Source organism: Methylobacterium sp. R2-1, from assembly GCF_014191355.1.
In the GTDB taxonomy this organism is placed as follows: domain Bacteria; phylum Pseudomonadota; class Alphaproteobacteria; order Rhizobiales; family Beijerinckiaceae; genus Methylobacterium.
On the sequence record NZ_JACHWM010000025.1, the window covers coordinates 1 to 52,418 of the forward strand.

The 52,418-nt window shown below is 68.7% G+C and carries 53 protein-coding genes; 36 read left to right on the forward strand and 17 right to left on the reverse strand.

Annotated features, from left to right (window positions below; genetic code table 11):
• Positions 1-5: 5 nt before the first annotated feature.
• Positions 6-572 (reverse strand): RusA family crossover junction endodeoxyribonuclease, encoded by a 567-nt coding sequence (locus FHU13_RS25720; protein ID WP_312889651.1) that lies wholly within the window; start codon positions 570-572, stop codon positions 6-8.
• 57 nt (positions 573-629) lie between these two features.
• Positions 630-1,028 carry a hypothetical protein gene (locus FHU13_RS25725; protein WP_183438669.1) on the reverse strand — a complete coding sequence of 133 codons (399 nt, stop codon included), beginning with the start codon at positions 1,026-1,028 and terminating at the stop codon, positions 630-632.
• Between the two features lie 32 nt (positions 1,029-1,060).
• Here FHU13_RS25725 and FHU13_RS25730 point away from each other — a divergent pair, with 32 nt between their 5' ends.
• The 11 genes from FHU13_RS25730 to FHU13_RS25780 all read left to right on the forward strand — a co-directional run bounded on the left by FHU13_RS25730 (position 1,061) and on the right by FHU13_RS25780 (position 8,703).
• Positions 1,061-1,573, forward strand: a complete 513-nt coding sequence (locus FHU13_RS25730) for a hypothetical protein (RefSeq protein ID WP_183438670.1) — start codon at positions 1,061-1,063, stop codon at positions 1,571-1,573.
• A 6-nt stretch (positions 1,574-1,579) separates the two neighbouring features.
• Entirely contained in the window at positions 1,580-1,861 is a 282-nt protein-coding gene (locus tag FHU13_RS25735; RefSeq protein ID WP_183438671.1) for a hypothetical protein, read from the forward strand.
• Positions 1,862-1,868: 7 nt separating this feature from the next.
• On the forward strand, positions 1,869-2,252 hold the full coding sequence (locus FHU13_RS25740) for an HNH endonuclease (RefSeq protein ID WP_183438672.1): 384 nt from the start codon (positions 1,869-1,871) through the stop codon (positions 2,250-2,252).
• A 2-nt stretch (positions 2,253-2,254) separates the two neighbouring features.
• Positions 2,255-2,605, forward strand: coding sequence for a helix-turn-helix domain-containing protein (locus FHU13_RS25745; protein WP_183438673.1), 351 nt, complete (start codon positions 2,255-2,257; stop codon positions 2,603-2,605).
• Entirely contained in the window at positions 2,599-2,991 is a 393-nt protein-coding gene (locus tag FHU13_RS25750; protein ID WP_183438674.1) for a hypothetical protein, read from the forward strand. The genes FHU13_RS25745 and FHU13_RS25750 overlap by 7 nt, the downstream gene beginning before the upstream one ends.
• A 473-nt stretch (positions 2,992-3,464) precedes the next feature.
• Positions 3,465-3,851 carry a hypothetical protein gene (locus tag FHU13_RS25755; RefSeq protein ID WP_246714880.1) on the forward strand — a complete coding sequence of 129 codons (387 nt, stop codon included), beginning with the start codon at positions 3,465-3,467 and terminating at the stop codon, positions 3,849-3,851.
• Entirely contained in the window at positions 3,848-4,357 is a 510-nt protein-coding gene (locus FHU13_RS25760; RefSeq protein WP_183438675.1) for an HAD domain-containing protein, read from the forward strand. The genes FHU13_RS25755 and FHU13_RS25760 overlap by 4 nt, the downstream gene beginning before the upstream one ends.
• Positions 4,354-4,665 (forward strand): AlpA family transcriptional regulator, encoded by a 312-nt coding sequence (locus tag FHU13_RS25765; protein WP_183438676.1) that lies wholly within the window; start codon positions 4,354-4,356, stop codon positions 4,663-4,665. The genes FHU13_RS25760 and FHU13_RS25765 overlap by 4 nt, the downstream gene beginning before the upstream one ends.
• Before the next feature lie 27 nt (positions 4,666-4,692).
• Positions 4,693-5,859, forward strand: coding sequence for a hypothetical protein (locus tag FHU13_RS25770; protein WP_183438677.1), 1,167 nt, complete (start codon positions 4,693-4,695; stop codon positions 5,857-5,859).
• A 315-nt stretch (positions 5,860-6,174) separates the two neighbouring features.
• Positions 6,175-7,866: a methyl-accepting chemotaxis protein gene (locus FHU13_RS25775; protein ID WP_183438678.1), complete on the forward strand. Its 1,692-nt coding sequence runs from the start codon at positions 6,175-6,177 to the stop codon at positions 7,864-7,866.
• A 324-nt stretch (positions 7,867-8,190) separates the two neighbouring features.
• A complete protein-coding gene (locus FHU13_RS25780) occupies positions 8,191-8,703 on the forward strand; it encodes a hypothetical protein (RefSeq protein ID WP_183438679.1) in 513 nt (170 codons plus the stop codon).
• Between the two features lie 312 nt (positions 8,704-9,015).
• Here the strand turns inward: FHU13_RS25780 and FHU13_RS25785 are convergent, their stop codons facing one another.
• From FHU13_RS25785 to FHU13_RS28100, 4 genes are all read right to left on the reverse strand, one after another.
• Positions 9,016-10,203 (reverse strand): hypothetical protein, encoded by a 1,188-nt coding sequence (locus tag FHU13_RS25785; protein ID WP_183438680.1) that lies wholly within the window; start codon positions 10,201-10,203, stop codon positions 9,016-9,018.
• A gap of 181 nt (positions 10,204-10,384) precedes the next feature.
• A complete protein-coding gene (locus FHU13_RS25790; protein ID WP_183438681.1) occupies positions 10,385-11,203 on the reverse strand; it encodes a glycosyltransferase family 2 protein in 819 nt (272 codons plus the stop codon).
• Between the two features lie 104 nt (positions 11,204-11,307).
• Positions 11,308-12,087, reverse strand: a complete 780-nt coding sequence (locus FHU13_RS25795; RefSeq protein WP_183438682.1) for a response regulator transcription factor — start codon at positions 12,085-12,087, stop codon at positions 11,308-11,310.
• 191 nt (positions 12,088-12,278) lie between these two features.
• On the reverse strand, positions 12,279-12,596 hold the full coding sequence (locus FHU13_RS28100; RefSeq protein WP_246714881.1) for a LuxR C-terminal-related transcriptional regulator: 318 nt from the start codon (positions 12,594-12,596) through the stop codon (positions 12,279-12,281).
• A 6-nt stretch (positions 12,597-12,602) separates the two neighbouring features.
• On the opposite strand from FHU13_RS28100, the gene FHU13_RS28105 reads away from it, so the two are divergent.
• The 3 genes from FHU13_RS28105 (at position 12,603) to FHU13_RS25810 (ending at position 15,523) form a co-directional block, all read left to right on the forward strand.
• The gene (locus tag FHU13_RS28105) at positions 12,603-13,202 is read left to right on the forward strand and encodes a hypothetical protein (protein ID WP_246714882.1); all 600 of its coding nucleotides are present in this window, start codon (positions 12,603-12,605) and stop codon (positions 13,200-13,202) included.
• A gap of 433 nt (positions 13,203-13,635) precedes the next feature.
• Positions 13,636-14,811 carry a sensor histidine kinase gene (locus tag FHU13_RS25805; protein ID WP_183438684.1) on the forward strand — a complete coding sequence of 392 codons (1,176 nt, stop codon included), beginning with the start codon at positions 13,636-13,638 and terminating at the stop codon, positions 14,809-14,811.
• Between the two features lies 1 nt (position 14,812).
• Positions 14,813-15,523 carry a response regulator transcription factor gene (locus tag FHU13_RS25810; protein WP_183438685.1) on the forward strand — a complete coding sequence of 237 codons (711 nt, stop codon included), beginning with the start codon at positions 14,813-14,815 and terminating at the stop codon, positions 15,521-15,523.
• Between the two features lie 189 nt (positions 15,524-15,712).
• Here the strand turns inward: FHU13_RS25810 and FHU13_RS25815 are convergent, their stop codons facing one another.
• Positions 15,713-16,273: a TetR/AcrR family transcriptional regulator gene (locus tag FHU13_RS25815; protein WP_183438686.1), complete on the reverse strand. Its 561-nt coding sequence runs from the start codon at positions 16,271-16,273 to the stop codon at positions 15,713-15,715.
• A 246-nt stretch (positions 16,274-16,519) separates the two neighbouring features.
• Between FHU13_RS25815 and FHU13_RS25820 the strand changes: the two genes are divergently transcribed.
• The 12 genes from FHU13_RS25820 to FHU13_RS25875 all read left to right on the forward strand — a co-directional run bounded on the left by FHU13_RS25820 (position 16,520) and on the right by FHU13_RS25875 (position 31,777).
• Positions 16,520-17,683, forward strand: a complete 1,164-nt coding sequence (locus FHU13_RS25820; RefSeq protein WP_183438687.1) for an efflux RND transporter periplasmic adaptor subunit — start codon at positions 16,520-16,522, stop codon at positions 17,681-17,683.
• On the forward strand, positions 17,680-18,840 hold the full coding sequence (locus FHU13_RS25825; protein WP_183438688.1) for an efflux RND transporter periplasmic adaptor subunit: 1,161 nt from the start codon (positions 17,680-17,682) through the stop codon (positions 18,838-18,840). Before FHU13_RS25820 ends, FHU13_RS25825 begins: the two co-directional genes overlap by 4 nt.
• A gap of 39 nt (positions 18,841-18,879) precedes the next feature.
• Positions 18,880-21,954: an efflux RND transporter permease subunit gene (locus FHU13_RS25830; protein ID WP_183438689.1), complete on the forward strand. Its 3,075-nt coding sequence runs from the start codon at positions 18,880-18,882 to the stop codon at positions 21,952-21,954.
• A 302-nt stretch (positions 21,955-22,256) separates the two neighbouring features.
• Complete coding sequence (locus FHU13_RS25835; protein WP_183438690.1) at positions 22,257-23,591, forward strand: MFS transporter; 1,335 nt, start codon at positions 22,257-22,259, stop codon at positions 23,589-23,591.
• 133 nt (positions 23,592-23,724) lie between these two features.
• Positions 23,725-24,849 carry a ubiquinol oxidase subunit II gene (cyoA, locus tag FHU13_RS25840; protein WP_183438691.1) on the forward strand — a complete coding sequence of 375 codons (1,125 nt, stop codon included), beginning with the start codon at positions 23,725-23,727 and terminating at the stop codon, positions 24,847-24,849.
• Positions 24,850-24,888: 39 nt separating this feature from the next.
• Positions 24,889-26,892, forward strand: coding sequence for a cytochrome o ubiquinol oxidase subunit I (gene cyoB / locus FHU13_RS25845; protein ID WP_183438692.1), 2,004 nt, complete (start codon positions 24,889-24,891; stop codon positions 26,890-26,892).
• 47 nt (positions 26,893-26,939) lie between these two features.
• The gene (gene cyoC, locus FHU13_RS25850; RefSeq protein WP_183438715.1) at positions 26,940-27,548 is read left to right on the forward strand and encodes a cytochrome o ubiquinol oxidase subunit III; all 609 of its coding nucleotides are present in this window, start codon (positions 26,940-26,942) and stop codon (positions 27,546-27,548) included.
• The gene (gene cyoD, locus FHU13_RS25855; protein WP_183438693.1) at positions 27,545-27,946 is read left to right on the forward strand and encodes a cytochrome o ubiquinol oxidase subunit IV; all 402 of its coding nucleotides are present in this window, start codon (positions 27,545-27,547) and stop codon (positions 27,944-27,946) included. The genes cyoC and cyoD overlap by 4 nt, the downstream gene beginning before the upstream one ends.
• A 61-nt stretch (positions 27,947-28,007) precedes the next feature.
• Entirely contained in the window at positions 28,008-28,733 is a 726-nt protein-coding gene (locus FHU13_RS25860) for an SURF1 family protein (RefSeq protein WP_183438716.1), read from the forward strand.
• 212 nt (positions 28,734-28,945) lie between these two features.
• On the forward strand, positions 28,946-29,356 hold the full coding sequence (locus FHU13_RS25865) for a hypothetical protein (protein WP_183438694.1): 411 nt from the start codon (positions 28,946-28,948) through the stop codon (positions 29,354-29,356).
• A 134-nt stretch (positions 29,357-29,490) separates the two neighbouring features.
• Positions 29,491-30,174 (forward strand): TVP38/TMEM64 family protein, encoded by a 684-nt coding sequence (locus FHU13_RS25870; RefSeq protein WP_183438695.1) that lies wholly within the window; start codon positions 29,491-29,493, stop codon positions 30,172-30,174.
• A gap of 67 nt (positions 30,175-30,241) precedes the next feature.
• Positions 30,242-31,777, forward strand: coding sequence for a phospholipase D-like domain-containing protein (locus FHU13_RS25875; RefSeq protein WP_246714883.1), 1,536 nt, complete (start codon positions 30,242-30,244; stop codon positions 31,775-31,777).
• 4 nt (positions 31,778-31,781) lie between these two features.
• On the opposite strand, the gene FHU13_RS25880 is transcribed toward FHU13_RS25875, so the two are convergent.
• The gene (locus FHU13_RS25880; protein ID WP_183438696.1) at positions 31,782-32,849 is read right to left on the reverse strand and encodes an asparaginase; all 1,068 of its coding nucleotides are present in this window, start codon (positions 32,847-32,849) and stop codon (positions 31,782-31,784) included.
• Between the two features lie 79 nt (positions 32,850-32,928).
• Positions 32,929-33,756, reverse strand: coding sequence for an endonuclease/exonuclease/phosphatase family protein (locus tag FHU13_RS25885; RefSeq protein ID WP_183438697.1), 828 nt, complete (start codon positions 33,754-33,756; stop codon positions 32,929-32,931).
• A gap of 275 nt (positions 33,757-34,031) precedes the next feature.
• Here FHU13_RS25885 and FHU13_RS25890 point away from each other — a divergent pair, with 275 nt between their 5' ends.
• The 6 genes from FHU13_RS25890 to FHU13_RS25915 all read left to right on the forward strand — a co-directional run bounded on the left by FHU13_RS25890 (position 34,032) and on the right by FHU13_RS25915 (position 40,104).
• Positions 34,032-34,919 (forward strand): N-acetylmuramic acid 6-phosphate etherase, encoded by an 888-nt coding sequence (locus tag FHU13_RS25890; RefSeq protein WP_183438698.1) that lies wholly within the window; start codon positions 34,032-34,034, stop codon positions 34,917-34,919.
• Entirely contained in the window at positions 34,916-35,929 is a 1,014-nt protein-coding gene (locus FHU13_RS25895) for an SIS domain-containing protein (protein WP_183438699.1), read from the forward strand. Before FHU13_RS25890 ends, FHU13_RS25895 begins: the two co-directional genes overlap by 4 nt.
• A 97-nt stretch (positions 35,930-36,026) precedes the next feature.
• Complete coding sequence (nagA, locus tag FHU13_RS25900; protein WP_183438700.1) at positions 36,027-37,193, forward strand: N-acetylglucosamine-6-phosphate deacetylase; 1,167 nt, start codon at positions 36,027-36,029, stop codon at positions 37,191-37,193.
• Positions 37,194-37,378: 185 nt separating this feature from the next.
• Positions 37,379-39,268, forward strand: coding sequence for a glycoside hydrolase family 15 protein (locus FHU13_RS25905; RefSeq protein ID WP_183438701.1), 1,890 nt, complete (start codon positions 37,379-37,381; stop codon positions 39,266-39,268).
• Positions 39,269-39,374: 106 nt separating this feature from the next.
• Complete coding sequence (locus FHU13_RS25910) at positions 39,375-39,623, forward strand: hypothetical protein (protein WP_183438702.1); 249 nt, start codon at positions 39,375-39,377, stop codon at positions 39,621-39,623.
• A gap of 82 nt (positions 39,624-39,705) precedes the next feature.
• Complete coding sequence (locus tag FHU13_RS25915) at positions 39,706-40,104, forward strand: PilZ domain-containing protein (protein ID WP_183438703.1); 399 nt, start codon at positions 39,706-39,708, stop codon at positions 40,102-40,104.
• Between the two features lie 42 nt (positions 40,105-40,146).
• On the opposite strand, the gene FHU13_RS25920 is transcribed toward FHU13_RS25915, so the two are convergent.
• Positions 40,147-40,575: an HIT family protein gene (locus FHU13_RS25920; protein WP_183438704.1), complete on the reverse strand. Its 429-nt coding sequence runs from the start codon at positions 40,573-40,575 to the stop codon at positions 40,147-40,149.
• A 151-nt stretch (positions 40,576-40,726) separates the two neighbouring features.
• Between FHU13_RS25920 and FHU13_RS25925 the strand changes: the two genes are divergently transcribed.
• Positions 40,727-41,737 (forward strand): cation diffusion facilitator family transporter, encoded by a 1,011-nt coding sequence (locus FHU13_RS25925; RefSeq protein ID WP_183438705.1) that lies wholly within the window; start codon positions 40,727-40,729, stop codon positions 41,735-41,737.
• 4 nt (positions 41,738-41,741) lie between these two features.
• Here the strand turns inward: FHU13_RS25925 and ada are convergent, their stop codons facing one another.
• The 3 genes from ada to FHU13_RS25940 form a co-directional block, all read right to left on the reverse strand.
• Complete coding sequence (gene ada, locus FHU13_RS25930; protein WP_183438706.1) at positions 41,742-42,827, reverse strand: bifunctional DNA-binding transcriptional regulator/O6-methylguanine-DNA methyltransferase Ada; 1,086 nt, start codon at positions 42,825-42,827, stop codon at positions 41,742-41,744.
• A gap of 136 nt (positions 42,828-42,963) precedes the next feature.
• Positions 42,964-44,121, reverse strand: coding sequence for a M20 aminoacylase family protein (locus FHU13_RS25935; protein ID WP_183438707.1), 1,158 nt, complete (start codon positions 44,119-44,121; stop codon positions 42,964-42,966).
• A complete protein-coding gene (locus FHU13_RS25940) occupies positions 44,118-45,338 on the reverse strand; it encodes a GNAT family N-acetyltransferase (RefSeq protein ID WP_183438708.1) in 1,221 nt (406 codons plus the stop codon). The genes FHU13_RS25935 and FHU13_RS25940 overlap by 4 nt, the downstream gene beginning before the upstream one ends.
• A 159-nt stretch (positions 45,339-45,497) precedes the next feature.
• Here FHU13_RS25940 and FHU13_RS25945 point away from each other — a divergent pair, with 159 nt between their 5' ends.
• Positions 45,498-46,250 (forward strand): SOS response-associated peptidase, encoded by a 753-nt coding sequence (locus tag FHU13_RS25945; protein ID WP_183438718.1) that lies wholly within the window; start codon positions 45,498-45,500, stop codon positions 46,248-46,250.
• Between the two features lie 13 nt (positions 46,251-46,263).
• Here the strand turns inward: FHU13_RS25945 and FHU13_RS25950 are convergent, their stop codons facing one another.
• Positions 46,264-47,259 (reverse strand): alginate O-acetyltransferase AlgX-related protein, encoded by a 996-nt coding sequence (locus FHU13_RS25950; RefSeq protein WP_183438709.1) that lies wholly within the window; start codon positions 47,257-47,259, stop codon positions 46,264-46,266.
• A gap of 199 nt (positions 47,260-47,458) precedes the next feature.
• Between FHU13_RS25950 and FHU13_RS25955 the strand changes: the two genes are divergently transcribed.
• The gene (locus FHU13_RS25955; RefSeq protein ID WP_183438710.1) at positions 47,459-48,778 is read left to right on the forward strand and encodes a DUF563 domain-containing protein; all 1,320 of its coding nucleotides are present in this window, start codon (positions 47,459-47,461) and stop codon (positions 48,776-48,778) included.
• Here the strand turns inward: FHU13_RS25955 and FHU13_RS25960 are convergent.
• From FHU13_RS25960 to FHU13_RS25970, 3 genes are all read right to left on the reverse strand, one after another.
• Entirely contained in the window at positions 48,735-49,010 is a 276-nt protein-coding gene (locus FHU13_RS25960; RefSeq protein ID WP_183438711.1) for a hypothetical protein, read from the reverse strand. The genes FHU13_RS25955 and FHU13_RS25960 overlap by 44 nt on opposite strands.
• Positions 49,011-49,251: 241 nt before the next feature.
• A complete protein-coding gene (locus FHU13_RS25965; RefSeq protein WP_183438712.1) occupies positions 49,252-50,565 on the reverse strand; it encodes a class I SAM-dependent RNA methyltransferase in 1,314 nt (437 codons plus the stop codon).
• Positions 50,558-51,304: a TlyA family RNA methyltransferase gene (locus tag FHU13_RS25970; protein ID WP_183438713.1), complete on the reverse strand. Its 747-nt coding sequence runs from the start codon at positions 51,302-51,304 to the stop codon at positions 50,558-50,560. The genes FHU13_RS25965 and FHU13_RS25970 overlap by 8 nt, the downstream gene beginning before the upstream one ends.
• A 306-nt stretch (positions 51,305-51,610) precedes the next feature.
• Here FHU13_RS25970 and FHU13_RS25975 point away from each other — a divergent pair, with 306 nt between their 5' ends.
• Positions 51,611-52,228 (forward strand): superoxide dismutase family protein, encoded by a 618-nt coding sequence (locus tag FHU13_RS25975; RefSeq protein WP_183438719.1) that lies wholly within the window; start codon positions 51,611-51,613, stop codon positions 52,226-52,228.
• The last annotated feature ends 190 nt before the right edge of the window (positions 52,229-52,418 follow it).

Sequence of the window (52,418 nt, forward strand, 5' to 3'; positions counted from 1 at the left end):
CTGGCTCATTGTCCGACCTCCGCCAGCACGGTGCGGACGTGGCCCTCGTCGAGACCGAGGGCGGCGGCGATGTGCGCGACGCTCTGGCGCTCGCGTGCGCGGACCTCGATCTCGGCGCGGTCCTGCTCTTCGATGGAGGGCATGGTGAAGACCATGCGGACGTCGGTGGCGGCGCAATCGATCTCGACGGTCTTGCGGCGCACGTAGCGCTGGCCGTCGTCAGCGAGCACGCCCGCCTCGACCGCCGCGTCGAGGCAAGGCTTCACCCGATTGTCGAGGTCGCCGCTGAAGGGCGGCAGGTAGATCACGACATCGCAGGGGCCGGCCATCCGGCCGGGGCGCTGCACGTCGATCAGGAGCACGGCCTGCTGGCGCCATGCCCGGTACTTCGTCGTCTTCACGCGACCGCGGCCGACGACGTTGGCGAAGAGGCTGTTCGTGCTCGGCGGCAGCGGGAAGCGGATCTCGACGGAGGGCATGATCCGGCGCTGCGCGTAGATCGGGCGGTCCTCTGGCTTGAGGCGCGGCCGTTTCCCTTTCGGCAATACGTCGCTTGCGCGCAGTGCGATCACATGCGCCTCCATCGGTCAGGGTGCCGGGGACCGCCCGGCGACGGTGCGCGTCAGGCGTCAGCCGGTCGGCGGGCTGATGGTGGGCGATGCGGTTGGACACAGGCGGGCTTTCAGTCCCGCGAGGTCCGCCTCGATTTCCGCAAGCTCGTTCTCAGTACGGCGAGCAGCGCCCAGACGGACTGCCAAAAGCTCATTTTCAAGGGACGCGATCTCCCCGCGAACAGTGCGCTCAACCTCATCCGCCAGCGCCTGGACCAGCCGGGAGCGGACGTCTTTGGGGTCCCGATAAAGCAACGCCAGGATCGAACCGTGAGGTTCGCGGAGCCGCCGCGCAACGGCGCGGATGCAGTCCTTGACCGCCCGCGAACGCCTCGCCGTCGCGCTGGACCTCACTGCCGACGAAGCCGAGCCCGCCCGCGCCGCCTGAGCCTGCCGCGCTTCGGCGCGCCCTTTCACCTTCCCGCAACACCAGCCCGACGAGGCCACCCATGTGCGCGCCGTTCAGCCAGGCCGACCAGCCCGAGCCTGCCATCTCGTCTCTCGACCTCGCTGACGCGGTCGAGCACCTGCATCTCGCGGCGCTGGCGTATAGCGACGTGGTCCGCAAAATCGCCATCGGCGACGCCACCAGCGCGCAGCTCGGCCCGCGCGGGTCGCAGAGCGCGAACATGGTCCGGCTGCGTCTGGAGGAGGCGATGATCAGCCTCCGCGCCACCTGCCGGAACGCGCTCGCGGGCACCACCGGCACCTATGCCAGCGAGGCCGACCTCGCGGAGGCGCAGGCCCAGCGCATCCAGCACAACGACCGGAACATCACCCGCACCGCGATGTGTCGGGTTGATGCGGTCGAAGTGGCCGAGCGATCCATGATCGACCGTGCGCACGCGGTCGGCGCCGAACTCGCCCGCCTCGATGCGGCACATCCCTACGGCAAGAGTGCCGCACCCGCGTCGACGCACGCCACGCACGAGGCCGGCTTCGTCTCTCCCGCTGCGGCCTGATCCACCGTGATCGCCCTGGCCCAGGATCTCCTCGCGGCCGGGATTGCGCTGGCCGCCTACGCCTCCGGTGCCCGCCTCTTCATCGACCGGTGCCAGCGCCTCGTCCCGCCGCTGCGGGCCCTTCCCCCGACCTCGAACGACAACAGGCCCGCCATGTCCACTTCGCGCCCGGCCGCTGAGCCTTCCGTCGATGTCTCCGCCGCCTCGATCGCTGCCGGTATGGGCTCGATCGTCGTCCTCTGCGTCCTGGCGGTCGTGGCCTGCGCCCGTGCTCACGGGTGGATGTGAGGCCAGCATGAGCCGCACCGAATTCCCGAAGAAGGTCCGTCGCGATGCCTTTGTGCGCGCCGCCGGCCACTGCGAAGGCGCTGGCTGCGGCTGCCGGCTGACCACCGGCAAGTTTCAGTACGACCACCGCATCCCCGATTGGATGGGCGGCGAGCCGGTTCTCTCGAACTGCCAAGTGCTCTGCACCGACTGCCACAAGTCCAAGACGAAGAAGGACGCCGCGGACCGCGCCGAGGCTCAGCGCCGGGAAGATGCACATCATGGCATCCGGACCGCGCCGCACCGGCCAATCCGTAGCGCGCCCATGCCGAAGCGTCCGCCGCAGCGCCGGGCCTCGTCGCCCCTCAGCAAACCGTCCCTTCCGCCCCGTTCGATTTACGTGGAGCGCTGACCGTGCCCGTCTCCCGTCCCGAAACACCGACCCATGCGGGCGCTACGATCCGCCACCATCGCAAGCGGAAGGGTCTGACCCTCACCGACGTAGCGAATGCGCTCGGCGTCTCCGCCGCAACGGTCTCGCGCTGGGAGCGGGGCCGCGAGTTGATCCCGTTCCAGAGACGCGAGGAGATCGCCGACGCGCTCGGCCTGGAGCCGGCGCGCCTGCTTGAGCCGGGCCCCGTGGTTCTCCCCGCGGAGGATCGCCGCCTCCTCGAGGCTTACCACAGCCTGCCGCCGGGCGATCGTGCTGCCATCCGCGAGCTTGTTGGGCTGCGCCGCGCCAGCGTGGAGCGCGCGTCATGCTGAACCCCGCCGATCTCGCCGCCACCGATTGGGACAAGCTCTCCGCCGGGCTGCTGGCACTCTCCGCGCGCCGCGCCCTGGCCAGCCGCCAGGGCGAGCGGATGCTGCAGCAGCAGTTCGCGCCCGTCGGTGAGGACGAGCACCGCATCGCCCCGCACGACTTCCCGGCCGTCGAGGAAGACCTCGGCGAGATGGATCGGGAGTCGGCGCTGCTCGCGCAGACCGCGCACGCGCTGGCGCAGATCCGCCGCTTCGTCGGGGACGAGCAGAGCGGGCGCCCTGCGTCGACGACCGCGAGCGAGGCTGTCAGCCCCTCGGGCCGCAGCCTCATCGCCCGCGCCTTCGCCGCCCTCACAGGTGCCCCACCTCGCAACGGAAAGGCAGCCTAATGCGCCCGCTCATCATCGACAGCGTCCCGGGCGGCGCTCCCGAGAGCACCTGGGCGGCGGCCGGCAGACGGCTGTTCGGGATGAACTCGAGGCCGTGGATATGTCCGTCCGACCAGACGACCCGGCACGCTCTAGCAAATCTAATGCTCGCAATGCTCAATATGAGACTTGAAGGCAATTTTAATTTGAAATCGAGCCAAATCACGGCTCGAAGTTCATCCTGGTCCCAAACTAAGCACTCTTTCCAATCAGAAGAGCTGGGAAGGATCAGGCTGCCGATCCTAGAAGCATTTAATCGAGTTATCCTCCTACGCTCACTGAGCATCGCGCGCCTCCTGCCAGAGCTGAAGCTGCCAATCCCCACAAGCAGTCAACCGCGCGATTTCACCTGTGGTTGCGCTGAGGCGGCTGGTTTCTCCGACATGGTTAACGCAGCCGCCGCATGAATGCCCTCGCGCAGCAGGGGGGCGCCCGTGGGTGACCTCTTCAACCTCGACCGCGCCCTGACGCCGAGCGAGCGCCGGCAACTGCGCGGCGGCACACAGGCCAAAGGCTATGCCGCGTTGCCCGGCACCGGGCCAAAGGGCGAGAGCTGCGGCACCTGCGAGTACTTGGTGCGGAAGCGGCTCGCCAAGGTTTATCGGAAGTGCTGGTTGATGGAGCGGCACTGGACCGGCGGGAAGGGCACCGACGTGCTCACGACCGCGCCGGCCTGCCGGAACTGGAAGGCCTCCGCGAGCCGGAAAGATCTTTCCGGACAAAACGTGTCCCTTGCAAAAATCCGACAGTGCAGCGGGAACGCCGTAGCAACGGACGCTGAACGGCTTACCCCGTCCGAGATCGAAGGAGGGCGGTCTTGAGCGCGCCGGTCCTCTTCCTCGATATCGACGGCGTGCTGAACTCGCGCGAATGCTGGGCGAGCCTGCGGGGCCAGCGGCACAAGATCGACCGCGCGAAGGTCGCTCTGCTCAACGAGGTCATCGCGGCTACCGGCTGCCGCCTCGTCGTCTCTTCGACGTGGCGCAAGGGTATCGGCCAGGGCAAGGGCGGCTGCCGGCACATCCTGCGCGACTACGGCCTGAAGGCCCGGTTCCGCCGCGATTGGCGCACGCCCGAGTTCAGCACCGACGACCCGGCGGCGCCAGTGCGCGGCACGGAGATCGCGGACTGGCTCAGCCGCAACGGCTCGCCCTCCTACGCCATCGTGGACGACGACGGGGACATGCTGCCCGAGCAGATGCCGCGCTTCGTTCAGACCAGCTTTGAGCACGGGCTGACCCGCGAGCACGCCGACCGGCTGATCGCCCTGCTGGCCCGCACCGCCCCGACCCCATCCACCACCACCGCACGAGGCGACGGGACGTGACCCTGCCGAAGGCTGCCCTCAACCTGTCTCCGCGCACCCGGGCCTATCCGGACGCCGGCGGCTGCGCATCCGAGTTCAACATCTCACGCGGCACATGGGAGCGGTGGGTGCGGGACGGCCAAGCGCCGCCGGCCGTGCCGAACCTTGATCCGCCGCGGTGGCGCTGGGTCGACGTCGACGCATGGATGAGCGACCCGTCTGGGCGGCCGGAAATCCGGCGGCGCTACGGCCAGACCGAAGATCCTGTTGCGACCTGCGGGCCGTCGGCAGATGGTCCCGATCCCTTCTGGCCAGGATCGCAGGGGTAACCGGTGCCAAGAGAACGGAGCGTCGGCGTGGACCTGCCCAGCGAGGTTCGTAGGGTCAAGAAGCCCAACGGGAAGTGCTACTACTATTGGCATCCCGGACGCGGCACGAAGCGCGAGGGCAAGGCGATTGCTCTCGGCAGTGATCCCGAATCGCCGGAGTTCTGGGAGCGCATCCGCGGGCTTCGTATCGCGAGCACCAAGGCGCCGGCCGGATCAATCGCCTGGGTGGTCGACCTGTACCGCGAGAGCGAGGCGTTCCGCTCGTGCGCCGAGTCGACCCAAGCGAGCTACGCCGTGCACCTCAACCGCTTCGCCAACCCGGAAGGGTGGGGGCACTTGCCGGCCGTATCGCTGGAGCCGCGACACGTCCTCGTGCTGCGCGACTCCATGAAGGAGACGCCCGTCATGGCGAACCAGATGCTCGCCGTCGGCGGGACGCTCTGGTCTTGGGCCGCTCCGTTCGGCCATCTCGGGCGTCGCCCGTTCAATCCGTTCGAGGTCGTGCCCGGGCTTGAGATCCCCGACCGCGGGCACGTCCCGTGGCCGGTCTGGGCGCAAGAGTTCGTGCTCGCGAAGGGCCCGGCCGACCTCGTCCGGATGGTGCGCCTCGGCGTGATGACCTGCCAGCGCGAGAGCGATCTTGTCCGCATGGGTCCCGTGCACCGGGACGGGTGCGGGATCTGGTGTCGCCCGCAGAAGACGCGGAAGAAGCGCCGGGCCTTCCGGGTGCCGCTGACGACGGCCGACGCGCTCCTGCTGGAGCAGTGGGCCGGCGAGCCGATCCTGTTCGAGAACACGCGCTGGAAGGCGCCGATCGCGCGCATCCACCCGGATCTCTACCTCTTCACGCCGCGCGCCCAGGCCTACACGCCTGACCGGCTCCGCGCCCGCTGGACGCGCTGGCTGGAGACCGGGACCGGGACCGAACTGTGCGGGAAGTGGCGGAAGTGGCTCGCCACCCAGGTCGAGCGCTACGATTGGGACATCGAGCCGGAGGAGGCGAGGGGACCGACCATCCACGGTCTGCGCGGGACCGGTGTGTTGGTGCGCCTGAATGCCGGCCATGACCCGCAGCAGGTCTCGAATGATATCGGCATGAGCCTGCCGATGGTTCAGCGCTACATCCGGTTCCGGGACCAAGTAGAGGTTGCAGAAGCCGGGCGGCGTCGGCTGAAGCTCGTAGGCACAGCCTGAAGCCTGCCTCTCAATGCCTCCTTGGGGCGGAAAGCGGCTGTTTAGCCATCGTGAAATGAATGTCCGGATCGCGCCGTGTCGCGGCACAGATCTTCATCTGATGTTTTCCAGGCTTAATTGCGACTCACTCAGCCGAAATCAGGCAACTTGGTCTCGCCCAAGCTCTCCAAGAACGCAGCGCGGCGCACTGCATGGCAGGAAGATGTTTGCTGACTGGCACTTTAAGCTTTCGGCAAGGTTGAGACCTGAAAAGAGGCCCTACAGCTGCGACGGGGCCGCAGCATAACATTCGTTAGTTCCCATGCTGTGTGCCAGATGCGCTTCCTGAATAACCTCCGACTGACACTTAAATTGGCGATTCCGGCGGTGGTTCTGATCGCTGTGTCGGCAGGTATGGTCCTGCTAGCGCGAGCCAGTCTCAGCACGCTTGATCAGAACACGCACGAAATCGTCGAGGTCAGTGCGGCACGTACCATAAGAATTCAGCAACTTTCCTTCGCACTGGACGAAATCACGATCCGCGACAAGAACATCATCATTGAGACCGACCCGAGCGTGCTTGCCAAGCAGTTCAATCAGCTCAAAGAGGACAAGCGGAAGGCACTCGCCACAGCCGATGAGCTGATTGCACTGTCCAGCTCGCCGGAGCGCCGAGTTGTCAATGAGGAGATCAAGCGCCTGCTTGTTGACTACCTTGCATCTGCCGAAAGCGGCATCGGCTATGGCATGAAAGGCGACAAGGGCATGGCTGCCAAAATCTCGGGCAGCACGAGCCGTGAGGTTCGGCTGAAGCTGATCGCCGAGGTCAATAAGCGTATTGCGGCCGACCTGCAGGAGCTGAAAGCTGCCAAGGAGCGCGCCTCCGAGGTCGCCGCGTCAGCCACTGCGACGCTTACTGCTGTAGCAGCAGCAGGCCTCATTGCGGCTACTGCGCTTCTCGCTGCCATTGCGACCTTCGGTATCGCTCGCCCTCTTGATGCTATGACCACGGCTATGGGGCGTTTGGCTGCCGGTGACCTGGACGTCGCCGTGACTGAGACTGATCGCCGAGATGAAGTCGGCTCGCTGGCACGCTCGCTTCAGGTGTTCAAGGACAATGCCATCGAGGCTCGTCAGCTGGCTGCCGCTCAGGAGGCGGAGAACCAAGCCAAGATGCGCCGCGCCAACCTGCTGGACGACCTTACTAAAACGTTCGAGCGCAGCGTCTCCATGCTCACTCAGGGGCTTGCCGGAGCGGCCAACGAGATGGAGGCGACGGCCCGTGCGATGACCGCGACCGCCGACGAGACGACGCATCAGAGTGTCTCCGTGGCTAGCGCGGCTCAGCAGACTTCTGCCAACGTGCAGACCGTGGCAGCGGCAAGTGAGGAGATGGCCGCGTCTGTAGCGGAGATCGTTCAGCAAGTAAGCCAATCGGCGCGTATCGCCGATCGCGCCGTCGAAACAGCTCGTCGGACCGACGCCACGGTTCAGAGGCTTGCTGGCACGGCCGAGCGCATCAGCACCGCAGTGTCACTGATCTCGGATATTGCGAGCCAAACCAATCTGTTGGCACTCAACGCCACGATCGAAGCGGCCCGTGCGGGTGAGGCCGGACGCGGCTTCGCGGTCGTTGCAGCCGAGGTCAAGGAACTGGCGGGCCAGACCGGCCGCGCCACGAGCGAGATCGGTGAGCGGATTGCCGAGATCCAGGCTGCCACGCAGGAGGCGGTCACCGATATTCAGCAGATTGGCCGCGTGATCGGCGAGATGTCCACCTACGCAGCAAGCATCGCGGCGGCGATGGAGGAGCAGGGCGCAGCCACCCAAGAGATCACGCGCAACGTGCAGCAGGCTGCACAAGGTACGGAGCAGGTGACTCACAACATCGGTTCAGTGCAGGCAGGCGCTGGCCAGACGAGCGCGGCAGCTTCACAGGTGCTGAGCGCGGCGCAGGAACTGGCACGGCACTCGGAAGGCCTCACTCATGAGGTCTCCACCTTCCTGACAGGTGTGAAGGCGGCGTAAAGAACACCACACTCACGCGTCTGGAGCCCGTCCGGCAGCCGCCGCGGCGGGCTCTTTTGCATGGGCGACAGAACAGTGCGCTTGAAGCAAGCCTCACCTTGTTAGCACCACAGCCGAGAGGCTAGTCAGACGAATGGCGGCTCTCGTTACTAACGCCGCAGCGTCCACCTCCCATCTGATCCGGTCGTTACAGAGGTCAGGATTTAAGGTCCGCGCAGGGTCGATAGCGGCTCCCCGATCCCAGAACTGAACGCTGCCTGTTGCCCCCTTTTCGATCGAGCGAAAATGCCAAGCTACGTTCATCGGGTCTGCAACCAGAAAGGCGTGATCCGTCACTACACTCGCTTCCCGAAGGAGCTTGGACTGCCGAGGACCAGGCTATCCGATGATCCCGACGAGGCGGAGCGGGAGAGCAGGAGTATCCTCGCAAGCTCCGCAAGCCGGAGCGACATCGCTCTCTACATGAAGAGGCTCATCACCACTTCGAGATCGCGAGCGAGGCTGAAGGGCTGGGCGTACGACCTGAAGGAGGATCGGCTGCTCGCCATGCTGGCCGAGCAGAAGGGGCTCTGCGCGGTGAGCGGTCTTCCATTCGACCTGAGCGGAGACGTGAACGAGAAGTTCCTGCGCCCGTTCGCACCCAGCCTCGACCGGGTCGACAGTCGATCCGGCTACGTGCCGAGCAACGTCCGCCTCGTGTGCCGCATCGTCAATTACGGCATGGGACCGTGGGGCTACGAGGCCCTACGTACGGTTGCGCACGCGATCGCCAGACTGGACCCGCCAGCGGACGCGAAGGCGCCCAAAAGCGTTTCCAAACAGAGGTGCCACCGTTGAGATTTAAGAGGAAATTTTGGGGAGGTAGTTTCCAAGATTTCGGCTAAGTAGCTGCAAAATCTCGATTTTTCTGATAGTCTTTTAATCTACCGTTAAACTATCCCCCACCGGAGCCTTCGCGTGTCCGGCCGCTTCGGGCTGGGCGCGGTCGGGGAAGCGTTTGCCGTGTCCCCGCACTCGGTGCTGGCGTCAGATAGGCTGTGCCGGGCGCCACGTCAACATGGCTGCACGCGCGATCAGGGTGGTGAGGCCCTGCGGCCACGGTTCTCCTTTCGCAAGGCAGGTCCGATCGTGTGCGGGAAAATGCCGGAGTCAGTTCAACGAGGGCCGCCGATAGCCGGCCTCGGCCGTGACGAGTGACTCCTCTGCGGACGGGGGGACCGGCCGGGCGACTGGCCCCAGTGCCAGCGTCTCATTGATGACGTAACGGGCCAGCGCGTCGAAGGTGTAGACCCGTTCGACCAGAGCCTGAGCCGCAGCCGTCATCCGATCGACCCCGGCGTCGTCGGTGCGCAGCAGGAGGTCGAGGGCGCGTTCCAGATCCTCCTGCGGGTCGAGGTAGAAGCCTTCGCGGCCGTGCAGGAAGGGTTCGATGCCGGTCAGCGGGCGGGTATCGAAGATCGGGACACTGCCCAGCGCCGCGACTTCGTAGTGCCGGTAACAATCCCATCCGACACCGCCCGGCGACAGGCAGAACCGGCTCCCGGCGATTGCCTCGGCGAAAGCCTCTCGGCTCAGTCGGTGCGTGGGTGCGTGGATGCGCCAGCCCCGGGCAGCCAGGCGCGGCAGGACGCCGTTCACGGCCTCGCGGAAGGTGATCCCCTGTGCCGAGCCGACATAGAACAGGTCATGGCTGCGCGCGGAGGCCGGAACCGGCGACTTCAGCGCCGCGGCCTCGATCCCGAGGGCGAAGGGGCGCAGCTTGGCCCGGAGCGCGAGGCAGGCGGGATCCTGTCGGGCATGGCCGGCGCAGGCGCCGCGGGGCAACACCGTCTCGAGGGTGTTCCAACGGTTGGCGGCGAGTTCCCGCTTGAAGAACAGGTCGCAGCGGCGAAGGAAGGCGCGGTCGCGCGGGTGGATCGTGAGATGATCGGTGACGTCCAGGATCGCGAGCCGGACGCGGCTGCCGCGTGCGGCGAACAGGACGAGCCCGCGGAAGGCGAGGCCGATCAGGCTCAAGGCCGCGTGGACGGACAGCGGGCGACCGGCGCTGTTCACGGGGCCGACGCAGCGGGCCACGACGATGTCATAGTCCTGGACGAGGCAGGTGTAGCCGAGGCCGGCGACCCGCCGCGCCAGCCTCAGAAACCGCACGGGCAGGCTGCCAGAATGGGGCGCACGAGTCCTGACATCGGCCCAGCGCAGCCGCGTGTCGAGGAACGTCGTGCGCTCGGGGAAGGCGGCGGCGACGAGCGGCATCAGGCCGAGTTCGAGGATTCGCGGAGGCCCCGGAGGACCTTCCGGCACCGCCGCGCCGGGGCTCTCGCTCACCGTCTCCATGGCAGTTCCCCGGCGGCCTCCGAGTTGGTCTTCCCGCCGCAGCCCGGATCCGGCCTGGTGCCCGCGGCTCCGATCGGGCGGTGCGGCTCTCGCCCCGCGAAGTCTGCGCGATCTCCCGGCCGGTGGCGGAGACCCTCCCGACGGGCGCGCGGGCGCGATCGCCGAGAAGCCGCACGGGACATCAGAAATGGGCGTACGGCTGAAGCTTCAGCCGGCTGCGACCGAGATCAATCTGCTTGCTGACGAGCCAATCCGGGTTGCGGGCATTGAAGTAGCCCTTCAGCGCGTAGCGCCAGAACCGCTCCTCCGCGCGAGAGGACGGTCCATGCACCGCCTTCACCTGGGCGACCTCGCCCAGCGCCCGCGCCTTGTGGGCGAGATTGGCGCTGTTGTTCTGCCCTGTGCGGCGGAAGCAGGCCACCGGGCGGCCGACGCGCGCATAGGGCTCCCGCGCCAGGGCGCGGCAGAACATCTCGTAGTCGCCGCAATCCTTGAATGCGTGATCGAACCCGCCGAGTTCGGCATAGAAGTCGCGCGAGATGTAGGTCGCCATGTGCATGACCGGGTTCCACCCGAGGCACACGAGCATGCGCGGTGTCATCCAGTTGGGCGGGGCGGCCAGCCCACCCAGACTCCGGCCGCGCCCGTCGATCCAGCGGATTCCGCCAACGACCCAGCGCCGACGGTGATTCCGGTAGGCCGCGACCACGGCCTCCAGGCCGCCTTCGAGCAGCACGTCGTCGGCACCCAGGAAACCGAGCAATTCGCCAGAGGCGGCGAAGGAGCCCTTGTTGATCGCGTCGAAGATGCCGCGATCCTTGCCCTGGAGCACCGTCGCGCCGAGGCTTCGGGCGAGTTCCACGGTGCCATCGGTGCTGCCGGCATCGACGATCAGGTGCTCGACCTCGATGCCGTTGCGGGCACTGGCACGCGAGGATTCGATGCATTCGCGCAGGTATTCGACGCCGTTGAGCGTCGGGGTGACCACGGACACCTTCATCGCCGGCTTCCTCGTCTCTGACTCGGTTGGCCCCTGGACCGCATTGGGATCGCACGGGTGCTGCGGGAGCGGCGGCGCCGGCCCTCACGGCGCCGCGGACGTCGTCAGGCGACGGCCGCCAGGATCCCGGAGGAGAGAGCGCCCGAGGAGAAGCCGTCACGGCCCGCGACCAGGGGGAGGGGGGGAACGAGGCTTCCGTATCGCTCGGCGGGGGCGCTTCCGTGGCTCACGATGCCCTTGTTCATCGCCCAGACCGCGGCTTGCGTCCGGTTCTTCACCCGGACCTTGCGCAGGATTGCCTTGACGTGGACCTTGACCGTGGCCTCCGCGATGTCGAGGTTGCGGGCGATGACCTTGTTGGACTCCCCCAAAGCGAGGCCTTCGAGGATATTGACCTCGCGACTCGACAGGCTGGAGAGCGAGGTTCCGTCCGCCCGCTGAAGCCCGGTCAGAGCGGCGACCGGGCCGGGGGCCCGCACCGGGTCGACGGCCAGGCACAGACGCCCGAGGAAGCTCATCGGCAGCACGGCGCAATCGGCGATCACCACCTCCAAGGTCTTGAGGAGATCGGCGGGAGAAACGTCCTCGGTCAGATAGGCCGAGGCGCCGAGTTGGAGGCTGCGCAGCATCAGCCCTTCGGTGTCGCGCAGCGCGAGTGCCACGATCTTCACCTCGGGCAGCGCTTCGGCGACCTGCCCGACAAGGCCCGCCGCCTCCTCATCGATGACGACGAGCGCCAAGCGTGCCGCCTTGAGACCGGACAGGGGCAGCGCTGGACTGGCCGCGACCTGCCGCACCGTGAAGCGGGTGTCGGAGAGAAGCGCGACCAAACTTTCTCTGACCATACGATTGTCGCTGACAATCAGCGTATCGATGTGTTCCATCGGAGCTACTCCCCTGATCTGCCGAAAACCTCCCGCGCCGAATCTTCCTGGATATCCCGTTCTATTCGGGCCTTCCGCACAGACATATTGTGCGTCGCAGGATGTTAGGCACAAATTAACTAGACCGAATGGGAGCCTCCATGTCATGTCAGAAAAAACTTGGACACCCAACAGGACCTATTCACTTCGTACTAGATTTTTCCCTTGAGGATGGTCGGTGCAAGAAGCGCGGCTTCAGTTCGATTTCTCACCCCGAGCATTCGGATCACGGCGGAAACATGGATCTTCACCGTCGCCTCCGCGATGCTCAATGCGAACGCGATTTCTCGATTGGATAGGCCTTTGCCGATCAAGGCCAGAACTTCGCGCTGACGCAGGGTCAGACCGATCGTTCGCGCACCACGCTCCGGCTGCCGCATCGCGGGGGCGGCCTCCGGCGGCTTCACGGCCAGGATGGCGTTGGGGGCGTAGAGCCGGCCGTCGAGCGTCGTGCGGATGGCTTCGAGCATCTCTTCGTGGCGCTGTCGACGGATGATCAATCCGTGGAAGCCGAGGCTCAGGGCATCCTGGAAGAGGTCGGCCGAGGCATGCGGAACGACGAGCAGGAGGCGCGCCGCGCCGGCCGCTCGCTTCAGGGCCCCGAGATAGGTCGGGTCTCCAGCAGGAAGGAGGCGCGATCCGACGATGACGAGATCGGTTTTCAGTGGCAATCGAAGATGATTGATGAGTTCCGTTGCCCCGGAGACATCGACGATAATCATCCCGCTCGGACCAACCTCCAGAGCCTTCCGCAGTCCGATGCGAAAGCTCTTCTGGTCATCTGCGATAATGATCCGCCACATAACTATGCATCTACTCCACTGGCGGCGATAAATATTTTAGAAAGCCCGAATTTTCTTGAGGATCTTATTCCGAGCGAAAGGGAGCCTGGCTTATCGTTCTCGAAAGGTCAGCAACGGCGCCGCACAACGCCAAGTAACAAGAGACCCACAGATTTAAACTATAATGATGCATGTGATCGCAGGTCTGCCGCATCACAGCAAAGCTCGAAGCCGCTGACTCTTAGCATGCCGGTTGCTAGCTGCAAGTTTCTCTCAAGGGACTACCCTATATAGGCAAATATTATTTTACACCCTCACTTGCGTTGTAGCCTGAAGCCAGAAAAACCCCGGTCGTCCCACGGTCGACCACTGAATACACCCTTTGGGCTATCAACTATGAGGTATCCGCAAACCACTTTTGTTATATACCGCGATGCAGCAGACTCGTATCTTACAACCCTACGGTTGACCAAGCGATCCTGATCCAGTGCTCAGCACATAACTCATATGGATCATGTCATCGCAGCAACCGAAGGCAACGAGGGGGCTTCGATGTTCTCAGTAATCGCGGCTGGCGACCTCCGCCGGCTCATGAATTCGGCCACGAAGGGGCCGCGCGCATCTTCGCGCAAAACGTCTCCCACACGTCCCGCGCAAGGACTATTATGGGGGCGACCGACTCGGCTCCGCACGCTCAGCCGCTGACATGTCGAGGGGGGCCTCGTCGATGGATCAGGACGTGGCACCGGCAGCAACCGGCACGGGCCTGCTGAGCGCGGAGGCTGTGCGGGCCCTCGAAGCGATCAGCGATCCCGTCCTGGTCGCTGCCTGCTCGGGCAGCGTTGCCTATGCCAACAACCCCGCCCGACTGCTGCTGACGCGGGAGGATCCGGCCCGAATTCATCTCACGGGCAGAGCCTCAACGGCCTTTCTGGCTCGGGCCGGTGCAACGCGGAGGCCGCTTCCCGGCGTGATCGCGGTCAAGCGGGGAGCGGGGGTGTACCGCTACCACTGCCGGGGCTGCCGCCTGAATCGGCAGAGCATCGACCCCCTCGTCCTCCTGCGGCTCCTGCCGGTGCGGGACGCGCGCTTCAACCTGCTGGCGAGCGAGGCGGCGATGCTGCGGCGTGAACTCGCCGAGCGCGAGCGCTATCAGAGCCGCCTGCAATCGCTGCTGCGCGAGCGCGACCTGCTTCTGGCCGATCTGCGCAGCACCGCCCAGGCCCGGGCCCGGGCCGAGCGCGACCGGGATGCGGTTCTGGCCCAACTCTACCGGGCGCATCAGGCGGAGCGGGAACGCCTCGCCCGCGAGCTTCACGACGAGGCGGGCCAACAGCTCGCGTGGCTGAAGCTGCGGCTGGATCGTCTGCGGCGCGAGCCCTCGCCGACGGAGGTCGGAGCGATGCTGAAGCAGGTCGATGCGATTTCGGCCAGCCTGCGTCAGGTGGTTCGGGAGCTGCGCCCGGTCACGCTGACCGAGCTCGGCCTCATCCTCGCCCTGAACGGCCTCGTGCGCGAATGGTCGGACCGGTGCGGGATCCCCATCGAGTTCCAGCTTTCCGGAACCACGGTGCCCCTCACGCCGGAGATCGAGGTGACGATCTTCCGGCTCGTCCAGGAAGCACTCACCAACGTCGTCAAGCACGCATCGGGCGCGGGCCACGTCTCCGTGACCCTGCAATACGCCCGCGCCGACGTCACGCTGGCAATCGAGGATGACGGGCCGGGACTCGTGGCGAGACTCGCGGGCGAGCCGGTGCCGGAGGAGCGTCGCGCGGGGAGCGGGTTCGGCCTTGCGGGGATGCGCGAGCGGCTGACGCTGCTCGGAGGGAAGCTCATGATCGAATCGCCTCCCGGCGGCGGGACGACGATTCTAGCGCGTTTGCCGCTGACAGGGGGATGATGTGGGCACGGCGAAAACAAGGGTCAGGGTCGCCCTGATCGATGATCACCCGATCTTCAGAAGCGGCGTGCGCGGCCTGCTCGGCGAGACCGCCGGCATCGAGGTCGTGGGAGAGGCGAGCGACGGCCGGCACGCACTGGATCTCATCCGCCGGGCACACCCCGACGTCGTCGTCATGGACATCACCATGACCGGCATGAGCGGCCTCGCCGTGGCCCGCGCGCTCCGCGAAGCGGGCTCAACGGTGCGCATCGTGTTCCTGACGGTCAACGAGGATTTCGCCTTCGTCGACGAGGCGCTGACCGTCGGAGCCCAGGGCTACGTCCTGAAACGCTCGGCCGGCACCAGCCTGCTGGAAGCCATCAAGGCCGTCGTCTCCGGCGGCCGCTACATCGATGCCGAGATGCGGGCACCGCCCACACCAGCCGAACGCACGGAAGCCGGTCCGCCCGCCCCCCATCCCGGCGAGGAGGGCGGTCTCACCGGGCGGGAGCGTGAGGTGCTCCGCCTCATCGCCCTCGGCATGACGATGAAGGAGGTCAGCCTCGCCATTTCGATCTCGGTCGCTTCGGTCGATACCTACAAGATCCGCGGCTGCAAGAAGCTCGGTCTCCGCTCCCGCGCCAGCATCGTCCGCTACGCCCTCGGACAGGGCTGGCTTGAGACGGAGAATAGGCAACCCTCATCGGATCGGCCACCATCCTTGATGTGAGCTTTTCGAAAACACCGTTTCGTTCTCGCAGCGCTGCCCGCCTTTCGAGGCCGCCCCGCGCGATGCCCCCGCCCTTGAAGCCCTCGCTTGGTCGAGAGCGCTTTTCGACGAAGCGGGTTCCGGTTCGGCAAAGGAAAGCGCGTCGAAACAGGGGCTCCAGGCGCACATCTCCGGAAAGCCCAAGACGATTCAGCCGAGTTCTTGTGCCGCGCGCTCCAGTGCCCCCAGAAGCGGCTCGATCTGCACGGCGCTCAGATCATGGAAGCCGAGAGTGCGGCCCATCACGACGCCGAGAAGCGAGAAGAACAGGGCGGCCCCGACCCCCTCCGGCCCCTCCGCAGCCTCGAACCGGGCGAGCCGCTCGGCCACGAACGCGCGATAGCCGGCGAGTGCATCCGGATTCTCGGCGGAAGCGAGCAACAGGGCGCGGCTGAACTCGTCCTCCTCGCAGTAGCTGCGGCGCAGGTGCTCGATCATACCGAGTGCGAGCCCCGCCACTCCCCCCGCCCGCTCGGCTTCGCAGGCGGCGATGCCGGCGCGCAGCTCCTCCAGCTTGCGGTCGACGAGGGCGAGGATCAGCGCATCCTTCGAGGCGTAATGATGCAGGACCCCGCCCTTGCTCAGACCCGCCTGCGCCGCCACGGCATCGATGGTCAGTGCCCGCGCGCCGCCACGGCGCAGCACCGAGCCCGCCGCGTCGAGAATCACCCCAGCACGGTCGTCGCGGCGACTGCGCGTCCTCTGCGACATGATAGACCCCGAACCCCACTCCCACACGCCGTCCCGGATGCCATACCCGGTTCCTCACGCTAAGTCACTGCCACGTATCGCCTTTTCAAAGGGGCAAAGAGGCCTCCTTCGACCGGCAGAGTTAAAAACCGTCTGGACGGTCGGTAGGATACGCGATAAGCCTGCGCCGCGAAAGACGCCCTGCCGGAACGCGATCGCCTGTCCGGTCCCAACCTGTGCCTCGTCCTCTGCCCGGAACCTCGGCCGATGTCCTCAGGGCTCCGTCCCGTCCTCACCGCCGCCGCGCTCGCGGCAGCCCTTTCGGTCCTTCTGGTGACAGCGGCGCTCCCGGCGGGCGCGCCCACACCGTCCGCCGTGCCGGAGACGGAGAACCTGTCCGTGGTGCTGGTGCGTGTGGTGACGGCGAAGAAGGGGCCGGTTACCTCGGACGTGGTGCTGACCGGTGACATCCAGGCCCAGGCCCAGACCAACATCGCCTTCCGCACCAACGGCAAGGTCGCCGAGCGCCGGGTCGAGGTCGGCGACCACGTCACCGCGGATCAGGTGCTCGCGGTGCTGGAGCCGTTGGTGCAGCGGGCCAACCTCGACAACGCCCGGGCCGCGCTGGTCTCGGCGGAGGCGCAACTCACCCAGGCCAAGGTGACCTTCGAGCGCCAGAAGCAGCTCATCAGCGGCGGCTACACCACGCGGCCCGCCTACGACAACGCCGAGCAGCAGTTGCGCACCTCCCAAGCCGCGGTCGATTCGGCCAAGGCAGCGCTCGGTACCGCCGAGGAACAGCTCTCCTATACCGAGTTGCGTGCGGGGGTGCCCGGCATCGTCATGAGCCGCACCTTCGAGGTCGGTCAGGTCGTGCAGTCGGGCCAGGCGGTGATGGTGCTGGCCCAGGACGGCCCGCGCGACGCGGTGTTCAACGTCTACGAGGCGCTGACCGCCCACCCACCCAGCGACAAGACGATTCAGGTCACCCTTCAGTCCGACCCTGCGGTGGCGGCGAGGGGCCACGTGCGCGAGATCTCGCCGACGGTGGATGCGGCGAGCGGGACAGTACGCGTCAAGGTCGGACTGGACGAGACCCCGCCCGCGATGTCGCTCGGCGCCGTGGTGATCGGCCGGGGCCGCTTCGCCTCGCGAGAGGCCGTGGTGCTGCCCTGGTCGGCGCTCTACCGCTCCGACAACCGCCCGGCGGTGTGGATCTACGACGCCAATGAGGGCACGGTCTCGATCCGCGGTGTCGAGATCGACCGCTACGGCTTCGACGACATCGTGCTCAAGGGCGGCGTCGAGCCCGGCGAGACGGTGGTGATCGCTGGGATCCAGTTCCTGCGTCCCGGCCAGCACGTCGCGCTGGCGGGGCAGGCCGCAACGCAACAAGCCACGAAGGCCGCGGCCGGTGAGGGCGGGCGATGAGGCGTGCGCTCCTTGTCGGCGCCGCCGTTGCCGGCGCCTTTCCGCTCGCCGCCTGCCAGCCGCCGCAGGAGGCACCCGCTCCGCCGCCCGTTCGGCCGGTCCTGACCACCCTGGCGCAACCCACCGACAGCGTGATCTTCGGCCCCTTCGCCGGCACGGTCGAGCCGCGCTACCAGTCGCAGCTCGGCTTCCAGATCGGCGGCCGTGTGGTGGCCCGCGACGTCACCGTCGGCGACGTGGTGAAGAAGGGCCAGCGCCTCGCGGCCCTCGATCCGATCGTCTCGCGGTTCGATCTCAACCGGGCCGAGGCGGAACTCGCCGACGCGAAGGCCCAGGCCGAGAACGCGAGCGCCACCGAGGCGCGCACGAGGCGTCTGCTGGAGGGCAACAACGTCACCCAGGCCCAGCTCGACGCGGCGGTCGCCCGGCGCGACACCGCCCAGGCCCGCCTCGCCCAAGCCGGTGCCAGCCTGCAGAAGGCGCGCGACCAGATCGGCTACACGGAGTTGCACGCCGATTTCGACGGCGTCGTCACCCAGCGCCTGGCTGAGATCGGGCAGGTGGTGAGCCCGGGCCAGGGGATCGTCACGCTCGCACGGCCCGAGACCCGCGAAGCGGTGGTCGACATCCCGGAGACGCTGGCCGGCGCCATGCCCAAGGACGGGCTGTTCACGGTGGTGCTCCAGAGCGCACCGGAGATCACCGCCCGCGGCCGCGTGCGCGAGGTCGCTCCCTTCGCCGAATCCGGCACCCGCACCCGCCGCGTCCGCCTGACCCTGGAGGAGCCCGGCCCGGCCTTCCGGCTTGGCGCCACCATCACCGTCGCTCTGGAGCGCCGCATTGAGCGCCGCTTCATCCTGCCAGCCACCGCGCTCCTCGATACGGAGGGGCGCCGCTCGGTCTGGATCGTGCCGGCGGGCCAGCCGGGGGAGGGGAAGGCGGACGACCGAGCGGATGACCGAGCGGGCGATCCGGCCGACAAGCCGAGCAACCGGTACGTCGAGCGCCGCGACGTCACCCTCGAAGGTGACGGGCCGGACGGGCACGGGCGTGTCGCCGTGCGCACGGGGCTGAAACCCGGCGAGAGAGTCGTGGTGGCGGGCGTCCACTCCCTGCGCGACGGCCAGACCGTCCGGCTGGCCGACGACCGGAACTGAGCCGGAACCCGGCGAGAGAATCTACAAAGGTTTCCGCGCGTGAAGGACTTCAACCTTTCCGACTGGGCGCTCGGCCACCGTTCGCTGGTCTGGTTCCTGATGCTCGTCTGTCTGGTCGCCGGCGTGATGGCCTATTCGCGGCTCGGCCGCGAGGAGGACCCGCCCTTCGCGATCAAGACCATGGTGGTCCAGGCGAGCTGGCCCGGCGCCACGATCAAGGACACCCTCGATCAGGTGACCGACCGGATCGAGAAGGAACTCCAGCAGATCAACGCGCTCGATTACGTCCGCAGCTACACCACGCCGGGCCAAGCGACGGTGTTCGTGCAATTCCGCGACACGACGCGGAAGGAAGAGATCCAGCCCGCCTTCTACCAGGTGCGAAAGCGCCTCGGCGACATCCAGCACACCTTTCCGCAGGGCGTTCAGGGGCCGGCCTTCAACGACGAGTTCGGCGACGTCTACGGCAACGTCTACGCCTTCACCGCCGACGGCCTGACCCACCGGCAATTGCGCGACTACGTCGAGGGCGTGCGCACCGAGATCCTCAAGGTGCCCAACATCGGCAAGACCCTGCTGATGGGCGTGCAGGGCGAGACGATCTATCTCGACTTCTCGACCCGCAAGCTCGCGGGCTACGGCATCGACATCCAGGCGCTGATCAAGGCACTGCAATCGCAGAACGCGGTGGCCGCCTCCGGCGTGGTCCAGGCGGGGCCGGAGCGCGTCTCCCTGCGCGTCAGCGGCCAGTTCTCCTCGGAGGAGTCGCTGCGCAACGTCAACCTGCGCTTCAACGACCGCTTCTTCCGTCTCGCCGACGTGGCCGAGATCTCCCGCGGCTACGAGGACCCGCCCGCCGCTCTGTTCCGCGTCGGCGGCAAGCCGGCGATCGGGCTCGCCATCGCCATGCGCCCCAACGCCAACCTCCTGAAGTTCGGCGAGGATTTGAAGGAGCGCATGCTCGTCATCGAGGGCAAGCTGCCCATCGGCGTCGGCATCCACCTCGTCTCCGATCAGCCTAGAATCGTGGAAGAGGCGGTCGGCGGCTTCACCAAGGCGCTGGTCGAGGCCGTCGTCATCGTGCTGGTGGTGAGCTTCGTCAGCCTAGGGCTTCGCGCCGGACTCGTGGTGGCGATCTCAATCCCGCTCGTGCTCGCCATCGTCTTCGTGGTCATGCAGGTCATGGGCGTGACGCTGCAGCGCATTTCGCTCGGCGCCCTCATCATCGCGCTCGGCCTGCTCGTGGACGACGCGATGATCACCGTCGAAATGATGGTGGCGCGCCTCGAACTCGGCGACAACCTGAAGAAGGCGGCGACCTTCGCCTACACCTCCACCGCCTTCCCGATGCTCACCGGCACGCTGGTGACGGTGGCGGGCTTTCTGCCGATCGGCTTCAACGGCTCGTCGGCGGGTGAGTACACCTACTCGCTCTTCGTGGTGATCGCCGCCTCGCTCCTGGTCTCCTGGGTGGTCGCGGTGCTGTTCGCGCCGCTTCTCGGCGTGACCATCCTGCCCAAGACCATGAAGCACCATTCGGAGCGGCAAGGCCTGTTCACCCGCGCCTTCATGGCGGTGCTTCGGGTCGCGATGCGGCTGCGCTGGATCACCGTGATCGTCTGCGTCATCCTGATGGGGCTCGCCGTCGTCGGGATGGGCCACGTGCAGCAGCAGTTCTTCCCGTCCTCCGACCGCTCCGAGGTGCTGGTGGACCTGACGCTGCCGCAGAACGCCACCATCACCGAGACGCGGGCGCAGATGGACCGCTTCGAGGCGCATCTGAAGGACGATCCCGATATCGAGCGCTGGTCCTCCTACGTCGGCCAAGGCGCGGTGCGCTTCTACCTGCCGCTCGACCAGCAGCTCGCCAACGCCTTCTTCGGGCAGATCGTCATCGTCACGAAGTCGCTCGAAATCCGCGACCAAGTGATCGAGCGCCTGCAGAAAATCGGCCGGCACGACTTCGTCGGCACCGACGTGCTGGTGCAGCCGCTCAATCTCGGCCCCCCGGTCGGGCGTCCGATCCAGTACCGCCTCTCCGGACCCGACGTGCAGGAGGTGCGCCGCCTCGCGCTCAAGCTCGCCGACGTGGTGGCGACCGACAAGAGGCTGGCCGTGCCGACCTTCGATTGGAACGAGCCCGGAAAGGTGCTGCGCGTCGAGATCCTGCAGGACAAGGCGCGCCAGCTCGGCGTCACCAGCCAGGACATCGCCGGCATCCTCAACGGCATCGTCGGCGGCCAGGCGATCACGCAGGTGCGCGACTCGATCTACCTCGTGAACGTGGTCGGCCGGGCCCGCACCGTCGAGCGCACCTCGCTCGACACGCTCCAGAGCCTTCAGGTCGCCCTCTCCAACGGCTCGGTCGTGCCGATCCTGGCCTTTGCCAAGATCGACTACGACCTCGAGCAGCCGATCGTCTGGCGCCGCGACCGGGTGCCGACGCTGACGGTGCGCGCCACCATCACCGACGCGACGCAGCCGCCCACCATCGTCGCCGCGCTCCAGCCTGCCATCGACGCCTACGTGCAGGCGCTGCCGGAGGGATACACGCTGGCGACCGGCGGTGCGGTCGAGGAGGCGGGCAAGGGCCAGGGGCCGATCGCCGCCGTGGTGCCGGTGATGCTGCTGGCCATGGCCTTCTTCCTGATGATTCAGCTCCAGAGCTTCCAGAAGCTCTTTCTGGTGTTTTCCGTTGCGCCACTCGGTCTGATCGGCGTGGTGCCTGCCCTTCTCCTCTTCGACAAGCCGATGGGCTTCGTCGCGATCCTCGGCATCCTGGCGCTGATCGGCATCATCGTGCGCAACGCGGTGATCCTCGTGAGCCAGATCGAGGAATGCGAGGCGGAGGGGATGGCCCCCTGGGACGCCGTGGTCGAGGCCACCCGCCACCGCATGCGCCCCATCCTGCTCACGGCGGCAGCCGCCAGCCTCGGCCTGATCCCGATCGCCCGCGAGGTGTTCTGGGGGCCGATGGCCTACGCGATGATCGGCGGCATCCTGGCGGCAACCGCCCTGACCCTGCTGTTCCTGCCCGCACTCTATGTCGGCTGGTACCGGATCAAGGCGCCGCCGCGGGGCATGGCGGCCCGGAGCCACGCCCTCGGCCACTGACGAAGGTGACCGAATCCGCCGGCCCGGCTCCAAGCCGAAGCCGGCGGATGCGGTCCATCGGGTGGAGAGGTCTCGCTCCGTCGGCCGGAATGTGTTCGGATCTATTATGCGGTTTACGCGCATCGCAGGGCATATTGCGCGCGTGAACACCTTACCCCCGCTTCGGTTGCATGGCCGGCCTGTGCGGCGTGTTGCGACGCCAAAATCTCTTTTCGTATGTCAACCCATCCGCTAGGCACGTGCCGAACGCCGCAGCAAGGCGGCGGCTTCAATCGTACCTTCAGGCGAGCCGGCTGCCCGCGATGACCACCGACCACGCCACGGCCAATTCCCATCCGCTCGAGCGCGACGCGCAGGTGGCCATGAGCCACCACGACGTCAGCCCCAACGACATCGCGCTTGGCGTGGTGATCGGGCGAGCCTCGGAATACTTCGACTTCTTCGTGTTCGGCATCGCCTCGGTGCTGGTGTTCCCGAAGGTGTTCTTCCCCTTCGCCGATCCCCTCACGGGCACGCTCTATTCCTTCGCCATCTTCGCGCTCGCCTTCATCGCCCGCCCGTTCGGGTCGATCTTCTTCATGTGGATCCACAAGCGGCACGGGCGCGGGGTGAAGCTCACCACCGCCCTGTTCCTGCTCGGTGGTTCGACGGCCGCGATCAGCTTCCTGCCGAGCTACGACTCGATCGGCGTCGTCGCCATCGAGCTGCTCGCGGCGCTGCGGGTGGCCCAGGGCTTCGCGCTGGGCGGCGCCTGGGACGGGATGGCCTCGCTGCTGGCTCTCAACGCGCCGCGCGAGCGCCGCGGCTGGTACGCGATGATCCCGCAGCTCGGCGCCCCGTTCGGCTTCATGGTGGCGAGCGCCCTTTTCGCATTCTTCGTGGTCAACCTGACCCCGGAGGACTTCACCGACTGGGGCTGGCGCTTCCCGTTCTTCTGCGCCTTCACCATCAACGTCGTCGCCCTGTTCGCCCGCCTGCGCCTCGTCGCGACACCGGAATTCACCCGCCTCCTCGACAAGGGCCGGCTGGAGCCCGTAAGCGTCGTCGATCTCGCTCGGCATCACGCCCTCGACGTGTGGATCGGCGCCTTCGTGCCGCTGGCGAGCTTCGCCCTGTTCCACCTCGTGACGATCTTCCCGATCGCGTGGCTCGCCCTGTCGAGCGACCGCTCCGCCGGCGACTTCCTGATGGTGCAGTTCTCCGGCGCCCTCGTCTGCGCCGGCGCGATCGCCGCCTCGGGCCTGATCGCCGACCAGATCGGGCGCCGCAATGTACTGCTCATCAGCGCCGGCCTGATCGCCGTGTTCGCCTGCGGCAGCATCCTGGCGCCGCTGATCTTCGGTGAGAACGCCATCGGCCAGACGATCTACGTCAATATCGGCTTCATGCTGCTCGGCCTGTCCTACGGCCAGACCGCCGGCGCCGTGACGTCGCGGCTCGGGGCGCGCTACCGCTACACCGGCGCGGCCCTCACCTCCGACCTCGCCTGGCTGTTCGGCGCAGGGTTCGCCCCCCTCGTGGTGCTGTACCTCTCCACCGAGTACGGCCTCGCCATGGTCGGCGTGTACCTGCTGTCGGGTGCGCTGGCGACGCTGCTCGCGCTCTCCCTCGACCGCTCCGAGATGCGCCAGATGTGATGTTTTGGCCCGCGGGCGGAGAGTCCGTCTCGCCGCGGGATCTTGAGAGAAACGAACCGTCGCCGCGCGGGAAGACGCCCGCGCGGCCCTTGCGATGGAACGAAGACTCGTGGCCATGACCGCCGACCGTTCAATGAGACCCCGTGTTGGGACCGGCTCCGCGCGCCGGATCCTGCAGGGCTTCGTCCTGCTGCCCCTGTTCGGCCTGCTCGCCGGCTGCAACCTCGTGGTGATGCAGCCCTCGGGCGACATCGCCGTGCAGCAGCGCAACCTCATCCTCGCCTCGACGGGGCTGATGCTGCTCATCATCATCCCGGTGATCGTGCTGACCCTGCTGTTCGCGTGGCGCTACCGCGCCTCGAACACGGCCGCCCGCCATGACCCCGACTGGGATCACTCGACCGGGCTCGAAGTGGTGATCTGGACCGCGCCGCTGCTGATCATCATCGCGCTCGGTGCCCTGACCTGGATCAGCACCCACACCCTCGATCCGTTCCGGCCGCTCTCGCGCATCGAGCCCGGCAAGCCGATCGCGGCGGAGGTGAAGCCGCTCGAAGTGCAGGTCGTCGCCCTCGATTGGAAGTGGCTGTTCTTCTACCCCGAGTACAACGTCGCGGTCGTCAACGAGCTGGCCGCGCCGGTGAACCGGCCGATCACCTTCAAGATCACCGCCTCCTCGGTGATGAACGCCTTCTACGTCCCTGCGCTCGCCGGCATGATCTACGCCATGCCCGGCATGCAGACGCAGCTTCATGCCGTGATCAACAAGCCGGGCGCGTATGACGGCCTGTCCTCGCAGTACAGCGGCAGCGGCTTCTCGCGGATGACGTTCAAGTTCCACGGGCTCGAGGGCGACGGCTTCGACCAGTGGATTGCCAAAGTGAAGCAGCAGGGTTCGGAATTGAGCCGTGATGCCTATCTCGAACTCGAGCGCCCGAGCGAGCGGGTGCCGGTCACTTATTACTCCTCGTTCAGTGACGGACTCTTCGGCAAGATCCTCGGCATGTGCGCCGTACCCGGCAAGATGTGCATGCACGAGATGATGGCCATCGACGCCAAGGGCGGCGCCGGCAGGGAGAGCCGCGAGAACGCCGACCGGCTCCAGTACGACAACCGCCACACGCAGCGCGGCGACGAGCCGCCGGGCGCGACCACGCCGGCCTCGCACCGTGCACCCAAGAGCGAGTCGCCCGACTCCGACAAGACCCACGAGGGGAGCGGCCAAGGCCACTCCGCTCCCGACCAGACCAACAACTGATCCGTCGCCGCCTCAGGACTTACGGACGAGCTTCAACCCATGTTCGCAAACACGGACCTGCAGCACCTGCTGTTCGGGCGCCTCTCCCTGGAGGACATCCCGTTCCACGAACCGATCCTGCAAGTCACCTTCGCAGGCGTCGCCGTGGCCGGGATCGCGGTGCTCGCCGCGATCACCTATTTCCGCTTCTGGGGTCCGCTCTGGCGCGACTGGCTGACCTCGGTCGACCACAAGAAGATCGGCATCATGTACGTCATCCTGGCGCTCGTGATGCTGCTGCGCGGCTTCGCCGACGCGCTGCTGATGCGCTCGCAGCAGGCGATCGCCTTCGGCGCCAACGAGGGCTTCCTGCCGCCGCACCACTACGATCAGATCTTCACCGCCCACGGCGTGATCATGATCTTCTTCGTGGCGATGCCCTTCGTCACCGGCCTGATGAACTACGTCGTTCCGCTGCAGATCGGCGCGCGCGACGTCGCCTTCCCGTTCCTGAACAACTTCTCGTTCTGGATGACGGTCTCGGGCGCGGTCACGATCATGATCTCGCTGTTCGTCGGTGAGTTCGCTCGCACCGGCTGGCTCGCCTACCCGCCGCTGTCGGGCGCGGACATGAGTCCGGGGGTCGGCGTCGACTACTACATCTGGGGCCTGCAGATCGCGGGTATCGGCACGACGCTCTCAGGCATCAACCTGGTCGCGACCATCGTGAAGATGCGCGCGCCCGGCATGTCGATGATGAAGCTGCCGATCTTCACTTGGACCTCGCTGTGCACCAACGTGCTCATCGTGGCCGCCTTCCCGATCCTCGCCGCCGTTCTCGCGCTGCTGACCCTCGACCGCTACGTCGGCACGCACTTCTTCACGAACGACCTCGGCGGCAATCCGATGATGTACTTCAACCTCATCTGGATCTGGGGCCATCCGGAAGTCTACATCCTCATCCTGCCCGCCTTCGGCGTGTTCTCGGAGGTCACCTCGGCCTTCTGCGGCAAGCGCCTGTTCGGCTACACCTCGATGGTCTACGCGACCGTCGTCATCACGATCCTGTCCTACCTCGTGTGGCTGCACCACTTCTTCACGATGGGTTCGGGCGCGAGCGTGAACTCGTTCTTCGGCATCACGACGATGATCATATCGATCCCGACGGGTGCGAAGATCTTCAACTGGCTGTTCACGATGTACCGCGGCCGCATCCGCTTCGACGTGCCGATGCTGTGGACGGTCAGCTTCATGGTCACCTTCGTCATCGGCGGCATGACCGGCGTTCTGCTCGCCGTGCCCCCGGCCGACTTCGTGCTCCACAACTCGCTGTTCCTGATCGCGCACTTCCACAACGTGATCATCGGCGGCGTGCTGTTCGGCATGTTCGCCGGCGTGAACTACTGGTTCCCGAAGGCCTTCGGCTTCCGGCTCGACGAGTTCTGGGGCAAGGTCAGCTTCTGGTTCTGGACCATCGGCTTCTACGTCGCCTTTATGCCGCTCTACGTGCTGGGGCTGATGGGCGTGACCCGCCGTGCCCAGCACTTCGACGATCCCTCGCTCCAGCCCTGGTTCGTGGTCGCCGCCATCGGCGCGGGCCTGATCGCCCTCGGCATCGGCGCGATGATCGTCCAGTTCGCGGTCTCGATCAAAAACCGTGAGGCCCTGCGCGACGTGACCGGGGACCCGTGGGAGGGCCGGACGCTGGAATGGTCCACCTCCTCGCCGCCGCCGGACTACAACTTCGCCTTTACGCCCGTGGTGCGCGGCCTCGACGCGTGGTGGGAGATGAAGGCGCGCGGCTTCCAGCGTCCGCTCCAGGGCTACAAGCCGATCCACATGCCCAAGAACACCGCCACCGGCGTGATCCTGGGTGTGATCAGCATCGCCTTCTCCTTCGCGATGATCTGGTACATCTGGTGGCTGGCAGCTCTGACCTTCGTGGCGACGCTAGCAATCGCGATCGGCCACACCTTCAACTACAACCGCGACTTCTACATCCCCGCCGAGACGGTGCGCCGCACCGAGCAGCGGCGGACCGAAGCGCTGGCGGCGCGGGTCTGAGCAGCATCATGGCAACGCACGCGACCCACACCCTCGCCGGCGACCGGATGTCCGGCGCCGACGTGCCGGACTTCCTCGATCTCGAAGGCGAGCATCACCCAGAAGGGAGCACGATGCTCGGCTTCTGGATCTACCTGATGAGCGACTGCCTTATCTTCGCGGTCCTGTTCGCCACCTACGCCGTGCTCGGCCGCAGCTACGCGGCCGGGCCCTCGCCCAATGACCTGTTCGACCTGCCGATCGTGGCGGTGAACACGTCGATGCTGCTGTTCTCCTCCATCACCTACGGCTTCGCCATGCTGGCGATGGAGCGGGACGATCTCGCCAAGACCCAACTCTGGCTGGCGGTGACCGGCCTGTTCGGCGCGGCCTTCGTCGGGCTCGAGCTGTACGAGTTCGCGCACCTGATCCACGAGGGCGCCACGCCCCAGCGCAGCGGCTTCCTCTCCGCCTTCTTCACCCTGGTCGGAACGCACGGCCTGCACGTCACCTTCGGCCTGATCTGGCTCGTCACGCTGATGGTTCAGACCCGGCTCCGGGGCCTCGTGCCGGAGAACAAGCGCCGGCTGATGTGCCTGTCGATGTTCTGGCACTTCCTCGACGTCATCTGGATCGGCGTCTTCACCTTCGTGTACCTGATGGGAGTCCTGCAATGAGCGGGGCAGCGCGCGCCGACGATCACGCCCACGGCCATGATCATGGCGGCCATGGGCAGGACGCCCACGGCCACGGCTCGTTCAAGGATTACGTGACGGGCTTCGTGCTCTCCGTCATCCTGACGGCGATCCCGTTCTGGCTGGTGATGGGCAACGTCATCGACGACAAGCTCGTCACCGGCGTCGTCATCCTCGGGCTCGCCGTGGTGCAGATCGTGGTTCACATGATCTACTTCCTGCACATGAACACGAAATCGGAGGGCGGCTGGACCTTCCTGGCACTGATCTTCACGATCACCCTCGTGCTCATCACCCTGTGCGGATCGATCTGGGTCATGCACCACCTCAACACCAACATGATGCCGATCTCGGCCGAGGAGATGCGTCACGCCCCCTGACGCATCCCCGAAATCCGACGCGACAACGTCCGCCGCTCCGGCGGCGGGCCGACGGCGCCCGCTGCTCGTCCGGCTGGTGCTGATCCTGGCAGGCCTTGCCGTGACGGGCATGTTCCTCGGCCTCGGCACGTGGCAGGTCGAGCGCCGGGTCTGGAAGCTCGACCTGATCGATCGGGTCGAGGCCCGCATCCACGCCGAGCCCGAGCCCGCACCGGGGCCGGACGAATGGGCCGGTCTCACGGCCGCCTCGGCCGAGTATCGGCGGGTCCGGCTCACCGGCCGCTTCGCCTACGATCGCGCCACCCTGGTCCAGGCGGTGACCGGGCGGGGCGCCGGCTCCTGGGTGCTGGTGCCCCTCGTGACCGACCGCGGCTTCACCGTCCTCGTCAATCGCGGCTTCGTGCCGGCGGAATCGCGCGAGCGAACGGCCCGTGCCGCCGGCGAGCCGGAAGGGGAGGTGACGGTCACGGGCCTGTTGCGCCTGACCGAACCCGGCGGCGGCTTCCTGCGACGCAACGATCCGACAGCCGACCGATGGTACTCCCGTGACGTCGCGGCCATCGCCGCCGCCCGCGGGCTCGACCGGGCACCGGCCGACGTCGCGCCCTACTTCGTGGATGCCGACGCCACGCCCAATCCCGGCGGCCTGCCGATCGGGGGCCTCACGGTGGTGGACTTCCACAACAGCCACCTCGTCTACGCGCTGACGTGGTACGCCCTCGCCGTGATGAGCGCCGCAGCCCTCGTCTACGCGCTCAGAGGGTCTCGCAGCATGCCCGGCCGCTGACAGCCTTCCCCCGTCGGCAGGGCGGCGCATGCGCGGCGGTCGGCCACCATGCCGGGAGGGTGGGGTGCGCGGACACCTCGAAAACTATTTTTTACATTTTTAATCCTGCACACGTATCGATTTAATGGCTGAGGTTGTTAACCCTTTGCATACCGGTCGTTGTCGCGATTCGCGGCAGCCCCTGTGACGCCGGATGAAGTGGGGGAATCGATATGGGCGTCGCCCTGCACGGGCTTGCACGGGAAGGGCTCGGCCGCCGAGACGGCGATGAGATCTCCCGTCGCGTGCCCGAGCCCCTGGCGGGTCTCATCGTTGCCATGGAGCGGACGCTTGTCGCGCTGGCCGGGGAGGGCGGGGGTCGCAACGAGCTGCATGCCCTGCGCAACTACCTCTCCGACCTCTGCGTGCTGACCGAGGAGACACCGCGGATCCGGCGGGCGGTGGATCGTCTCGTCCTCGCGGGCGACCGCCTCGGCGAGGCGGTAATCGCGCCGCGGGGCTACGAGTGCCGTTGGCGCAGCCCCCGCCTGGGCAGGGCCCGCCAAGCGCTCGCCTCCCTCGAACGGACGCTTGCCGGCGCGCGCCCGAGCCGTATCGCGGTGCGGCTCGACCGCGACTGGTAAGGGAGACGCGAGCGGGACGAGAGCCGCGCTGAGCGGTCGCAAGCGAAAACGGCTGAGCTTGGCGGGAACAGTTGCGCCGGCCAAAGGTTTGCGGACGCGTGCGACTGGCGCGCCGTTCCCCTTTGAGCCATTGAATGGATAAATCCAGCCGCTCGGCCCGGACCTGGGCAGCCACGGCCGGCGCCGCCGCCCTGGCGGTCGGCGCGTGGTATCTCCTGCCCGTCGAGGAATGGCTGCGCGCCTTCTCGGACTGGGCGAACGGCCTCGGTCCCTACGGCCTTCTGGCCTTCGGAGTGCTGTTCTTCCTCGCAACCCTCCTCGTCGTACCGGGCACCCCGCTCACCATCGCCGGGGCCGTGGCCTTCGGCTGGGCGGTGATGCCGGTGGTGCTGCTCTCGGCGACTCTCGGCTCCTGGCTCGCCTTCGTCGCCGCTCGATACCTGTTTCGCGACCGGGTGCGGGGGCTGATCGAGCGCCGGCCGGCGCTGAACGCCACCGTGGAAGCGGTCGGCGATGGTGGCTGGCAGCTCATGACCCTGATGCGGCTCAGCCCCTTCGTGCCGTTCAACGCCCAGAACTACGTCCTCGGGGTGACGGATGTCCGCTCCTCCGCCTATCTGATCTCCACGGTGATCGGCATGCTGCCGGGCACGGTGGTCTGCGTCTATCTCGGCGTGATCGGCCGCCATGCCGGCAGCGATGAGCCGACGCATTGGATCACCCTCGGCCTCGGCCTTCTCGCCACCTTGGCGGCGGTGGAACTGACCCGGCGGCGGGTGCGGGCCAAGCTCGAGGCGGGAAAGGCTATGGCACGATGAGCGTTCCGCTCGCACGGCTCGCGCGAATGGCAGGGCAGCCGTCGCGGCATGGCGGATCGGCGCACGCATGAGGATGGATCTCGGAGTGGGTAAAGGATCGGCCGAGAGCTGGCTGCGGCCAGGCCTCACCTGCTGGCGGCAGGAGCGGGCGGCGCGCGTCGCGGTGCTGCATGACGGCGCGGCCTATTTCGCCGCCGCCCACGCGGCGATGCTGAAGGCGCGCCGGTCCATCACGCTGATCGGCTGGAGCTTCGACCCACGGGCGCGCCTGCTGCCGGGGGATTCGCCCGACGCGGGCGAGACGCTGGCCGCGCTGCTGCGCCGCCTCAAGGCGGCGCGGCCGGAACTGGCCATCCGCATCCTGATCTGGGACATGCCCTGGCCGATCTCGGCGGGCAACGACCACACACCCGACAGCGTGCGCGAGAGCCTCGGGCCCGACATCGATTTCCGCATCGACGGGACGCTGCCCTTCGGCGCCTGCCAGCACCAGAAGATCCTGGTGATCGATGACGCGATCGCGTTCTGCGGCGGCAGTGATTTCGAGGTGAACCGCTGGGACACGCCCGCACACCGCGACCGCGATCCCCGCCGGCGCCTGCCCTCCGGCGAGGACTACCCGCCGCGCCACGACGTGATGATGCTGGTCGACGGCCCCGCCGCGCGGGCGCTGGCGGAACTGGCCCGTGAGCGCTGGCGCCGCGCGGTCGGGGAGACCTTTCCGTTTGCCGATCACGGCCAAGGTCAGGACCAAGATCCTTGGCCCGAAACGCTCGCGCCGCACCTGACCGAGGTGACCGTAGGACTTGCCCGGACCGATCCGCCGCTCGGCGGCCGTCCGGCAGTCACGGAGAGCGCCGCCCTGTACCGCGCCTCGATCCGCGCGGCGGAACGCTTCATCTACCTGGAGAATCAGTACCTCACCTCGCCGGCCGTCGCGGAGGCACTGGCTGCGCGCCTCGCCGAGCCGGAGGGCCCCGAGATCGTAATCGTGCTGTCCGAGCGCAGTCCGAGCGGCTTCGACCGCCTGACCATGGACAGCGCCCGCCGCGGACTGATCCGCGGCTTGCGCCGCGCCGACCGCTTCGACCGCCTGCGGATCGTCGCGCCGCACACGGAGAAGCGCCGGCCGATCCTGGTCCACGCCAAGGTCGCGATCATCGACGAGCGCCTGCTGCGGATTGGCTCAACCAACCTCAACAACCGCTCCTTCGGCTATGACACCGAGTGCGATCTGGCCGTGGAGGTGCCAGCGGAGGATAAGGACGCCCGTGCGGCCGTGCGACGGCTGCTCGTCCGACTGCTCGCCCATCACGGCGGCTGCCCGCCCGACGTGTTCGCGGAAGCCTTCGCGGCGCGCGGCTCCCTGCGGGCGGTGCTCGACGATCCCCGGCTGATGCCGAGCCCGCGGGTCTGCCCGCTCGTTCCCTCCCGCCGCGGCCCCGTCGCCCGCCTCGTGGAGGCCTTCCATCTCGGCGATCCGGTGAGCCCCGCCGATGCGTGGCGCCCCTGGCGCCGCCGCGCTCTGCTGCGCCAAGCCCGTCGGCAGGCGGCGTCAGGGGCCGAAGCGGCCTTGCCGGGAGAGGCCCTGGAGGCCTCCTAGACCGCTACTTGTCGAATACCGCCTGCAGAGCCGCCTGGTCCTTGCGCGCCTCTTTGCCGGCGGGCAGGGCCAGCAGGGTGAGGATGCGCGCCTTGTCCGGCGTGAGGTCGCCCGCGAACACCGCTCCGGCCTTGCGCAAGGTGTTGCCGCCGCCCTTGAAGCCGTAGACCGGCAGGGCGCGGCCGTCATGGACCTTGGTCGCCACGATCACCGGCACGCCCCTGGCGATGACATCGGCGATGGCATCGTGCATCTCGGCGTTGACGTTGCCCCAGCCATAGGCCTCGACCACGATCGCTTCGGCGCCGCTCTCGGCCGCGTGCCGTACCTGCGAGCCGTCCGCGCCGGCATACATCGCCACGAGATCGACCCGGGGCATACGCTCCGGCAGCGGCAGGGTTTGGCGACGCAGGGAACGGCGGCTGAACACGACACGGTCCTCGTCCACGTATCCGAGGATACCGGCTTCCCCCGAATTGAAGGTTTCGACGTTGCTGGTGTGGGTCTTGCGCACCTCGCGGGCCGCGTTGATGCGATGGTTGAGCGTCACCGTCACGCCCTGGCCCACCGCGCCCTCGGCCAGGATCTGACGGGCGGCGTTGAGGAGGTTGCGCGGGCCGTCGGCATCCGCGTCGGAGGCGTTGCGCTGGGCGCCTACCAGTACCACCGGCTTGTCGCTCTTCAGGGTCAGGTCGAGGAAGTAGGCAGTCTGGTCGAGGGTGTCGGTCCCGTGCAGGACAATCGCCCCGCGGATGCCGGGATCGGCCAGCAGCGTGTCGAGCCGGCGGGCCAGTGCCGGCCAGCGGTCCGGGCCCATATAGTCGCTCGGCACGTTGCTGAACTCGGTGACCTCGATCGTGGCGATGTCCTTCAGCCGGGGCACCGCCGCGACGAGATCTTCGCCGGACAGGGCCGGAACCGGCGCGTGGGTCGTGGGATCCAGCTTCATCGCGATGGTGCCACCGGTCGCGACCACGGCGATCCGCGGCGGCTCCGCACGCGCCGGCCCGGCCGTGAGCGCGGTCAAGGCGGCGAGACCGAGAGCGGTCAGGTGTCCGGTCGTCTTCGTCATCGCGCGGCGCATCCTCTCCCGTACACGGCCGGTCGTCGGGCCGGCCTGCGGAAGACCATGCGCGTGCGCGCGAAAACCCTCAACCCGGCTCGATCCGGATCTCCGCCAGAACCGGCAGATGGTCGGATGCCTGCCGCGCCAGCGGCGTGTCCACCACCGCGATGCGCTCGACGGCGACGCGCTCGCTCACGAAGACATGGTCAACGCGCAGCAGGGGGAAGCGGCTCGGGAAGGTCGCGCCGCCGCGCCGCCAGCGCCGTTCCCCCGTGAGCCGCCGCGCATCGGTGAGGCGTCCGCTCAGCCGGCGGTAGGCTCGCGACCAGCCCGTGGCGTTGAAGTCGCCGAGCAGCACCGTCGGCGCGTGGCAGGCCGGATCGCCGAGCCAGTCGGGCCCGAGCAATGCCTTGGCCTGGGCGACGCGCTCCGCCCCGAGCAGCCCGCAATGGGTGGTGAGCACCTGAAGCTTGCTTGCGCCCGCCGTCACCTCGACCCACAGCGCCCCCCTTGGCTCCAGGCCGGGGCGCCGCAGCAGCCCAGGCAGGGGGCCGGCGCGCTTGAGCCGCGACGGCAGGTGGGTGAGCACGGCGTCGCCGTAGCGCTCCTCCTCAACGTGCAGGGCCGGGTGGAAATGCGCAAACATTCCAATGAGCCGGGCAATCTCCTCGGCCTGATCCAGACCTTCGGTGCGCTTGCGCCCGACATCGACCTCCTGCAGGGCGACGATGTCGGGCTCCAGCGCGGCGATCACCCGCGCGACCCGCTCCGGCGCGACCCGCCCGTCGGTGCCGCGGCAGTGACGGATGTTGTAGGTGAGCAGGCGCAAGCGCCGCGATCCCACCGAGGCCGGCTTGATCGCCGGGACCTCCGACTTTTCCCCGGTACGCTCTTCGATCTGTCCGTGTTGCACGCCCTCTCCCCCGGCCGGATTGCAGCACGTCCCCTGCAGAGAACCGGAGCGGCGCGCCAGTCGAACGCCGGGACCGGCCAACCGATCCCTGATCAAGCCGAGGGCCGCGCGGCAAAACCGCGCCGAGGGTCGTTTTCCGCTCCCGGCGGAACCGCACCGGTGATGACCTCTTTCGAACAGGCGAGGCGCGCGACGTAGTGCCGAAGACGGGAGTTGATGACCAAGATGCGGATGAGACGGGCGCGCCAGGGAGCGCGGCAAGGAGCGTGCGGGGCATGAGAACCGAGGACGCCAGCGCCCGCTACGTCGACCTCGACGCCTGGCCCGGGCTCGACATCCTCCAGGCGCTCTGGGAGGGCCAGCTCGCGGCGGTCGCGGCAGTGGGGCCAGCCCTGCCGGCGATCGATGCGGCCGCGCGGGCCGCCGAGCCGGGCCTGCGGGAGGGCGGACGGCTGATCTATGTCGGGGCCGGCACCTCCGCCCGGATCGGCGTGCAGGACGGGGCGGAATTGCCGCCGACCTTCGACTGGCCGGAGGCGCAGCTCGGCTTCGCCATCGCCGGCGGGGAGGGCGCCCTGCTGCGCGCCGTGGAGGATGCGGAGGATTCCGGCGCCGATGGCGCCGCCTGGATCGCCCATGCCGGGATCGGCCCCCGCGACGTGGTGGTGGGGCTGGCCGCCAGCGGCTCGACGCCCTTCACCGTCGAGGCACTGAAGGTCGCCCGCACCCGCGGCGCCGTCACCGTCGGCATCAGCAACAACCCCGAGGCGCCGATCCTGCGCGAGGCCGCCCACGGCATCCTCGCCGCCACGGGGGCCGAGGTGCTGGCCGGCTCCACCCGGATGAAGGCGGGCACGGCGCAGAAGGTGATCCTGAACCTGTTCTCGACCTTGGTGATGATCCGGCTCGGCCGGGTCTATCGCGGGCGGATGGTGGCGATGCGGGCGACCAACCGGAAACTGCGCGCCCGCGGCGTCGCCATGGTCTCCGAACTTGCCCGCTGCCCGGCGGAGGCCGCCGCCGACGCCCTGGGGCGGGCCGAGGGCGACATCAAGCGCGCGGTGCTGATCGCGGGGGGCCTGAGCCCGGCGCGGGCGGCGGACCTGCTCCTGCGCCACGACGGCAACCTGCGCCGCGCGCTTCGTGAGGCGGGACAATCATGAGCACGACGACCTTCATGGCGCGGGAGATCGCCGAGATCCCCGCAGCCGCCGAAGCGGTGCTGGCGGCGGGTGAGGCGGCTCGGATCGGCGCGACGCTGAGCGCCAGGAGCTTCCCCTTCGTGGTCGTGTGCGGGCGGGGCAGCTCGGGCCATGCCGGTGTGCATCTGCGCTACCTGATCGAGACCCGGCTCGGCCTGCCGGTCTCGGCCGCCGCGCCCTCGGTGGTGACGGGCTATGACCGTCCACCGAAGGTTGCGGGCGCGCTCTTCATCGTGATCTCGCAATCGGGCCGCTCGCCCGATCTCGTCGCGGCGACGGAAGCCGCGCGGGCCGGCGGCGCGCTGACGCTTGCCCTCGTCAACGATCCCGACTCCCCGGCCGCGCGGGCGAGCGACCTCGTCCTGCCGATCCTCGCCGGGGCGGAGCAGGCGGTCGCCGCCACCAAGACGGTGACGAACTCAGGGATCGTGGGCGCCGCCCTGGTGGCCGCCTGGGCCGGCGACCGGGCGCTGGAACAGGGCCTATCCGCCCTGCCGGAGCGGCTGAGACAGGCGCTCGCCCTCGACTGGTCCACCTGGAGCGCCGACCTCGCTGCCGCACCGGCGGCCTTCGTCACCGGGCGCGGCCATGGGCTCGGACCCTTGCGCGAGATCGCGCTCAAGCTCGCCGAGACCCTACGTCTGCCCGCGCTCGGCTACTCGGCGGCGGAGCTGCGTCACGGCCCGCGCGCCTCCGTCTCCGCCGCGACGCCGGTCCTGGCCCTGCGCCAGGCCGATCCGCTGGCCGAAGGCGTGGACGATCTCGTGCGCGATCTCACCCGGGACGGCCTGCGGGTCCATGCCTGCGGTGGCCCCCTCGGCACGCTCCCCTGGCTCGGCGACGGCCATCCGGCCTGCGATCCCATCGCCATGCTGGTGCCGGCCTACCGCGCCATCGAGGCGGAGGCCCGCCGCCGCGGCCTCGACCCGGACAAGCCGACCGGCCTCACCAAGGTCACGGAGACGCTGTGATGAAGGGTCCGGATTTCGAAAAGGCGAGCCTTTTCGCGGGTCCAGGGCGGAGCCCTGGAAGAATGCCGGGGCGCTGCCCCGGCACCCCGCCAAAGGGATGATCCCTTTGGGATCACCATGTAATCAGGCGATCTGCTCAGACCGCGTCTTCGATGGCGAGCGGATGCTGCGCGGTCGCGTCGTCGTGCTGAGCGGCGGGCGGATCGCCGACGTCGCCGCCGAACCGCCCGCGGGCGTGCCCCTCGTCCGGCTGCCGGCAGGCGCGGTGCTGGCGCCGGGCTTCATCGACCTTCAGGTCAATGGCGGCGGCGGGGTGCTGCTCAACGACGATTCCAGCATCGCCGGCATCGCGCGGATCGCGGCGGCGCACCGGCGCGGCGGCACCACCGCCCTGCTGCCGACCCTCATCACCGACACGCGGCCCGCGATCCGGGCTGCCATCGAGGGCGTCGCAGCGGCAATCGGTGCGGGCGTTCCCGGCATCCTCGGCATCCACCTCGAAGGGCCGTTCCTGAGCCCCCAGCGGATCGGCATCCACGACCCATCCCGGCTCGCGGCATTCGGACCTGGCGACGCCGATCTCCTGACCGGCCTGGGCGAGCGCGGCATCACCCTGGTGACGCTGGCCCCCGAGCGGGTTCCGGCCGGCGCGGTGGCCGCCCTCGTCGCCCGCGGCGCCCGGGTCTGCGCCGGGCACACGGCGGATGCGGGGCTGACGATCCGGGCAGCGCTGGCGGAGGGGCTCACCGGCTTCACCCACCTGTTCAACGCCATGTCGCAGATCGGCCCGCGCGAGACCGGCGCGGTCGGGGTCGCCTTCGCGGAGCCGGGGACTTTCGCCGGGATCATCGCCGACGGCCACCATGTCGGCGACGACCAGCTCCGGCTGGCGCTGCGTCTCAAGGGGCGCGACCGGCTGATGCTGGTGAGCGATGCCATGCCGCCGGTCGGCGATACCCGCGCGGACGCATCCTTCACCCTGTTCGGTCGCCGCATCGTCCGAACCGGCGACCGCCTCACCGGCGAGGACGGCACCCTGGCGGGTGCGGCGATCACCATGGCGGAGGCCGTGCGCCACATGAGCACGCGCGGCGGCGCCTCCCTTGAGGAGGCCCTGGCCATGGCCTCGCCGACCCCGGCCCGCTTCCTCGGACTCGACACCCGGCTCGGGCGAATCGCACCCGGCTACGCGGCGGACCTCGTCGCGCTCTCGGCCGACACGGAAGTGCTCGCGACCTGGATCGGCGGGGAACAGGCCCCTTGAGCCGCGGCTCGCTCCCTCACCGAGCCTATCATCAGCCGCGCCGGCTGATGACAGGCGGCGCACGCCGCTACTGAGCCGGGCCTCCGGTCGTCCTCCACGGCCTCCGAGCCTCGTCTCCCGATGTCGCAGGGGCGAACCCTGCGCATCACGGGACGTTGGCGCGGCGCCACTCGACGGGAGCGACCGTGACGGACAGACCCATCGCCGACTACGCCGTGATCGGCGATACCTGCACCACGGCCCTCATCGCCCGCGACGGTTCCCTCGACTGGCTGTGCTGGCCCCGGCACGACGGGCCGGCGGTGTTCCTGGCCCTGCTCGACTGCGAACACGGCGGATCCTGCCGCCTCGTCCTCGACGATCTGTCCGGGACCAGCCGCCGCTACCTGCCCGGCACCAACATTCTCGAGACCACCTTCGTCACCGCCACCGGCCGGGCGGTGCTCACCGATTTCATGTCCCTCCATCCCCTCGAAGCCGTGCCGGAGGAGGGGCCGGACGGCGACGCTCGGGGCCGAGTGGTACGCCGCCTCGCCTGCGTTTCGGGCCGCGTCTCCGGCCACTGGCTCTTACGCCCGACCTTCGACTATGCCCGGGCCTCGACCGAGGCTTCGGCGGAGAGCGAGGCTCGCGTCCGTTTCCGCGGCGGCGGCGACGCGATCCGTGCCGCCTGCGCCGTGCCGCTCGCCCTCCGAGACGATGCCGCGGAAGGCGCCTTCGCGCTGGCTGCCGGCGGACGCGCCGATCTCGTCATCGCCCACGGCGAGGCCGAGGAGGACGGAGCGGCGGAGAGGTTGCCCGGCGCGGTCGACGCCTCGCTCGCCGCGACGCGGGCCTACTGGGAGGAATGGTCGAGCCGCTGCACCTACGAGGGGCCCTACCGCGAGACCGTCCTGCGCAGCGCCCTGACCCTCAAGCTTCTCACGCACGGCCGCTCGGGCGGCATCGTCGCGGCCGCGACCGCGGGGTTGCCCGAGGCGGTGCCGGGCAATCGCAACTACGATTACCGCTACGTCTGGATGCGGGACGCGAGCTTCACCGTCACCGCCTTCGTCAATCTCGGCTACCAACGCGAAGCCGCTGAGTTCCTGCGCTTCCTGCGCGAGGCCGACACGAGCCGGGGCCGCGACCTCCACCTGATGTTCGCCCTCGACGGTGCGGTGCCGCCGGAGCAGACCCTCGGCCACCTGTGCGGCTGGCGCGGCATCGGCCCTGTCAGGATCGGCAATGCAGCGGCGGATCAGGAGCAATATGACATCTACGGCGAGTTCCTGGTGGCGCTCCACGGCTACCTGGAGGCGGTGGAATACGACCCGCCGGTCAAGGTCAACGACCACCTGCCGGAGGCGCTCGGCCATCTCACCGACCACATCTTTCGCGCTCGCCACGCGCCCGACCACGGCCTGTGGGAGATGCGCACGGAGAAGCTCCAGAGCCTCCACACCAAAGCGATGCTCTGGGTCGGCCTCGACCGCGCCGTTCGGATGGCCCGCGCCGATCCGAAGCACCGGCTCGCCGACGCGGCCACGATCGAGAGATGGGAGCGGGCCGCCGCCGAGATCCGAACGGAGTACCACGCGCACGGCTGGAACGCGGCGCGCGGCGCCTACACCATGGCCTACGGGTCGGACGACCTCGACGCGGCGGTGCTGCGCGCCGTGCTGTTCGACGCCTTCGACCCGCACGACCCGCGCGTCGAGAACACCCTGGCACGGGTCGGCGAGGAACTCGGAGCGGGTGACCTCCTCTACCGCTACCGGATCGATGACGGGCTGGAGGGCAAGGAGGCGACCTTCACCGCCTGTGCCTTCTGGCGGGCCGGCTGTCTGGCGCTGGCCGGCCGCAACGATGAGGCGACCGCCCTGTTCGAGCGGCTGCTGGCGCGGGGCAACGACCTCGGTCTGTTCGCCGAAGAGATCGATGCGGAATCGGGCGAGCAACGCGGGAACGTGCCCCAGGGCTTCACCCACATGGCGGTGATCAACCACGCCGTCCGCCTCGCCGCGGCCAGCGACGGCGGGACCCCGACCGACGAGCCGGATTGCCGGGCGGAGCCCGATGCGGTCCCGGCATGATCAGCCAGCCTGATCCGCGCGGCCTGATCCGCGCGGATTGACACAAACCGGACCGATTGTCGGGTTAACTCTCAGCTCGAGAGCGCGGCGATGCGGAGGCGATCCGATGCGAAGCTACAACCTGTTCCGTCGCCGCGGCAGGGAAGCGCTCTTCTGCGCTGTGCCGGAGAGCTGCGCCGTGCCGCGCTTTGTCGGCGGGCGCCGCTGGACCTTCGGCGGGCGCATCGACGGTAGCGCGAGCCCTCCCCCCGGCTTCGACGACCGCGCTGCGGCGACCGCCGTGCGCTTCAACGGCTTCTACCTGTTCCAATGCCTCGACGAGGCTGGGACGAGGCGGTCGGCCGACAGGTCGTGAGCGCGTGCGCAATCTTGTCGAGCATTCCTTAACGGCCGGCGTGCCAGACAGGTCGAGCCGTCGGAGGGGCCGGAGACCGATCATGATCAGCGAGAAGCGCCAGGAGGCTCGCAAGCGGACGTTTCTGAAGGGACGGATTCTCTTCAACAAGGGTGCGTCCACCATGGACTGCCTCATCCGCGACCTGTCGGAGGCGGGTGCCCGCCTGGAGCTGAGCGAGACCAGCACCCTGCCGGAGGTCTTCGACCTCTATATCCAGCAGAAGGATGCGACGCTCCGCTCGACGCTGCGCTGGCGCCGGGACGGAGCCGTGGGCGTCGCCTTCGTGGAGGCGCAGAAGCCCGCAGCCGCCGAGCCCGCTCCGGCGGCCGACCCGTCGATCGCCGTCCTGCTGCGCCGGATCGCCGAGTTGGAAGCCGAGAATGCCGGTCTGCGCTCCGTGATCGCCACCATGGGAACCGGGTCGGCAAGCGGAACGTAGCTCGCCTGAGGCGAGGGAGCGAGCGGACGCCGCGGGACCGGGTCAGCCCTGGTCCAGCGCCGCCCGGATGCGCGCGGCGTGCTCGGCCAGCACGGCGTTGTCGGCCATGCCACCCTCGTGGCGCTTCAGCGGCACGCCGTCGTGGCGCGGCACGAGGTGGAAGTGCAGGTGGAACACCGTCTGCCCACCGGCCGGCTCGTTGTACTGGAACAGCGTCAGCCCGTCTGCGCCAAAGGCCGCCTTCACCGCACGCCCGACCCGCTGCACCGTCCCGATCAGCGCAGCGAGCGTCTGCGGCTCGGCGTCGAGCAGACCGCGCGAGGGCACCTTCGGGATCACCAGGGTATGGCCCTCGCCCTGGGGCATCACGTCCATGAAGGCGAGGCTGTGCTCATCCTCGTAGACCTTGTGGGCGGGAATCTCCCCGCGCAGGATCTTTCCGAAGATGTTGTCCGGATCGTAGGGGGGCATCGCGCGGTTCCTCGCAGAAACGGGCGGTAGGTTGCACGGGCCGCCTCGTCCCAGCAACCTTGCCCGGCATCCTGAACTCGACCGCTCCGGCGGCGTTGACGACCCCGTGACGGCGGCACGCGATGGAAGCCTGCGCCGCAGGGAGCGGACCATGGCCGAGAGCACGAGTGCGATCTACACGGCAGCAGGCGCCAACCTCGCCATCGCGGCAGCGAAGTTTGTCGGCGCCTTCCTCACCGGATCGACGGCGATGCTGGCCGAGGGCGCGCACTCGCTGGTGGACACCGCCAACCAGCTCCTCCTGCTGGTCGGCCTGAAGCGGGCGAAGAAACCGTCGGATGCCAAGCATCCCTTCGGCTACGGACGCGAGGTGTATTTCTACGCCTTCATCGTCGCCCTGTTCATCTTTCTCGGCGGCGGCATCTTCGCGATCTACGAGGGCGCCCACAAGATCGAGCATCCCGAGCCCATCACCGACTCGACCGTGTTTGGCCTCCACCTGCCCGGCTTCTGGGTCAACGTCTCGATCCTCGGCTTCGCGATCCTGGCGGAGGGTTATTCCTGCCTCGTGGCGCTCAAGGCGTTCTGGGCCGAGAAAGGCCGGCGCAGCGCCATCACCGCGATCCAGCGAAGCAAGGACCCGGCGCTCTTTACGATCCTTGTGGAAGATGTCGCCGCGCTGATCGGCCTCGTCATCGCCCTGTCCGGCGTGGTGCTTGCTCACGTCCTCGACAAGCCGGCGCTCGACGGCTGGGCCTCGATCGGCATCGGCCTCGTGCTGATCGGGATGTCGATCTTTCTGATGATCGAGACACACGGTCTGCTGATCGGCGAGGCCGCCGACCCGGAGGTGGTGCGCACGATCCAGGCGGCGGTGCGGGAGGAGGGCGCCGTGCAGCACGTCAACGAGGTGCTGACCCAGCATCTCGGCCCGTCCGACATCTTGGTGAACCTGAGCCTCGACTTCGCCGACGACATGCCCGCGGGCGAGGTCGAGCGGACTGTGGCGCGGCTGGAGCAGCGCATCAAGGCGCAGAGCCGCAACGTCACCCGCGTCTTCATCGAAATCCAGGCAAGGAAGGCGTACGCCGCGGGGCATGCGCCGACCGACGCGCCTACCGGCCCTGAGGCAGCCCCGCCCGGATCGGCCGTGCCGGCGTGAGGAACTACCGCTTCACCCCCTCACGGGCGAGCAGAGCCGTCTTGCGCGCCGTGCCCCAGCGGTAGCCCGAGAGCGCCCCGTCCGATCGCACCACCCGATGGCAGGGAATCGCCACGGCCAGCGCGTTGGCACCGCAGGCCATGGCCACAGCCCGCACCGCTGCCGGCTCGCCGATGGCGCGGGCGATCTCGGCATAGGTGGCGGTGGTGCCGGCCGGGATGCGACGCAGGGCCTGCCACACCCGCTGCTGGAAGGCGGTACCGCCGATGTCGAGCGGCAACTCGAAGGCGCCCCCCGGTGCCGCGACGAGGCGCACGACGTCGGCCACCGTCGCCGCGAAATCCGCATCGCCCTCCGTGAGGTCCGCCTTGGGAAAGCGCGCCGCCAGATCGCTTCGAAGCGCGTCGGCATCGTCTCCGAGGAGGATTGCACAGATGCCGCGCTCCGTGGCCGCCACCAGGACGAGCCCCAGGGCGCAGGGGCCGGTTGCGAACGCGATCCGCTCGCCCGCGCCGCCCTTGCGATAGGCCGACGGGCTCATGCCGAGCCGCTCCGCACCGTCCGCGTAGAACCGGCTCGGCGCACCGTACCCCGCCGCGTAAATGCTCTCGGTTACGCTTTTCCCCTCCGCGAGGCTGTCGGCGGCGCGGGCCGCGCGGTGAGCCTGCGCATAGGCCGCCGGTGTCACCCCGGTCACGGCCTTGAAGATCCGGTGGAAGTGGAACGGGCTCAAGCCCGACGCACGGGCGAGGGCGTCGAGGGAAGGCGGCGTCTCCGCCGCCTCGATCAGCCGGCAGGCGCGGGTGATCGTTTGCGCCTGCCGCTCGGACAAGGCGGGCGCGTCCGGCCGGCAGCGACGGCAGGGTCGGAAGCCGGCGGCTTCCGCTTCAGCCGGACCGGCATGGAAGGAGAGGTTTTCCGGGCGCGCCGCCCGCGACGGGCAGCCCGGCCGGCAATAGACGCCCGTGGAGCGCACCGCGTAGACGAAGCACCCGTCGAAGCCGGCATCGCGCGCGGCGACCGCGGCGCGCATCTCGGCCTCGGTGAGCGGCGCCTCATGAGGCGGAACGATTTCGGGTTCGGCGAGCATGGGCTCCTCCGGGAGAAGGGGGATGCCTTGATCCTGACGGATCAGCGTGGGGGGCGCATCCCGTCCCTTGCGGTCAAATCCCGATGCCGTCGCAAGTGCCCTCTCTCCGCACGCGGGGAGAGAGGGATAGTAGTTTTCACGCCGCCGCGCGCCGCTCCACCATCCGCGCCAAGTAGGCCGCGCCGAGCGGGATCAGGCTGTCGTCGAAGTCGAAGCTCGCATTGTGCAGGCCCGGCCCCGGCGTGGCGCCGAGCCAAGCATAGGCGCCGGGCACCGCCGCGACCATGTCGGCGAAGTCCTCGCTGCCCATGCGCGGCACGGTGTTGGCCTCGACCTTGTCAGGCCCGAACAGCTCCGTGGCGATCTCGGCGGCGGCCGCGGCCTGCGCGGGATGATTGTCGAGCACGGAAAAGACGTCGCGCAGATCCACCTCGATGGTGGCGCCGTAGGCCGCGGCGAAGCCCGCCGCCAATTCGCGGATGCGGGTCGCGATCAGCTTGCGCAGCTCCGCATCGAAGGTGCGCACGGTGCCGGCGAGATGCGCGCCCTCGGGGATGACGTTGTAGGCCGCGCCCGCATGGATCTGCGTGATCGAGACCACCGCGGATTTGAGCGGGTTGCTGTTGCGGCTGACGATCGACTGCATCGCTTGGGCGAGGCCCGTAGCGACCACGATCGGGTCGATGCCCTGGTGCGGCATCGCCGCGTGCGCGCCGCGGCCGGTGATGCGGATATCGAAGAAATCGGCCGCCGCCATGATCGGGCCGGGCCGCACCTGGAGCACGCCGTGGGGGCCGTGCGGCGCGTTGTGGATCGCGTAGATCTCATCGACCGGGAATTTTTCGAAGAGACCGTCGGCGATCATGGCGCGGGCGCCGCCCAGTCCCTCCTCCGCCGGCTGGAACACGAACACGGCGGTCCCATCGAAATCCCGCGTCTCGGCGAGGTAGCGGGCAGCGCCGATGAGCATGGTGGTGTGCCCATCATGCCCGCAAGCATGCATCCTTCCCGGCACGGTGGAGCGGTAGGGGAGGTTGGTCTCTTCCGTGATCGGCAGGGCGTCCATTTCGGCGCGTAACCCGATCCGGCGGGAGCCCGGCCGCCCCTGCAGCACGCCGACCACGCCGGTCTTGCCGAGACCCCGATGGACCTCGATGCCGAATTTTTCCAGCTGCTCGGCAACGATGCCCGAGGTGCGGACCTCCTCGAAGCCGATCTCGGGATGGGCGTGGAGATCCCGCCGCAGGGCGGTCAACTCGTCGGCGTAGGTGCGGATGCGGTCGATCGTATTCATTCGCTGGCGTCCTCGCAGGTCCGGCGGAAGGGTGACATCGCCGCGTACTCGGCCATGGCCGCGCGCACGTGACCCCGCTCCCGCTGCAGATAATCGGCGACGGCACGGGCCAGCGCCGGGTCGGCGATGTCGTGGGCCGAGTGCATCGGCACCGGGCGGTAGCCGCGGGCGATCTTATGCTCGCCCTGGGCACCGGCCTCGACCCGCTTCAGCCGGCGATGAATCGCGAAGTCGATGGCCTGATAGTAGCAGACCTCGAAATGAAGGAAGGGGTGATCCTCGAGGCAGCCCCAATTGCGGCCGTAGAGCGCCGTATCACCGATGAAGTTGATAGCGCCGGCGATCGGCCGACCCGCATTCTTGGCAATGACGAGCAGGATGCGCTCGGGCATCCGCTCGCCGATCAGCGAGAAGAATCTGCGGTTGAGGTAGGGCCGGCCCCATTTGCGGGCGCTGGTGTCCTGATAGAACGCGTAGAAGGCGTCCCAATCGGCTTCCGAGATGTCGGCGCCGGTCTTGTGCTCGACCGTGATCCCCTGGCTCATGGCCTCCCGCCGCTCGCGCTTGATCGCCTTGCGCTTGCGCGAGGCGAGCGCTTCGAGAAAGTCATCGAAGCCCGCGTAACCCTCGTTCTCCCAGTGGAACTGCTGGTCCATGCGCGGCAGCATTCCGAGCGCCTCCGCCTGCTCGGCCTCCCGCTCGCGCATGAAGGTGACGTGGATCGAGGAGGCCTCCGTCTCGGCCCGCAGGGCCCGCAGCCCCGCGACGATGGCCGCCGCGGCGGTGTCGGGATCCTCGCCGGGCGCGATGAGGAAGCGTGGCCCCGTCACGGGCGTGAAGGGCACGCTCACTTGGAGCTTGGGATAGTAGCTGCCGCCGGCCCGCTCGTAGGCATCGGCCCAGCCGTGGTCGAACACGTACTCGCCCTGGCTGTGGGATTTCAGGTAGCAGGGCGCCGCGCCGACGAGCCGGCCCTCACGCTCGACGCGGACATGCAGCGGCAGCCAGCCGGTGCGGCGGGAGACGCAGCCCGCCTCCTCCAGCGCCGAGAGGAAGGCGTGGGAGGTGAACGGGTTGAAGGTCTCGTCGCCGGCCCCGAGGGTCTCGGCAGAGGTGGCGCAGGCGTCCCACTCGGCCGCGTCGAACCGGGCCATGCCCGGCACGGCGCGCACCTGCAGGACGGGCTCGGGAGCGTTCGCCGTCGCGGGGGTGGTCATGGGCGCCAAGGTAGAGCGCCCGCGCCCGGAAGTGGATACCGGATCGGCACATGCGAGGCGCGACAAAACGGGGTCCGGTGCGGCGGGGGCCGACCGTCGCTGTGACTCGGGCGCCCGCGCCGCTTGATCCGGCATCCGCCGCGCGCCCATATCGGAGACATGTGCGGGCGCTTCTTCATCGGTCAGCCGCCGGAGGTCTACCGCGCCTTCTACGGCTATTCCGAGCAGCCGAATTTTCCAGGCCGTTTCAACGTGGCCCCGACCCAGCCGGTGCCCGTGGTGGTGCGGGAGCAGGGCGAGCGGCATTTCAGGCTGATGCGCTGGGGCCTGTGGCCGGGTTGGCTCAAGGACCCGTCGGACTTTCCCGTCCTGTTCAACGCCCGGATCGAGACGGCCGCCGAGAAGCCGGCCTTTCGCGGGGCGCTGCGCCATCGCCGCTGCGTGTTCCTCGCCGACGGCTTCTACGAGTGGCGTCGCGACGGAGAGGGCAAGAGTGCAACCAAAATGGCCGCGACGAAGACGCCGTTTGCCGTGCGCAGGGCCGACGGCGCGCCGATGGCGCTCGCCGGCCTGTGGGAGCCCTGGATGGGAGCGGACGGCTCGGAGGTCGACACCGCCGCCATCGTCACCTGCTTGGCCAACGGCACCCTCAGCGCGATCCACGAGCGGATGCCGGCGATCCTGGCACCGGAGGCGGTCGGCCCGTGGCTCGACGCGGCGGTGGATGCGCCCGAGGCGGCCCGCCTCTGCCGGCCCTGTCCCGACGCGTGGCTGCGGCTCGATCCCGTCAGCGAGCGCGTCAACAGCGTTCGCAACGACGATGCCGCGCTGCCCGAGCCGGTGACCTCCAATCCGCCCGCGGGCCGGACGGCCCCGGCGAAGACGGAAGCCGTGCAGGGCGAGCTGTTCTGACCCACCGTCCCGCTCAGGCCGCCTCGCCGCTTCCCCCGGCCAACTCCGCCTCGAACCGTTCGGCAGCGTAGTCCTCCAGGTCGAAGCGGTCGTCGGGGACGCGGAACATGAAGCGTTCGGCGATCTCGGTCAGCAGGATGTCGGGTCGAACCCGTTCCACGTAGGACCAATCCACCGAGGTGCTCCAGACGAAGTGCACCTCGGCGAACGTCTCGGCCAGCATGATGGTGAGCATCAGCGGCGCGAAGTGCGAATAGGAATCGCCGAAGAGGACGAGGCGGCGCGGGTCCCGCGCGGCGGCGTTGCCGTAGATCACGTGCGAGCCGACATGGAGCGTGTCCGCGCGGCCCGCCGCCTCCCGCAGCGCCACGATCGGGCTGGCGTAGCGACGCACCGCATCGCGCTGGAGTTCATGGATCCGGGTCCGCTCCGTGCGGGGCGGATCGAAGCGCCCTCCGAGGTCACCGGAGATCTCGGTCTCGCGGAAACCACGCTCGGCCAAATCCGGGCAGGGCTCGGCCCGCAGCGCGCGGCAGATCTCTCTGTAGGCGAGGTGGCAGCCGGCGAAGGTCCAGTGGCTATCGGTGCGATAGAACAGGTCCTCGCCTCCGCGCGCCGCCCGCATCGGCTCGACGAGGTCGATGCAGGTCCGCCGCAGGACGCGCGTCGTGGGCCATTCCCGGAGCCATCCCTTCAGCCGCGAGAACCAGCGGCGGCGCGGCAGGCCGCGGATCAGGCGGCGGGCCGGGGAGAGGCGGGGATCGACCGCGATCCCGTCCAGGACATTGTCGTAGACGCTGAGTTTTTCCGGGACGACGACGTGGTGGTAGGCGATGCCGAGCCCGCGCGCCCGAACGGCGCGGGCGGCGATGCGCTGGCGCCACAGCTCGGTCTGGTGGGCCATGAAGCCCGACGCGTTGAACTGCGCGATGACGTTGTTGCTGCCGGCGACGACGAAGAGCCAGCCGTCCTTGCCGATATGGATGTGATCGGTGGCCGTGTCCGACACGAAAGTCCCGCCCTTCCTCAACCATCCTCGCCGATGCCGAACGCGCGGGCGGGCCGAGGCTCTACAGGCCCCGGCGGCTCCGAGGCAAATGCGGCCGGGCGCGGGGATATACGTCGGACTTGGCCCGCGGCGATATGCTAGCGGTGTTGCGATTCCCTTGAGCGGACGGGTTTCAGGGCGGGATCCGCGAGGAGCAGGCTTGAACGAGACCGGAGCGGACGAGGCCGCGGCGCATGCGCGGCTGATCGAGGACAACCTCGTCCTCACCTGCGAGGCCGAGCGCCTCTACCGCGACGGAGGCTTTGCCGGCGATGCCGCCCTGCTCGACCGGCTGCGGGGACGGGTGAGCCGGCATACCCGAGTGGTCGGCGAGGTCTTTCCCGGCTTTCCCGCCCATGATCCCGAGCCGCCGCGCCTGTTCGGCGGCAGCGCCGCCTTCCGCGAGAAGCAGGGCGCCGCGCTGGCGGCGCCGCGTCCGCCCGGGCCACCCTCGCTCCTGTGCGAGACCCGCGACGTCCGGCTCGCGGGCAACGCCCTGTTCCATGTCGCGGATGGACGGCCGCAGGTGCTGTTCGAGACTTACCGGCCGCAGGAGCGGCACGTCGTGCCCGGCCCCGGCCCCGATTTCCTGCAGGTGGACGAGTCCATCGCGGAGCCGGGCCTTGCCTTCCTTCTCAACTCGGCGGGCTCGTTCAATTACGGCCACTGGCTGATCGACGACCTGCCCCGCCTGCGCGCGCTCGACGGGCTGCGCGCGCACCATCCAGGGGTGCCGGTCACCTTGGTGCTGGTGTCGTACTTCCCGCATATCGACGCCGCGCGGCGACGCTCGATCCAGCTCCTGATGGGCCGCCGAAGCGGCGTCTCGATCCGCTTCCTCGACCGGTACAAGACCTACCACTTCGCCTGCCTGCACCACGCCACGCCGTGCAGCCTGCCGAGCACGGGCAAGTCGCCGCACGCGCTGAGCTTCCTCACCCGGCAGGTGCGCGCGAGAACCCGCTTGCCGCGCGCAGTGTTCGGGATACAGCGGCTCGCCGGGCGGGGCCGTCGCCTGTTCGTGGACCGGCATCCAGGGCGGGGCCGGGGCCTCGCCAACCGCGAGGCGGTGCTCGCCGTGCTGCGCGGCCTCGGCTTCGAGGCTTTCGATCCCGAGCTCACCAGCGTGCGGCAGCAGGCAGTGCGGTTCTCGGCCGCCGAGATCGTGGTCGGCATCGCCGGGGCGGGCATGGCCAACACGGTCTTCTGCCGGCCCGGCACGCCAATCCTTCACCTCGTGCCGGAAGGTTGGGAGGATCCGTTCTATGCCGAGCTCGCCGCGGTCCGCGGCGAGAGCTATCGTGCGGTCTTCGGGCCGCGGGTCCCCCCGGGGTCGGGCTCAGCGGTTCCCCCGGACTGGCCCGCGCACCTGCACGACTTTTCGGTAGAGCCCACCGAACTGATGGCCGCGCTCGCGGCGGCCGATCCGGCCCGGTTCAGCGGCGCCCGGCGCGCGGTGCCTGGTCCGGACGCTCCGTGACGGAGCCGGTCGTCTCGGAAGCGTTCCACTCGATGCCGCCGGGCGCACCCATCACCGTGTGCGGCCGCTGCGGGGCGACGGCGTAGCTCTGCCCGCCGAACGGGGCCGCCGTGTAGCCGAGACTCACCGTCGGCGACGGTGCATCCGTCTGGGCGATTGCACCGCCGGCCATGAGTCCGAGCGCGACGAAGGGGGCAGCAAAGACGGTGGAGCGGGAAAGCCGGGTTGTCATGATCGTTGTTCCTGACAAGAGCCTGTGGTGTGCCAGATGCGTGGCTCCGAAGCCTGCGCGGAGTTCCGCGATCCGTCATGCAGGAAATGGGTCGCCATGCTGCGTCGCAACGTGCGGCGACGCACTGTGTTGTGCGTCGCGGTGTCCGGGAAGCGTCCGGAAAGGGAGTCCGGGGTTTTGGGACATTTTGTTTTGCATCGTCTTTTTCCGAAAGCCGGTGGCCACCTTTCGGGACGATGCTCTAACGCGGGCGCCGCAGTGTCCTTCCCGCCGGCTTGCGCGCCTCCTTGCGGAACACCCCAACCAGTTCGACATGGGCCGACCACGCGAACTGATCGACCGGCGTGACCCGCTCCAGCCGGTAGCCGCCGGCGATCAGGGTCGCGGCATCGCGGGCGAAGGTGCCGGGGTCGCAGGCGACACCGACCACGAGGGGCACCTTCGATTCCGCGATCCGGCGTACCTGCGCCTCGGCCCCGGCGCGGGGCGGGTCGAACACCACGGCGTCGAGCGCGTCGAGTTCCGGCCCGAGCAGGGGGCGGCGGAACAGGTCGCGGGCCTCCGCCGTGATCCGGGCAAAGCCGGCCCCGGCCCGGTAGGCGCGGGTGAGGGCGGTGATCGCCGCGGCCTCGCCCTCGGCGGCGTGGACCTCGCGCCCCCCCGCAGCGAGCGTTAGGGCGAAGGGACCGCTGCCGCAGAACAGGTCGCCGACGCGCCGCACCTTGGCCTTGCCCTCGTCCATGGCCTCCAGCACCAGGGCGGTCAGGGTCGCCTCGCCGGCCTGCGTCGCCTGGAGGAAGCTGCCGGGTGGGGGCACGCGCCGGGCCGGGCCCTCGCCGACAGCCGGCGAGCGGCGCTCGACCACCACGTCGCCGTGGATCGACAGACGGGCGAGGTCGAGTTCGCCGGCAAGCCGGGTGAGGACGCCGCGGACGCCCTCGCTCACCTGCCCGTGGCCGCGGATGTCCATGTCGAGGCCGGTCGCGGTGGCGGTGGCGGCGATGTCGAGCGGCTTGCGGCCGTGCCCGAGCGGGGCAGCCAGCGCCTCTGCGACGGCCGGCGCCCGGTGCAGGCCCGGAACGGTGATCGGGCAATGGTCGATCGGCACCAGCGCATGGCTGCGCGCGGCCATCAGCCCGGCCCGCGCCCGGCCCTCGATCTCGCGCACATGCAGGGTGATCCGCCGCCGGCCCTCTCCCTGCGCGTCGAGGAGCGGCATCAGCGTGGTCGCGATGCGGGCCTGCCCCAGCGCCCCGGCAACGATGCCGCGCTTCCACTCCGCGTAAGGGGCGGGGGCGAGGTGCTGCACGGCGCAGCCGCCGCAGGCCGAGAAATACGGGCAGAACGGCGCGATCCGCTCCGGCGACGCCTCCTCCACGGCGATCAGCGTACTGACGCGGTCGCCGCGATGCACCCGCACGCGCTCGCCGGGCAGGGCGCCGGGCACCGGCAGCCCGCCCTCGGTAAGCCCGTCGCCGCGGGCGCCGAGCCGGGCGATGGTCAGGGTCTCTTCGACCGGATTGTGTTCGGCAGCGTCGGACATGGGATCAATCATGAGAGGAACGCCTCGCGGCGACCAGAAACTCGCGGTTGCCGTCACCGCCCTCGATCGGGGAGGGGATCGGTCCCGACACGGTGAATCCGAGGCCGACGAGCACGGCGCGCACGCCCTCGCAGACCTCGGCGTGAACCTCTGCATCGCGCACGATGCCGCCGCGTCCGACCCGCTCGCGGCCGGCCTCGAATTGCGGCTTGATCAGCGCGGCGATGGCCGCGTCCTCGGCGAGCTGCGCCGCGACCGCCGGAAGGACCAGCCGCAGGCCGATGAAGCTCACGTCAATGGTGGCGAGACCCGGCGCGGGCCGGATCGTGCCGGGAGAGAGGGCGCGGATGTCGGTGCCCTCCAGGCTGGTGACCCGTGGGTCGGCGCGCAAGGACGCGTCGAGCTGGTCGCGGCCGACATCGACAGCGTGGATATGGGCGGCACCGCGCCGCAGCAGCACGTCGGTGAAGCCGCCGGTCGAGGCGCCGACATCGAGGCAAGTCAGGCCCGCGGGATCGAGCCCGAAGGCGTCGAGCGCCGCGGCGAGCTTGAGGCCGCCGCGGGAGACGTAGGGATGGGGGGCTGAGGCCTCGATCCGCGCGCCCCCGCCGATAGGATCCGAAGGGCGCGTGACGAGGCAGCCGTCGGCGCGGACAAGGCCGGCCTCGATCGCCGCCCGCGCCTGCGCACGGCTGCGAAAATGCCCGCGCTCGACCAGGAAACGGTCGGCCCGCAGCCGCTCGCCCGTCATGGGGTCTCCCTTCCGAAAACCGCCCAGCTTCAGCCGAGACCGCCGTCTTTCCCCAAAAGCCGACAACTGCTTTTCGGGACGACGCTCAAGTGATCGAGACGGATCAGTCCGTCCCCTGTCGAAACGTGCCGCGTCGCGTTACCTACAGCATCGCCTGAGACGGCGCGTGCCGGCGTGTTCGAACAGAGCGATGCGACATCCACCGGCCGCGGTAGCCCGGATTCCGCACCGCCTCAAGCGGCGGCACGGTGCCGGACGGGACCGCCGGGGAGCAACGGAGTGAGTCAGTTCATGAGAGGTGCCATCATGCGAGGGGCCACGACGCCTGCCATTCGATGCATTCCCAAGACCGTCTCCTTGGCCGTCCCCTTGGCCGCGGCCCTGCTCGCGGGCCTCGCCGGGTCTGCCTTCGCGCAAGAAGCCAAGGAGGCCCCGAAGGAGCCGACACCCGCCAAGACGGAGGCTGCTGGCGCGCCGCAGACCTACGAGAGCGGGATCACCAACGGTAAGGGTGAGACCATCGGCAAGATCATGATCCGCGACGGGGCGAACTCCCTCGTGATGCGGGTGACGATCGGGGCCGGCGGCCTGCCTCCGGGCTGGCACGGAATCCATTTCCACGCCGTCGGCGATTGCTCGGATACCGAAAAGTTCGAGAAGTCGAAGGCGCACGTGAACCACGACCAGAGCAAGCACGGCCTGCTCAACCCCGACGGTCCGGACGAGGGCGATCTGCCCAATGTCTACGTCAACGCCGACGGCTCGGTGAACGCGGAAGTCTCGAGCGAGACCCCGCTGACCGGCGAGGGGGGCCTGCGCGACGGCGACGGCTCGGCGCTGATCATCCACGCCAACGAGGACGACCACACGAGCCAGCCCATCGGCGGGGCGGGGCAGCGGATCGGCTGCGCGGTGATCAAGTAGATCGCGACCGTTCACCCTCCCCCTTTGCGGGGGAGGGCTCCGTGCGCGGCTACCGCTTCAGGTTCACGACGCTGCCCTCGTGCTGCATCGCCTTCTCCGGCAGGGCGGCGCGGACGGCTTTGAGGATGCCCTCGGCATCGAGACCGGCCTCGGCGTACATCTTCTCCGGCTTGTCGTGATCCTGGTACAG

Coding starts and splice junctions, on each gene's coding strand:
- cyoD (WP_183438693.1), top strand. CDS start 27,545: ATGAGCGGGGCAGCGCGCGCCGACGATCACGCCCACGGCCATGATCAT.
- FHU13_RS25920 (WP_183438704.1), bottom strand. CDS start 40,575: ATGCCCCCCTACGATCCGGACAACATCTTCGGAAAGATCCTGCGCGGG.
- FHU13_RS25740 (WP_183438672.1), top strand. CDS start 1,869: ATGAGCCGCACCGAATTCCCGAAGAAGGTCCGTCGCGATGCCTTTGTG.
- FHU13_RS25925 (WP_183438705.1), top strand. CDS start 40,727: ATGGCCGAGAGCACGAGTGCGATCTACACGGCAGCAGGCGCCAACCTC.
- cyoB (WP_183438692.1), top strand. CDS start 24,889: ATGTTCGCAAACACGGACCTGCAGCACCTGCTGTTCGGGCGCCTCTCC.
- FHU13_RS25795 (WP_183438682.1), bottom strand. CDS start 12,087: ATGGAACACATCGATACGCTGATTGTCAGCGACAATCGTATGGTCAGA.
- FHU13_RS25895 (WP_183438699.1), top strand. CDS start 34,916: ATGAGCACGACGACCTTCATGGCGCGGGAGATCGCCGAGATCCCCGCA.
- FHU13_RS25935 (WP_183438707.1), bottom strand. CDS start 44,121: ATGAATACGATCGACCGCATCCGCACCTACGCCGACGAGTTGACCGCC.
- FHU13_RS25825 (WP_183438688.1), top strand. CDS start 17,680: ATGAGGCGTGCGCTCCTTGTCGGCGCCGCCGTTGCCGGCGCCTTTCCG.
- FHU13_RS28100 (WP_246714881.1), bottom strand. CDS start 12,596: ATGCTCGAAGCCATCCGCACGACGCTCGACGGCCGGCTCTACGCCCCC.
- FHU13_RS25880 (WP_183438696.1), bottom strand. CDS start 32,849: ATGACGAAGACGACCGGACACCTGACCGCTCTCGGTCTCGCCGCCTTG.
- FHU13_RS25820 (WP_183438687.1), top strand. CDS start 16,520: ATGTCCTCAGGGCTCCGTCCCGTCCTCACCGCCGCCGCGCTCGCGGCA.
- FHU13_RS25965 (WP_183438712.1), bottom strand. CDS start 50,565: ATGATTGATCCCATGTCCGACGCTGCCGAACACAATCCGGTCGAAGAG.
- FHU13_RS25940 (WP_183438708.1), bottom strand. CDS start 45,338: ATGACCACCCCCGCGACGGCGAACGCTCCCGAGCCCGTCCTGCAGGTG.
- FHU13_RS25915 (WP_183438703.1), top strand. CDS start 39,706: ATGATCAGCGAGAAGCGCCAGGAGGCTCGCAAGCGGACGTTTCTGAAG.
- FHU13_RS25815 (WP_183438686.1), bottom strand. CDS start 16,273: ATGTCGCAGAGGACGCGCAGTCGCCGCGACGACCGTGCTGGGGTGATT.
- FHU13_RS25890 (WP_183438698.1), top strand. CDS start 34,032: ATGAGAACCGAGGACGCCAGCGCCCGCTACGTCGACCTCGACGCCTGG.
- FHU13_RS25775 (WP_183438678.1), top strand. CDS start 6,175: ATGCGCTTCCTGAATAACCTCCGACTGACACTTAAATTGGCGATTCCG.
- FHU13_RS25975 (WP_183438719.1), top strand. CDS start 51,611: ATGCGAGGGGCCACGACGCCTGCCATTCGATGCATTCCCAAGACCGTC.
- nagA (WP_183438700.1), top strand. CDS start 36,027: ATGATCCCTTTGGGATCACCATGTAATCAGGCGATCTGCTCAGACCGC.
- FHU13_RS25875 (WP_246714883.1), top strand. CDS start 30,242: ATGAGGATGGATCTCGGAGTGGGTAAAGGATCGGCCGAGAGCTGGCTG.
- FHU13_RS25730 (WP_183438670.1), top strand. CDS start 1,061: ATGTGCGCGCCGTTCAGCCAGGCCGACCAGCCCGAGCCTGCCATCTCG.
- FHU13_RS25790 (WP_183438681.1), bottom strand. CDS start 11,203: ATGAAGGTGTCCGTGGTCACCCCGACGCTCAACGGCGTCGAATACCTG.
- FHU13_RS25805 (WP_183438684.1), top strand. CDS start 13,636: ATGGATCAGGACGTGGCACCGGCAGCAACCGGCACGGGCCTGCTGAGC.
- cyoC (WP_183438715.1), top strand. CDS start 26,940: ATGTCCGGCGCCGACGTGCCGGACTTCCTCGATCTCGAAGGCGAGCAT.
- FHU13_RS25910 (WP_183438702.1), top strand. CDS start 39,375: ATGCGAAGCTACAACCTGTTCCGTCGCCGCGGCAGGGAAGCGCTCTTC.
- cyoA (WP_183438691.1), top strand. CDS start 23,725: ATGAGACCCCGTGTTGGGACCGGCTCCGCGCGCCGGATCCTGCAGGGC.
- FHU13_RS25945 (WP_183438718.1), top strand. CDS start 45,498: ATGTGCGGGCGCTTCTTCATCGGTCAGCCGCCGGAGGTCTACCGCGCC.
- FHU13_RS25750 (WP_183438674.1), top strand. CDS start 2,599: ATGCTGAACCCCGCCGATCTCGCCGCCACCGATTGGGACAAGCTCTCC.
- FHU13_RS25785 (WP_183438680.1), bottom strand. CDS start 10,203: ATGGAGACGGTGAGCGAGAGCCCCGGCGCGGCGGTGCCGGAAGGTCCT.
- FHU13_RS25970 (WP_183438713.1), bottom strand. CDS start 51,304: ATGACGGGCGAGCGGCTGCGGGCCGACCGTTTCCTGGTCGAGCGCGGG.
- FHU13_RS25835 (WP_183438690.1), top strand. CDS start 22,257: ATGACCACCGACCACGCCACGGCCAATTCCCATCCGCTCGAGCGCGAC.
- FHU13_RS25865 (WP_183438694.1), top strand. CDS start 28,946: ATGGGCGTCGCCCTGCACGGGCTTGCACGGGAAGGGCTCGGCCGCCGA.
- FHU13_RS25870 (WP_183438695.1), top strand. CDS start 29,491: ATGGATAAATCCAGCCGCTCGGCCCGGACCTGGGCAGCCACGGCCGGC.
- ada (WP_183438706.1), bottom strand. CDS start 42,827: ATGCTCGCCGAACCCGAAATCGTTCCGCCTCATGAGGCGCCGCTCACC.
- FHU13_RS25960 (WP_183438711.1), bottom strand. CDS start 49,010: ATGACAACCCGGCTTTCCCGCTCCACCGTCTTTGCTGCCCCCTTCGTC.